Below are 42,565 nucleotides of genomic sequence, written 5' to 3' on the forward strand. Positions count from 1 at the left end.
GCCAGCATCGAAGGTTTCTTCACGCCTGACTTGGCTTCACGCCGCTTCCGCCAAACACTTGGCACACGTCCCGCGAAACTCGATCACCGCCTTCTTGGCGGCGAAGCCTGTCGAGCGCACCCATTCGTCCAAGCTGTGGCCGACATCGTGGTCGGACATTTCGGTCACCTGCCCACATGTGTCGCATATCGCGAAGGCGGTCATCGAATGGCTGTGGTCGTGCGGCTCGGCGCAGGCGACGAAAGAATTGATGCTTTCGAGCCGGTGCACGAAACCTGACTTCACCAGCGTGTCGAGCGCTCGATAGACCTGCAGAGGCGCGCGAAAACCGCGCTCGCGCAGTTGGTCGAGCAAGGTATAGGCACTGAGCGGTCCGCTGGCGGTCTCGAGTTTCTCGAGCACGCACAGCTGGTTCTTCGTCAGCACATCCCTTGCCGCCATGATCCTGTTTCCAACTCGCCTTCCGTCGCTTGCGCCGCGCACAAACTATCCATGTACCCATCCAGATAGCGACGAACAGGCATTTTTGCTACTGTTTCCAGCATTCTGCCCGCAAGGCGGTCGAGAACATCGATCGGAGCGGGGCAACAGGCAGGTTGCTCTGCGATGTAACGTTCAAAATACTGACAATATCTTCAGCGAGGATTGCCGCGCTTGGAATTTCGGTCGGGCTTGGGGAAGCAATCATGATCAAATTGACGCGGCGGACGCTGCTGGTCGGCACGTCCGCTTTGACCATGGCCGGCATGGTGTCGTTCCGGACCATGGCCGCATCGCGCACCTATCATGCGCTGCTGGTCGCCTGCACCGAATATCCCAACCTTCCGCAGAGGAATTGGCTGGTCGGGCCGAAGAACGATGCAGCCCTCGTCCGCGACTATCTCCTGAAGAATGTGCCCGACCCGGTGCGGTTCGCGCCGGAGAACGTCACGCTGCTCGCCAAGGATGTCCCCGGCGCCAGTGGCCTGCCGACCCATGCGGCCATCAAGGCCGCATTGGCCGACCTTGCCGCCAAGGTTCAGCGCGACGATTTCGTCTATCTGCATCTGTCCGGTCACGGCGCCCAGCAGCCGCAGATGGTCAAGGGCGACGAAACCGACGGGCTCGACGAGATCTTCCTGCCCGTGGATATCGGAAAATGGATCAACCGCGATGCCGGCGTGCCCAATGCGCTGATCGACAACGAGATCGGCGCGGCACTCGACGCCATCCGCGACAAGGGTGCTTTCGTCTGGGTTGTCTTCGACTGCTGCCATTCCGGCACCGCGACACGCGCCGTTGAGGTCGATGACGAGTTGGAGCGCAAGGTCGAGTTCGCCGACCTGGTCGGCGGCAACGAGGCCGAGCGGGCTGCCGCGATCAAGGCCTATGACGAGGTGATTTCGGTCGCCGGCTCGCGCGGCGTCGACGACAATGGCACGCGCAAGCCCGCCTTCACCCTGACGCCGACCGGTGGCGAACCGATCACCAAGGGCAAACTGGTCGCCTTCTATGCCGCGCAGACGGTGGAGACGACACCGGAAATGCCGCTGCCCAAGGGCATCGCGGATGCGCTGCGGTTCGGCCTGTTCACCTTCACCATCCTGTCGAAACTGGCCGAGAATCCCAACGTCACCTATCGCCAGCTCGGCCAGGCCGTGCTGCAGCAATATTCGGCCGACAGCCGCACCCGGCCGACACCGCTGTTCGAGGGCGAACTGGATGCGCGGGTGTTCGGCACCGACAAGACAGACGCGGTCATGCAGTGGCCTGTCGTCATCAAGGACGGCGAAGCGACAATCGGCGCCGGCCTGCTGCACCGCCTCACCCCCGGCAGCAAGCTCGCCATCCTGCCGTCGGCGCTGTCGCCGCTGTCCGACGCTGTCGGATTTTTGGAAGTGCAGTCGGCAAAAAACCTGGAAAGCCGCGTCAAGCCGGTCGAGTTCGACAAGAAACCGGCGCTCAAAGTCGTCGACATTCCCGCCAACGCCTATGCGCGGGCGGCGGAGATCGCCGTCGACTACAAGCTCGTCTTGGCGCGGCCGGCCGCGGCCAAGGGACTTGAGAAGGAAACCGCTCTGGTCAATGCGGTTCTCGACGAACTGGCCATAGCCAGGGAGACCGGCTTCAACATCGAGCTGGTCGAGCCCGGCAAGAGCGCCGACCTCCGCCTCGCGGTGATGCGCGAGAATGCCGTTCCCGGCGCCGCCAAGGATGCGACCGATAAGCCGGCGCTGTGGTTCCTGCCGGCGTCGGGCGACGTGAGCCTGAAGGACGGCGGCAAACCGCCGCTGATCATCATTCACGACCGCCAGAAGCTGATCGATGCAACGGCCAGGAACCTGCGCACCATCTTCCGCGCCACCGGGCTTTCGCGGCTGGCGGCGGCCTCGGACTACAGGCCCGAGGACGTCGACGTCCAGTTCCAGGTCAAACGTCGCGACAAGGATGGCCTCGAACCGCTGCAGGCTTCGGTTGTGCCGCGCGTCTCGCCGGGCGACGAAGTGCATGTGCTGGCCAAGAACGGCTCGGATCTGCTGGTCGACATCAACGTGCTCTATGTCGGCAGCGACTATTCGATCACCCATATCGTTGCCGAACGCCTCGCCCCGCAAGCCATACTCGAAGAGGGGCTGCTGGCTTTCACCGACACCAGCTTCGGCATGGAACGGATGATCGCGGTTTTGACCGAGGCGCCGCCGGAGAGCGAGAAGCAGGATCTGAGCTTCCTGGCACAGGACGGCGTCGCCTCGGCGACACGCGGAATGGGCTCTGCCAGCTTCTCCGACATGCTGACCGATCTCGGCATGGCGCCGGCAACCCGCTCGGTGATGCGGCTTGCCGACAAGAGCGGCCCGAAAGGCGCGGTGATGATCTTCCCGATGGAGACGGTACCGCGCGCCTGAGCGGATGCCGGCGCGCAGGGCTCTGCGGCGGCTCTTGCGCGATCGGCGCGATATGAGAACATTCCCGGCCGCTGACGCATGACGGCGGATGAAACGGATAGGATCGATTGTGAAGAATTCTGTGTTTTCCTGGCGTGGAACGCTAGCCGGCCTTGCCGGCGGCCTGTTGCTGATCGCCAACGCTTCGGCGGACGAGGCCTGCGGCCTGTGCGTCAAGCAGATCGTCACCAATTCGGAACTGGCGACGTGTTTTCTCGATCAATACGACCAGTTCGCCAAAAGCGGCAGCGACGCGGTTGTCGTCGATCTCAGCAACTGCGCCTCGCGTGGCGTCGTCGAAGCCTTGCCGTCCCCGAACAAGGGGGCGGCGGAGCCTGACGTACAGTTCATGATTTCGCGCCTGCAGTTGCAATGCCTGAAAAAGAAGCTGGAGACGCCGGGCATTGTGCTTGATCCCTCCGCCACCATTGAACTGGACAGCTGCGGATGAAGAAGCCGACGGGCAACACCAGGCAGACAGCAATGACCGCACCCGCGAAAGCGCAGGCCGGCAAACCGGCCCTGCAGGAAACCACCGAGGGTTTCCCGTGGCCAAGCAGCCACGAGATCAAGAAGGAGAGCAACCCCTTCACAGACCGCGATTGGCGGATGCTGGTCTATGCCTGGTCGGGCATGGCCGTGCGTCTCGCCATCATCTTCACCTTGATGTTCTCGGTCTACCAGTTCCTGGCCAACCAAGAGCAGAAGCGTGTCGAGCAGACCATGTCGCTTGTCGAACTTTGGGAGAACAAGGACTACCAGCAGGCGCAGCGCGCGCTGAAAGATCGTCTGACGGCGCTCAACGCCAAATATGACAATCTGCTCAGCGCCAACCCCTCGCCGACCGAGGAGCAGGTGTTCCGGCAACGCATCGGCATCGAGGCGATGACCGCCTCCGGCGGCGACATGCCGCTCGCCGATTTCAGCGAGAATTTCGATCGCATCGTCTATTTCCTCAACCGGCTGTCCTTCTGCATCGACGGCGATTTGTGTTCGCGCAAAGTGACCGATGCCTATTTCCGTGACTATGCCGTCTCTTTCTGGAGCTATTTTGCCGGCTACATAGATAAGCAGCGCAAGGCGGGTTCTCCCACTTTCGCTTCGGCAATCGAGAACTATGTGCGTAGCGGGCCGCCCGCGCCCGAAGCCAAATAGCGGCACGAAAAAAGGCGGCGGGATTGCGCCGCCGCCCTTGTCTCCACCGCCAATGCGCAGCGATTACTTATACAGGCTGTTGATCCACTGGACGTTGGCGGCGTTCAGACGCACGGCGGTGTTCGCGTCAGGGCTCTCCGCCACGTTGACACCGGTGATGATGCGCTGCTTGGCCTTGTTGTCGTAGGCATAGACCGAGCTGCCGCTCGACCCCGGGAACGTATCGCAGTCATACTGGAAATATTCCGGGGCGATATTCTCGGCATGCACTTCGCAGTTTGCCTTCCACATCGTACCCATCGGCTTGTCGCCGGGATAGCCGACGAGGTTGGCGGTGAAGTCGCCGAGATCGTCATAATTGGCATAGCCCAGCCAGCCGAGGTTGGTGCCGACATCCTGCTTCAGCGTGACGATGCCGAGATCCCACAGCAGCACCGAACCATAATAGCCCTGGTAGTTGTCGATGAAGCCTTGCAGCACATAGGCGCTTTCAAAGGAGAAGGCGCCGAACGGTGCGTCGTCGGCTGTGCTGCCGTTGAGACCCGGCACGAACAGATAGTCCGAGAGCCAGTCCTTGTCCTCATGGCTGTAGAGGCAGTGCGCCGCGGTGAGCACCGTGCGCGGGCCGATCAGCGTTGCCGAACAACTGCCGAAGCTGCCCGTCTTCGGCGACTTGGCTTCGAGATAGCCTATTGCCGAGAACGGATAGGTCTTGGTGTTCTTGACCTGCTCGCGATCATCAGTGCCGAAAACCTGGCGGCCGGCTTCGCCTTCGCCAAAATCCGGATCCTCGGTCTTGCGCTCAGCCCCGTCTTTTCCATTGGCCGGCGCATTCAGTTCCTTGATGATCAGGTCCCGCAGCGCTTCGCTCGGCTCGATCTTGATCTCCTTGCCATCGGCGGACCGTCCGACGATGCCATAGGATTTGACAGCCGTCGCCTCGTCAGCAAGCGGCGCGGCGCGGCTGTCTTCGTCAGTCAGCTTCGGTGGTGCGATTGGCTTTGCCCGCCCGGGCTTGTAGTCGCCTGAAGTCACGTCCCGCATGCTTTCGCCATTGCCGGCACTGGCGGAGCCAGGATCGGCGGCGAAAACCGGGGCCGCCCACATTGCGGTGGAAAGCAATGCGGACGCAATAAGTGCGTTTGTCAGTTTTGTCATGGTGAGACTCTCCCAAAAGTCAGCAAGGACTGGATCAAAATACAGAAATATTGTCGAGATCGTGGTGAAGCCGAAAAATGAGTTTGGTTACCGACGTCTGAACCTGATCATTACCCCATGCGGTCTGTCGAAGGCCCCCGCCAAAGACACCCGCGCGGATATATTGCCTAAATTAATACAACATTGGAATGACAAATCGCTTCCACGTAGCCCATGGGGGGCTATAGGGTTTTGAGTGGGTTCCGCACGGGAACGCGATCCGCGAAGCAACGCCTGCTTGCCGGCGACTGGTTCGTTGATCATGCGCCGGGGCTGGCTCGTTCGGGAACGTGTCTCAGGAGGATTTCAGGTGCACATCATCCATCGGTTCAGGCCGATCGCCGCCGCGTCTTTGCTCGGCATCGCCGCAGCCCTTGCGGCCGCCAACACTGCCGAAGCGGACGAAGGCGCCGCCCGACCGGAGGCAGCGGTCTCGCCAATGAAGCGCGTGACGGAAGCCAGGGCGAAGGCCGCGGCGGAGAACCCCGACGGCGCCGACCGCGTCTATGGCGGCAACCAGGCCGAAAAGGGGGCCTATCCGTTCCAGGTCGCGCTGCTCACCACCGACAGGCTGGACGAGAACCCGGCCTCGCAGGCCAATGCACAGTTCTGCGGCGGCAGCCTGATCGCGCCTGAATGGGTGCTGACGGCGGCACACTGCCTCAACGACAAGGGCCAGCCTATTTCGCCGGAGAGCGTCACCGTGCTGACCGGCGCCACCGATCTCAGCGAGGGCAAGCGCCACAAGGTCGTGGAGGTCATCGTCAACGAAGGCTACAGCGAGCAGACGCTGGACAACGACATCGGCCTGCTCCGGCTTGCCGAACCGGCCGACGCTCCGACCATCAAGGTCGCCCATGAGGCAACGCCCGACACCGGCAAGACGACCGTCACCGGCTGGGGCAAGATGCAGGACGGCACCTTTCCGACCACGCTGATGGTCGCCGATCTCGACCTGCAGCCCAACCAGGCCTGCAACAGCGGCATCAAGGCCATCTATGCGCGTGATCTGAAGGCAGCGCTCGGTGATCTGTCCCGCCGTATGCGCTATTCGGAAAAAGGCATCGACGCGGCGGCCAATGCGATCGCCGCCGACATGACCGACCCGCTGACCGGCAACATGATCTGCGCCGGCACCACCAGCGGCGTGCGCGATGCCTGCAACGGCGACAGTGGCGGCCCGCTGTTCATGACCGGTGCCGAAGGCCCGGTCCAAATCGGCGTCGTCAGCTGGGGCGAAGGCCCGGCGGACGGCAGTGCGGCCTGCGGCCACAAGGACGCCTACGGCATCTACACGCGGCTGGCCAACTACACCGGCTGGATCGAGGCGAAGATGAAGACCTCGGCTCCGGCACCGGCAAAGCCCAAGGCGGGACTGGGCACCGCCCAGAAACCAGCCACGCCCTGAAGCAGGGCTATTCGCTTTCAAGCAAAACGGCGGGAGATGTTCCCGCCGCTTTTTGTTTGCCGGCTTATCGAGAGGACTTATTTTCGCGGCGGACCTTTGCGCTCGGCCGAAGCTGCCCACAGATTGATATCGGACTCCCGGGCATAGGTATCGATCTCGGCGAGTTCGGCATCGCTGAAGTCGAGCACCTTGAGCGCGCCGACGCAGTCCTCGACCTGCTCCGGCCGGCTGGCACCGATCAGCGCCGAGGTCACCCTCCCCTTGCGCAGCACCCAGGCCAGCGCCATCTGCGCCAGCGTCTGTCCGCGCTTGCTGGCGATGGCGTCGAGCGCTTTTATGTTGGCGATGGTCTTGTCGTTGATGAAGGCTGTCTTCAGCGACTTGCCCTGGGAGGCGCGGCTGCCGTCCGGAATGCCGCCGAGATACTTGTTGGTCAGCATGCCTTGCGCCAGCGGCGAGAACACGATGGAGCCGACACCGAGCCCTTCGAGCGTGTCGAGCAGGCCGTCTTCCTCCACCCAGCGGTTCAGCATCGAATAGCTCGGCTGGTGGATGACGCAAGGCGTGCCAAGCTGCTTCAAGATATCGGCGGCCTCGCGCGTGCGCTGCGAATTGTAGGACGAGATGCCGGCATAGAGCGCCTTGCCCGAGCGCACGGCATGGTCGAGCGCACCCATCGTTTCTTCCAGCGGCGTGTCGGGATCGAAACGATGCGAATAGAAGATATCGACATAGTCGAGCCCCATGCGCTTCAGGCTCTGGTCGAGGCTGGCCAGAATGTATTTGCGCCCGCCCCATTCGCCGTAGGGACCGGCCCACATTTCGTAGCCGGCCTTCGTCGAGATGATCAGTTCGTCGCGGTAGGCGGCGAAGTCGGTGCGCAGGATTTCGCCGAAAGCGGCCTCGGCAGAACCGGGCGGCGGACCGTAATTGTTGGCGAGGTCGAAATGCGTGATGCCGAGGTCGAAGGCCTTGCGCGCGATCGCCTGCTTGGTCCTGTGCGGCGTGTCGTTGCCGAAATTATGCCACAACCCCAGCGAGATTGCCGGCAGCTTCAGGCCGGAGCGGCCACAGCGGTTGTAGATCATCTTTCCATAGCGGTTTTCGGCAGGCGTGTAGGGCATCGGAAAATCCTCAAATGGAAACGGCCGGTCGGCTGCATCGCGACAGCGCGGCGAGTCGGCTCTGTCCCTCACCCTTACCCCCTCCCCGTCGGAACGGGGAGAGGTTTGAGGTGCACGGACTACTTCTTCTTCGCCAAAAGCTCCTTGGCTTCCTTGACGCCAAGTGCCGCCGGCCGTTCGCAGGTGGTCTGCATGGCGACGAACTTGCCGGTTTCGCCGGAGCGCAACAGGCCGGTCATCACGTCGACGGCGTGCAGCGCCAGCTCCATCGAACAGCGGTGCGGCCGGCCTTCCGCGATCGCCACCGCCATGTCGGCGAGGCCCGATGTGCGGTAGTTGGCCATCATGCCTTGCGAATGCATCTCGTTGGGCACGCCGAACGGATGCGGCCAGTTCGGCAGCTTCTTGACCGGCTTGGCCGCGTCGGTGAAGCGAACGTCACCACCGAAGAAGTTCGGGTCCGGCACGAACACCGTACCCGCCTCGCCATAGAGTTCCATCGGCGCGTGGCCGTGGGCCCAGACGTCCCAGCTGGTGATGAGCGTTATAACGGCACCGTTCTCGAACTCCAGCAGCCCATGGATGGTCGTCGGCGTGTTGACCGGTATCTTTTCACCCGCGCGCGGCTTTGAACTGATCGTCCGCTCCTTGGCCGGCGTCGTCGCGAAGGCCGCGACCTGTTTCACCGGTCCGATCAGCTGGATCAGATTGGTGATGTAGTAAGGCCCGATATCGAGCACGGGACCGGCGCCCGGCTGGAAGAAGAAATCCGGATTGGGGTGCCAATGCTCCATGCCGTGGCCCATGACATGACAGGTACCACTCGTGACCTTGCCAAGCTTGCCGGTGTCGATCAGGTTGCGCACCAGCTGGTGCGCGCCGCCGAGGAAAGTGTCTGGCGCCGAGCCGATCCGAAGACCCTTTTTCTGCGCCCGCTTCTTAAGGTCGAGCCCTTCCTTGACCGACAGCACGAACGGTTTTTCCGAATAAACGTGCTTGCCGGCGTCGAGTATCTGCTTCGACACCTCATAATGCACCGCCGGGATGGTCAGGTTGACGATGATGTCGATGTCGTCGGCCCTGAGCAGGTCTTCGACGGTCTCGGCGCGCAGCTTGAACTCCTTCGCCCGAGCCCTGGCCGCCTCCATGTTGATGTCGGCGCAGGCACGCATCTCGATGCCGCGAAACAGCGGCGCCAGCGAAAAATACGCTTTCGAGATGTTGCCGCAGCCGATGACGCCGATGCCAAGTTTCTTTGCCATGCTGATTGCTCCTAATAGGTTTTGGCGGCTGCGATGGAGCGGCGGGCGAAACGCTCGATGTCGTTGGGGTTGTCCTGTTCCATGACGTAGTATTGGGCAGCACTCTTGGCACGCAGCACCCTGATCAGACCGGCCCAGTCGATGGTGCCATGGCCGACATCCGACCAGCCATCCTCATCCAGCCCCTCGCCGGGCTTGGCCATGTCCTTGACGTGGACGGCACTGATGCGCTTGCCGTGTTTCTCGATCCACGGCAACGGATCATCGCCGCCGCGCACCACCCAGGCAACGTCCATCTCCCAGCTGACATCGGGCGCGGATGACAGGATGTGGTCCTGCGGCACCGATCCGTCGGCAAGTTTCTTGAACTCGAAATCATGGTTGTGCCAGGCAAAGCCGTAGCCAGCCTTTTTCGCGGCGTCGCCGACCTTTGCCAGACGCTCACCAAAGCCGCTCCAGCCGGCGGCGTCGGATGGCCGCTGGTCGGGCATCAGGAAAGGGCAGATGAGCAGCGTGATACCGAGTGCGTCGGCGGTTCTGCGCACGCCGTCGAAATCGTTCTCGAGAGCGTCGATCGAGAAATGCCCAGTCGGCATGGCAAGCCCGTTCTTGTCGAGCTCGGCACGGAATGCCTCGGGATCATCATAGACGCCGCCAAAACCTTCGACCTGAGCGTAGCCGAGCTTGCCGAGCGTGGCGAGCACACCGTCCCAGGGTTGGAAATTGCGGGCGCTGTAAAGTTGGAATGACCAATTCATCGTCTCTGTCCGTTTCACTTGGGGATTGTCGTTGGAAGGTTGGTTCTCGGAAGCTAGATGCGTGTGCCGGTTGCGGTGTCGAAAAGCGAGGCGCGCATCGGATCGAAGCCAAGCGTCACCGCCTCGTCGTTCTTGGGCGTGCGTTCCGAGGTCACCCGGACGCTGAAATTCTGCTGGGCAAGCTTCAGCCAGACCAGCGTGTCGGAGCCCATGGGCTCGACCACCTCGACATTGGCGGCTATCGAGAACGGCCAGCCGGTGCCACTGTTCAGACTGACATGCTCGGGCCTGATACCGAATGTGACGGGGCCGGGAGCCGGAGGCTTGGCAAAGTCGTAAGTGCCGAGCGGGATCTTGATATCCTCGGCCGCGAACCGCCAGCCGCCGTCCGCGTCTTCCAGACGGCCATCGACGAAGTTCATTGCGGGCGAGCCGAGGAAGCCGGCGACGAAGCGGTTGACCGGACGGTTGTAGATGGTCTGCGGCGCATCGAGCTGCTGGATGACGCCGCCCTTCATCACCGCGATACGGTCGGCCAGCGTCATCGCCTCGATCTGGTCGTGGGTGACGTAGATCATGGTGTTCTGCAGCTTGCGATGCAGCAGCTTGATCTCGACGCGCAGTTCGGCGCGCAGCTTGGCATCGAGATTGGACAGCGGCTCGTCGAACAGGAACACGTCGACATCGCGCACCAGCGCCCGTCCGATGGCGACGCGCTGGCGCTGGCCGCCGGAAAGTGCGGCCGGCTTACGCTGCAGCAGCGGCTCGATCTGCAGGATTTCAGCCGCCCGCGCGATCCGCTTGGCGATCTCTTCTCTTGGCGTGCCGGCGACACGCAGCCCGAAGGACAGGTTCTTCTCCACCGTCATTTGCGGATAGAGCGCATAGGACTGGAACACCATGCCGATGCCGCGGTCCTTGGGCTCTTCCCAGGTGACGTTCTTGCCCTTGATGAAGATGCGGCCTTCGGAGACATCGAGCAGGCCGGCAATGCAGTTGAGCAAGGTCGACTTGCCGCAGCCGGACGGCCCGAGCAGCACGATGAACTCGCCATCGGCGACATCGAGATTGAGCGTCTCCAGGACGGTCACCGCGCCGAAATTCAGCGACAGGTCCTGGATCGAAACGCTGGTATCGTTGGCTGCCGTCATCGCCATCACCCCTTCACCGCGCCGGCGGCGATGCCGCGTACGAAAAGCTTGCCGGAAATGAAGTAGACGATCAGCGGCACAAGCCCGGTCAGGATGGTTGCGGCCATGTTGACGTTGTACTCCTTCACGCCTTGCACCGAATTGACGATGTTGTTGAGCTGCACCGTCATCGGATAGGTGTCGGGGCGGGTGTAGACGACGCCGAACAGGAAGTCGTTCCAGATGCCGGTCACCTGCAGGATGATGGCGACGACGAAGATCGGCAGCGACATCGGCAGCATGATGCGCAGGAAGATGCCCCAGAAGCCGGCGCCGTCGACGCGTGCCGCCCGGAACAGCTCTTCCGGCATCGATGCGAAATAATTGCGGAACAGCAGCGTCAGGATCGGCATGCCGAAAATGGAATGGACGATCACCAGCCCGCTGAGGCTGCCGTAGAGGCCGATTTCGCGCAGGATGATGACGATCGGATAGATCATCACCTGGTAGGGAATGAAGGCGCCGACGATCAGGATGATGAAGAACGTGTCGGCGCCCTTGAAGCGCCAATTGGCCAGTGCATAACCATTCACCGAGGCGATGGCGATCGACAGCAGCACCGACGGCACGGTGATCCGCACCGAATTCCAGAAACCGCGCGAGAGCCCGTCGCAGTTAAGGCCGGTGCAGGCCGTTGACCACGCCTTGACCCACGGCTCGAAGGTGATCTCGAGCGGCGGTGAGAAGATGTTGCCGAGCCGGATCTCCGGCATGCCCTTGAGTGAGGTGACGACCATGACATAGAGCGGCAAGAGGTAGTAGACCGCCATGACGAACAATGTGCCGTAGAGGAAGACGTTGCGGCGCGAAATCACGCGGCGCGGCTTTGGACCGTAGGGCCCGGCGATGTCCTGGCGCGCGCCGGCGGCAGTGCTTGCTTGAGCGGTGATGTCTGCAATGCTCATTTGCGTCGCCCGAACTCGAGATAGGCCCAAGGCACGATGACGGTCACCACCGAGAGCAGCATCATGGTCGAGGCGGCAAAACCCTGGCCGAGGTTCTGGGCGAAGAACATATAGTCGTAGACGTATTTGGCCGGCACTTCGGATGCGATGCCCGGGCCGCCGCTGGTCTGGGCCACGACCAGGTCATAGACCTTGACGATGCCGGAAGCGATGATGACGAGCGTGGTGATGAAGACCGGCCGCATCATCGGGATGACGATGAACAGATAGGTCTTCCACATCGGGATCCCATCCACGCGCGCCGCCTTCCAGATGTCTTCGTCGATACCGCGCAGGCCGGCCAGCATCAGGCACATGATGAGCCCGGTGCCTTGCCACAGCGCAGCGATCGATATGCCGTAGATGACGATGCTGGAATTGTAGAGCGGGTCGAAGCTGAAGCTCGTCCAGCCCAAGTCCCGCACGACATGCTGGATGCCGAAATCCGGATTGAGCAACCACTGCCAGACCAGGCCGGTGACGATGAAGGAGAGCGCGAAAGGATAGAGGAAGATCGTGCGGAACGTGTCCTCGAAGCGGATCTTCTGATCGAGCAGCGCGGCAAGCAGAAAACCGATGACCAGCGAGAACACCAGGGAGATCGCGCCGTAGATCAACAGGTTCTCGATCGAGATCAGCCAGCGCGGCGCCGCCCACAGGCGGTAATACTGGTCGAGCCCGACGAAATTCAGGCGCGGCAGGAGCTTCGAATTGGTGAAGGAATAGAGCACCGTCCAAACGGTGCCGCCGACGAAAACCACCATGGCGGTGAGGATCATCGGGATCGAGGCGACCTTCGCATTGAGGTTGCGGAACAGAAGGTTGGGGCGTTCGCTCTTGCTCATCTCGTCAGCCGGCTGGGTAAGGGCGGTGCATTCCCGGCCCTGCATTCGCAAGGCCGGGAATGAGGCGGGTTGCCTCCAGCGTCAGTCCGCCGAAGCGATGAGGTCGGCGAAGCGCTTCTGCGCGTCTTCGATGGTCAGTTCCGGCTTGGCGAAGAATTCGGCGAAAAGGTCTTCCTTCTGTTTCTGGGTGTCCTGTGAAAGCAGTTGGTCCGTCCACGGCATGACGGCGCCCTTGGCAAGAATGGCGAGGCCCTTCTTCATGCAGTCGTTGGCCGCATTGAGATCGACGTCGCCGCGCACCGGCAGGGATCCCTTCTTTAGATTGAAGGCAACCTGCGTCTTGGGATCGAGCAGCGTCTCGGCCAGCACCTCCTGCGCCTTGCTCTTGTCGGCATCCTTGAGCAGCGGGAAATAGAAGGCGTCACCGCCCGTGGCTATGACCTCGTTCAGCCCAAGGCCCGGCAGGCAGGTATAATCCTTGCCGGCGGTCTTGCCGGCAACCTGGAACTCGCCCTGCGCCCAGTCGCCCATGATCTGGCCAGCGGCCTTGCCGGTGATGACCAGGTTGGTCGCCTGGTTCCAGTCCTGCACATTGGTGTTCTTCGCCATCTTGCGGGCATCGTCCGCGGCCTTGAAGACCTTGGCGACTTCGGGCCCGGCGGCGAACTTGGCATCCTTGTCCTTGTAGACCTTGAGGAATGTGTCCGTACCGCCCACAGCCGCAAGCAGGACGTCGAAGGCACCGGAGGATTGCCAGGCCTGACCGCCGACGGCGAGCGGGATGATGCCGGCCTTTTCCAGCGCCGGCGCTGCCGCCACGAATTCATTCCAGTCCTTCGGCAACGGCACGCCGGCCTTCGCGAAGGCTTCGTTGGACAGCCACAGCCACTGCCAGGAATGGATGTTGACGGGCACGCAGTAGATCTTGCCGTCGATGGTGCAGCCGTCGAGCAGGCTCTTCGGCCGGACGACATCAGTCCACTTGCCCTTGGTGGCGACGTCGGTGAGGTCGCGCATCAGGCCGGCCTGCACCAGTTCCTCCGCCTGCCGGCCATGGTTGAACTGCGTGGCGCCCATCGGATCGCCACCGGTGATGCGGCTGATCATGATTGGCCGCGCCGTGCCGCCGGAGCCGGCAATGGCGCCATCCACCCAGTGGTTGCCGGTTGCATCGAATGCCTTGGCAAGTTCCGCAACCGCCGCCGCCTCGCCGCCCGACGTCCACCAATGGGTGACTTCCAGGTCCGTCGCGGCCGCCTGGCCGGCAAACTGCAACGCGGCCGTCGCTGCCAGCGCAGCGGTCAAAAGTTTGTATCGCATTTCGGCTCCTCCCAGAATCTGAAACGTTACAGATTTTCGATACGGCAATTGCGCGGGCTGTGCAACCCATCAACGAAGCGCCCTCGATATTTTTTCGGACCGCGAACAAATTCGCATGAATGATCGCGCTTCCCATGCACTGCAGCATGGTTTGCTGCGGCGCAAACACCGAAATGCCGCCTGATACGGACAAAAGGCGGCGGCAGAGGCGATTTCTCCTGGAATCCCAATGCGTTTCGCAAAAGAACCATCCACCTCGTGGCGATGGACATGTAACTCGATATGGCAATCTGTAACGTTTCAGTATATTGAGCTTTGCCGGGGCTGGAACGCATATCGTACCGCTATGGCGGCGATTGCCGACATGGCTCGCGGCTGCTATGCGCCTGACGGGCGGGACGAATGGACAGACAGCGTACGGACAAGAACGGGGAGACCTCGGCACAGGGACGGCCGACGTTGAAGACGCTTGCCTTCATGACCGGGCTCGGCGTCACCACTGTGTCACGCGCCTTGAAGGATGCCCCGGAAATCGGCGCCGAAACCAGGCGTCGCGTCCAGCTCGTCGCCAAGCAGATCGGCTACCGGCCGAACCGCGCCGGCGTGCGTCTGCGCACCGGCAGGACCAATGTCATCAGCCTCGTGCTCAACACCGACCGCGAGATCATGAGCTTCGTCTCGGACATCATCTACGGCGTTTCGGAAGTGCTCGCCGAAACGCCCTATCACCTGATCGTCACGCCCTATTCCCGCTCGCAGGATCCGATGGAGCCGATCCGCTATCTCGTCGAGACCGGCTCGGCCGACGGAGTCATCATTTCGCGCACCCAACCGAACGATCCGCGCGCCCGCTACATGCTCGAGCACGGCATGCCCTTTGCCACGCATGGGCGCACCGACATGGGCCTCGTCCATCCCTACCATGACTTCGACAACCATGTTTTCGCGATGGAAGCCGTGCGCCGCCTGGCGAGCATGGGCAGGCACAAGCTGGCGCTTCTGTCGCCGCCGCCCGGGCTGACCTATTATGGCCACACGCTGAACGGCTTTGCCGATGCGCTAAGCGAGGTCGGAGCCAGCGAAATTCCGTTCAACACCGTTTCCATCGATCACACGATCGAGCAGATCAGGACCAGAACCGCGCAGGTGATGCGCCGCGAGAACAGGCCGGACGGCTTCGTCAGCAGCGCTGCCGCCGCGACACTGGCGATCGTCGCCGGCATCGAGGATGCCGGCCTCAAGCTTGGCCGCGACGTCGATGTCGTGTCCAAGCAGTCGTCGGACCTGTTGCACCTGTTCCGGCCGGAATTGCTCGTCGTCAACGAGAACTTCCGCCTGGCCGGCTCCGATCTCGCCCGCTCCGTGCTCGGCTGGATCGGCGGCGCCGCACCCGGCTCGTTGCAGCGCCTGGTCGCCACCAGCGAGGTTCGGGCGTTCAGCCCGCCGGTTTCCGTTTAGGCCCTTGGGCTAACCAGCCGCACCGCTTCCCCACGGCCCATGGAACGCGCCTTTGTCGTCGATACGCTCGAAGCCGTGCGCGCCGAAAAAGTCGCGCTGCGCCTGGATCAGGTTCGACGTGCCGCGGCCCTGGCGGTAGCTGTCGAAATAGGCAAGTGCGGAAGACAGCGCCGGAACCGGCGAGCCGGCCTCCGAAGCCCTCGCCACGATGCGCCGCAGCGACGGATGCGCTTCCTGCATCAGCGCAATGAAGGCCGGGGCCATCAGCAGGTTGGTCGAGGCGCCGCCCTTGCTGAAGGCCTCCGCCATGGTGTCGAGCATCTGCGAGCGGATGATGCAGCCGGCGCGCCAGATCCTGGCGATGGTCGGCATTGGCAGGTTCCAGTTGAATTCCTTGGAGGCGCCGCTCATCACCGCAAAACCTTGGGCGTAGGCGGCGATCTTGCCGGCGAACAGCGCCAGTTCCAGATCTTTCAGCAAGGCGTCCTTGTCACCGGAAATCTTCGTCACGCCGATGTTGCCATAGGCCTTTTCCGCCGCCAGCCGCTCGTCCTTGATCGACGATAGAACGCGCGCCGCCACCGCCGCCTCGATCGCGGTGGCCGGGATGCCGAGCTGCTGCGCCTCGATGACAGACCATTTGCCGGTGCCCTTCTGGCCGGCGCGATCAAGGATGATGTCGACCACCGGCTTGCCGGTCTTCGGATCGTCTGATGCCAGCACCTTGGCGGTGATCTCGATCAGGTAGGAATTGAGCCGGCCCTTGTTCCAGTTGGCGAACACCGTGCCGATCTCCTTCGGGTCCATGCCCAGGCCGTCGCGCAGGATGCCGTAGATCTCCGCGATCATCTGCATGTCGGCATATTCGATGCCGTTATGGATGGTCTTGACGAAATGTCCGGCGCCGTCGGTGCCGAGCCATGCCGCGCAGGGTTCGTCCTTGAACTTGGCGGAGATCGCCGTCAGCACCTTCTCGACGCGTTTCCATGAGTCCTCCGTGCCGCCGACCATGATCGACGGTCCGTGGCGCGCACCCTCCTCGCCGCCGGACACGCCCATGCCGATGAAGGTGAGACCCGAGCCGGAAAGCTCGGAGAAGCGCCGCATCGTGTCGCGGAAATTGGCGTTGCCGGCGTCGATGACGATGTCGTTGGCCGACAGCACGCCGCGCAGAGCCGCGATCTGTTCGTCGACCGGCTTGCCGGCCAGCACCATGATGATGATCGGGCGCGGCGGCCGGATCGCGGCGGCAAGCTCTTCCAGGCTGTAGCAGGGCACGACCATGTCCCTGAGCGCGCCGGCATTCTCGATGAAAGCGTCCGTGCGCGCCCTGGTGCGGTTGAAGACGGCGATGCGATGCCCGTGCTCGGCGATGTTGAGCGCCAGGTTGGAGCCCATCGTGCCAAGGCCGATCAGGCCGATTTCGGCTTTTTCCATCGTTTTTTTCCTGCCTTCGGATTTTGTTGAGATCGCGTTTTGCCGCGATGATTGACGGGCCTTTCGGGCTGCGTCAACCGCCCCGCCGAATTGTGTTGATGCCGCGGCGTGTGAGATTCAGGTCAGGCCGAGTCGAGAATGGTGGTTTCCGAGAACCGGAGCGGAGCGTACTTAAAGTACGTGAGCACCGGAAGCGCAGGAAGCCGCCGTTCGCAGGCCGGCATCACCTGAATATCACTCGGCGCGGATGTCGACGGGCGCCTCGATCTTCACCATCTCGAAGTCCGAGACCAGTATGTCGATGCGCACCGTCCACCGGCCGGCCACCGGGATGACGAGGTTGTCGACACGCCAACTGCCGTCGCCGGGCTTGGCCGCCGCGCGCTTCAAGGGCTCGATGCCCGAATCGGGTTTCGACAGCACAAGCGTCACCTCCTTGGCGTCGAGCGGGCCGAAATCGCCGCTCATGATGATCATCGAGGCGACGACCGGTCCGGCATGGCCCGGCGTGATGCTGAGATCGGCCATCGCTTTCAGCGCGTGGATATGGACCGACACCGGTTGCGCTGCCGCAATCGCGAGGGCTCGTGGCGGCGGCGTGAAGCGCCAGCCCGCGGCAACGCCGAAAATCGCCAACACGATCAACATCTCGACGCCGATCGAGCGGACCAGCCTGCGTTGAACTTCCGTCGATCCCGCCTCGGCCGATGCCGTGAGTTTCCAGCGGTTGACGGCGGCGAGCGTGAACAGAAAGACCAACAGCCCGAGTTTGATCAGCAGCAGCCTTCCATAGGCGGTGTCGACCAATGCCGCGGGTGTTTGCACCTGGATGACGGCAAGCACGATGCCGGCAGAGGCAAGCACGGCCACCACCGGCAGGATCGCCCAAGAAAACCGCCGCAGGAATGGCGTGGCCCCCGCCGATTGCCCCTTCAGCGCCAGCCCGAGTGGGACCAATGCGCCGGCCCACAACGCGATGCCTACGCCGTGCAGGAACACCATCGGCCGCGTCAGCCATTGCGGTTCGGCGGCACTGGCATGGCCGCTGGCGGCAAGGGCAACCCCCACCCCGGCCAGACCTGCCAGCGCAAGTGGTTTGGCGGTGGCGCGGGGGCCGGCCAGCGACAGCAGGCCAAGCCCCAGCGCAATCAGCGCGACCAGCACCGTCCAGCCGAAACTGGTGCCGAGTCCGGTCCGCCAGATAACCGCCTGTGCCAGATGGGAGAGCGGTGCCCCGAGCGCATCAAGCCCCTGCAAGCCGAGCGACAAGGGCGCCGCGACAAGTCCGCCCAGGATTGCGGCTGCAACGAAGCGCTGTCCGGCGCGGCCACCTTGGGACAGCCAGGCGAGGGCGAAAGCGCCGCCGACGCCGAGAAAAAGGCCGAGGTAGAGAAAAACCTTGCCGAGCCAGATCGCCGACCGCAACGGCCAGTCGACGGCTTCGGACACGGCGGGCGGCTCGCTGGGCGCGCCGATGGAAAACAGCAGCGATCCGCCGACGGGATGACCGTCTGCGGAGATGACGCGCCAGCTCAAGACATGCGTACCGGATTTGAGCGGTTGCGGATTGTCGATCTCGAGCGTCTGGTCGCTGAGCCGGAATGACGTCAGAGCAACCGGCGTGCCGTCGGGCTTCACCAAGGTCAGCACCAGCGGCGAGACCGGCTCACTGAAGGTCAGCGAGAACTGTGCCGGCCCCTGTTCCAGCACCGCGCCGTCGGCCGGATCGGTCTTGATCAGCGCGGCATGGGCAAAGGCCTGATCTGACACGGCAAGGCTGGCAAGAAACACGATCACGGCCAACAGGCCGGCGGCAAGCCGGCCGGCAGGTTTGCAGGCCATGGAAGCCGTTTGCAGGAGGGGGGTCGTGCTCATGTCACCGCCACGAAAAAGAGCGGCGCGCTCGAATGAGCGCGCCGCCTTGGAGATCATTTCTTCGGCAACAGCTTGATGCCGGGTGCCGGGTTTTCCAGCGCGTCCTCATCCTGGCCGGCTGCCGGGATTTCGATCCAGCGGTCGGCGGCCCCATCGCATTCCTGCACAACCGGGAAGTAAAGCTTCTGGCCGACAGGGAGATCCGCCGTCAGCGTCGCGCGGAAGACGAACTCGTCGTAGAATTCATCTGGCAGGCTGCCGCCGCTCCAGTCGACCTCCTTGACCCCGTCGGCAACCGCCTGACCATAGAGCTGGTAGGATTTGTCGTACTTGCCCTTCTTGGTCTGCAGCGTCCAGCCAGGCTTCGGCATCGGCTTCACCGCGATCACCCCTTCCGGAATCTGCACGCGCACGGCGATCGTCGCCTTGCCCTCGCAACCATGCGGCACGCGCAAAACGGCCTTGTAGGTCGACCCAACGGCCGCTTCCTGCGTTTCGAACGTGATATGCGCGAAGGCGGCACTGGTTCCGAGCACGAGAAGTACTGCGGCCGACAAAAGATACTTGTTCATGATGGTCCCTCAAATTTCAAACTGGCCGGGTCAATTGGCGTGATCGTCCATGGCGCCACCGCCCATGCCTTCGACAGCGAAATCGACGCTGACGGCGCCGGCCTTTTCGAAGGTCAGGACGGCTGAGAACTTTTCACCCTGTTTGGGTTGTCGCTTCAGGCCGATGAACATCAAATGATAGCCGCCAGGCGCAAGGGCTACCTTGCCGCCGGCCGGAATTTCCAGGCCACCGGCAACCGGACGCATGGTCATGACGCCGTCCTTGACGCCCATCTCATGCAGCTCGGCCTTTTCAGAGACATCGGAGGAAATCGACACCAGCCGGTCCGGCGCACTGCCGTTGTTGGTGATGGTGAAATAGCCGCCGGCGACCTTGGCGCCGGCCGGCGTGGCGCGCGACCAGGGGTGGCCGATCTCGAGATCGCCAACCTTGAACTCATGCGCGAGGACGGACTGGGCGCCTGTGAACAGCAGCGCAAGAGCCAGCACGGCAATGCCGACACGCTCTTCGATGCCGCGTAGAATGCCGCCGGGCATAAGACGCGCGGCGTCAGGGAAAAAATGGGACATGGTTGCTCCATGAAGTGAAGGTCGCGCCGTTGCCGGTCGCGAGCAGTTTGATCTTTGGATGGGTACGCCCACGAAAGGTTCCGCCGGGCAAACAGGCTCAGGCCGTCAGCGGCGGCGCACGCGGGTTCGACGGCGAGCGCTCACGCGCAAAGTCGAGATGGATGACCGCCGGAAAAACAAAGGCGACCGTTTTGAAGGAAAGGCTGCCCAGCGCCAGGCCAGCACCGGGCGGCGGCGCAAAGGCCGCCGAAACCATGCTGCAGCCGAGCACGCAGCATGCCGGATGATGGGACGGCGGCTGGTTGTCTCCGGGAAGCTGGGTTGCGCCCTCATGGGTGCAGATGACGTTGCCGAAGGCGTCGAGCTGCGATGCATTGGGACTGGTGCCGAAGGCGAATGCTCCGAGCGTCGACTGGAGCAACAGCAGATAGGCCGCGACCAGCGCGACCGGCATGCTCCACCGTCTCCTCGATACGCCCAAAGCCCTGCCTCTTAGCAGCAATGAAGCATATCTAGCACGGCGCCGGCGGGTGGAAAATCGCCAAATCGCCGCGGCGCCAACGCGGCAGGCTCAATGCATGTCGCCCAAAAGTATAGCGGTTTTGGGACAACGACATGCATGAACAAGACACTGAACCGCGATGCGGTTCAGGATTTTTGCAGCGACCGGCTCTCCGGGATCGAGGTCAGCAATGTCTGGCGCGCCGACTTCAGGTGCTTGCGGCAAGCGGCGTCGACCTTGCCGAGATCGCGTGATTTCAGCGCCTCTATGTAGACCAGATGCTCACCGATCGCGACTTCGTTGCGCTCGCGTTCCTGCGCCTTGTTCCACTGGTAATGGTAGTGGAAGATCATGGCGATGACATCGTAGAAGTCGACGATGAAGCGGTTGCGCGACGCCCGGTGGATGAGCCGGTGGAAGCGCTCGTCGAGCTCGGAGAATTCGGTGAAGCGGGCGGCTATGTCGTTTGCCAACTGGCGATGCTCGTCTTCCAGGCGGTCGAGATCGGTCCAGACCGCGCTGTCCTGCGGTAAAACGGCAAAGGCAGCCGCCGAGCGCAGTTCGAACATTTCGCGGATTTCGGTCAGCTCCAGCGCGAAGGCACGCGTAAACCCCTTCAGCACCCAGTGACTGTTGCGGCGCTTCTCGATCAGGCCGAAGCGGGAGAAGCGGATCAGGAACTCGCGCACGCTGGTGGTGCCGACGCCGATCTCACGCGCCAGTTCGAGTTCGTTGATCTGCATGCCGGCTTCGGCGCCGCCGGCGAGCAGCCGACGCATGAACGACCGTTCGATGATCTCGGCCAGCGTGTCGGTCTCTTCCTCGGGGAAGAAATCATCGGGACGCGTCTCGCGCAGCACCGTCTTGGCGCGCTTGTTCCAGGCGATCAGCCCAGTCTCTTCCATGCGCGCGAGAATGGTGCGCACCGTGGTCCGGCTGACGCCAAGCAAGGTGCCCAGTTCCGGCTCCGAAGGCAGGCTGCGCGTTTCGTCGAGTAGCCGCAGGCAGCGGTTGTAGGCATCCTTGTAGACGTTGTTGCTCTTCGACATCCCTGATCCGTTGCACCCGTCGCTTGCCGCGGCCGGTTTGAAGCGCGATATGACGTTCGCATGGCCCTGAAAAGCGAATTCGCTTTCCGGAACACCCAAGGCATGCGGAACTCCCCAGTGAAAAAACAATTGACGCAAAACTGTTTTTTCACGATAAAAGACAATATCTCTAAACAGACGCGTGTCAATCCGTCCGCGCAACCCAGGATCACCCAGGAAACCGCCCGTGAACGCCTCCAACTGCATTCTTCTATCCCCCGCCGACAATGTCGCCGTCGCCAACGGCCGCATCGAGATCGGCACCGCGCTGCCGGGCGGTGCCGTCGCCAGTGTGTTGATCGAGCCCGGCCACAAGGTGGCGATCAAGCCGATCGCCGCCGGCGAGGCCGTGGTGAAATACGCCCAGGCGATCGGTCGCGCGACACAGGACATCGCGCCGGGCGAGCACGTGCATTCGCACAATCTGGTGTTCGAATCCGGCCGCTTGCCGGTCGTGCCGCCGAGCGAGGCCGAGCACGCGACGGAGGCCGACCGCACCCGCACCTTCATGGGCTATCGCCGCGCCGATGGCCGCGCCGGCACGCGCAACTTCATCGGCATCGTCGCCAGCGTCAATTGCTCGGCCACCGTCTGCCATTCCATCGCCGACACCGCCAACCGCACGCTTTTGCCGAAATATCCCGGCATCGACGGCTTCGTGCCGATCGTGCACGGCCAGGGCTGCGGCATGAGCGGCACCGGCGACGGCATGATGGTGCTGCACCGTACACTCGCCGGCTACGCCCGCCACCCGAATTTCGGCGGCGTGCTGATGGTCGGTCTCGGCTGCGAGGTCAACCAGCTCACCCTCTACGGCCAAAAGGGCGTCGCTGCCGGCAAGCGCCATTTCAACATCCAGGACGCCGGCGGATCGCGCAAATCGGTGGAAAAGGCGATGGGCGTGCTGGCCGAGATCGCCGAGGAAGTCGGCCAGCTGAAGCGTGAGCCGATCCCGGTCAGCGAGATCGTCGTCGGCCTGCAATGCGGCGGCTCCGACGGCATGTCGGGCATTACAGCCAATCCGGCACTGGGCGCGGCTGTCGATATCCTGGCTGGTGTCGGCGGCATCGGCATCCTCTCCGAGACGACGGAGATCTATGGCGCCGAACATCTGCTTGCTTACCGCGCGGCAACGCCGGAGATCGCGCAGAAGCTCGACGGCTTCGTGAAATGGTGGGAGGACCATGTCGCCAAGCACGGCGCCTCGATCGACAACAATCCCTCGCCCGGCAACAAGCGCGGCGGCCTCACCACCATCCTGGAGAAGTCGCTCGGCGCGGTCGCCAAGGGCGGCCAGACGCCGCTCAACGGCGTCTTCGGCTACGCCGAAAAAGTCACTGGCAGCGGCTTGGTGTTCATGGACACGCCCGGCTACGACCCGGTTTCGGCGACCGGCCAGGTGGCGGGCGGCGCCAACGTCATCGTCTTCACCACCGGCCGTGGCTCCTGCTTCGGCTGCCGTCCGACGCCGTCGATCAAGGTCGCCACCAACTCGACCATGTACCACCAGATGGAGGAGGACATGGACGTCAATTGCGGCGTCATCGCCTCGGGTGAAAAGACCATCGCCGGCATGGGCCGCGAGATCTTCGAACTGATCGTCGAAACGGCTTCCGGCCGCAAGACCAAGAGCGAGGACTTCGGCTACGGCGACAACGAGTTCGTGCCCTGGCATCTGGGCGCCACACTTTAGATTTTACTGATATAAAGTAGACTGCGCGCCGGCCAGTTGGCTGGCCACGGGGAGGTTGTGCATGGAAAGACGCCGCATCGGCCAGACAGCGCTGGAAGTCACCGAGGTCAGCTTTGGCGGCGCTGCACTTGGCGGCCTTTACCGCGCCTGTTCGCGCGAAGCGGCGATGGAGACGCTGCAGGGCGCCTGGGATGCCGGCCTGCGCTATTTCGACACCGCACCCTTTTACGGTTTCGGACTGTCGGAGCGCCGCTTCGGCGACTTCCTGCGCTACAAGCCGCGCGATTCCTATGTGCTGTCGACCAAGGTCGGCCGGCTGTTCCGCCCGGTGTCGGAGGATCAGGTTCCCGATCACTCCTATGTCGATCCGCTGCCCTTCGCGCTCGACTACGACTATTCCTACGACGGCATCATGCGGTCGGTCGAGTTCAGCTATGCGCGGCTTGGCCTAAACAGGATAGACATCCTGTTTGTCCACGACATCGGCGCCTACACCCATGGTGTCGAGAAGACCAAGCTGCACTTTCGCGACCTGATGGACGGCGGCCTCAAGGCACTCGAAGAGCTGAAACGGTCCGGCGTCATTTCCGCCTATGGGCTTGGCGTCAACGAGGTGCAGATCTGTCTGGACGTGATGCGCGAGGCGCCGCTCGACTGCATCCTGCTCGCCAGCCGCTATTCCCTGCTCGACCGCAGTGCCGAAGCGGAGTTGCTGCCCCTATGCCGGGCGCGGCAGACCTCCTTGGTCATTGGCGGCGTGTTCAACTCCGGCATCCTGGCGACCGGGCCGGTGCAAGGCGCGCATTTCGACTACCGCCCTGCCAGCCATGACGTGCTCGACCGCGTCGGCGCAATGGAAAGGATCGCCGCCGAGGGTGGCTATCCGCTCGCCGCCGCCGCGTTCCAATTCCCCTTGCATGAACCTGCCGTTGCCACCGTGCTGACCGGCACCGCCAAGCTGGCGAACCTGACGCGCAACCTCCAACTGCTCGACATCGACGTGCCGGAGACGGAATACGCCAGATATCGTCCCCACACACTGGTGCAGGAGCCGGCGTGAAACTTCATATTCTTGCGGTCACACGAAGGAATGGATATTCCATATTGACGAAATGGTGGAATTAATATTCCATACATTCCCGGAACGGAACGGAAGCGTGACGGCGTCAATGGGGAGCAGCGCGGTGGATTTGCTTCTGCCAGACCTCGCAAGGACTGATCAAACACCGCTTGCATCGATCTGTTCGATGCATTATCAAAACACGGCAATTGTTTTTTATTGATAAAGTTCTGTTTGGGCCGCGCCTATCCGGACGGAGCTTCCGTATCGTTCACCGGGCGACTTAGGGAGGAAACCTCATGAAATTCGCGACCAGCATTCTCAACCGCCGCGCCGTCATGGCGCTGGCAGCAGCTTCGATGCTCGCCGGCGTCATGCATTCGGCGCCGGTTTCGGCGGCGGACGTCACCATTCCGATCATCGTCAAGGACACCACGTCCTTCTACTGGCAGATCGTTCTGGCCGGCGCCCGCAAGGCCGGCAAGGATCTCGGCGTCAATGTGCCGGAACTCGGTGCCCAGGCTGAAACCGACGTCAACGGCCAGGTCTCGATCCTCGAGAACGCCGTTGCCAGCAACCCGGCGGCCATCGTCATTGCGCCGACCGAGTTCAAGGCGCTTGGCAAGCCGATCGATGAAGCCGCTGCCAAGGTCAAGGTCATCGGCATCGACTCCGGCGCCGACTCCAAGGCTTTCACCTCGTTCCTGACCACCGACAACGTCCAGGGCGGCCGCGTCGCCGCCGACGGCCTCGCAGCCGCCATCGGCGCTGCCAACGGCGGCAAGATCGAGGGCGACGTCGCCCTGATCACCAACGCACCGGGCGCCGGCTCGCTCGAACAGCGCAAGCAGGGCTTCACCGAACAGCTGGCCGCCAAATATCCGGGCCTCAAGCTGGTCGCCGATAAATATGCCGACGGCCAGGCCACCACCGGCCTCAACATCGCCACCGACCTGATCACCGCCAACCCGAACCTCAAGGGCATCTTCGCTTCCAACCTGATCATGGCGCAGGGCGTCGGCCAGGCTGTCGCGGAAAACAGCCTTGGCGGCAAACTGGCGCTGGTCGGTTTCGACAGCGACGAGAAGCTGATCAAGTTCCTCAACGACGGCGTCATTTCCGCCCTCGTCGTCCAGGATCCGTACCGGATGGGCTATGACGGCATCAAGACCGCACTCGCCGCCTCCAAAGGCGAGAAGGTCGAAGCCAATGTCGACACCGGCGCCAATCTGGTGACCAAGGACAACATGAAAGACCCCAAGATCGACGCGCTGCTCAATCCGAAGCTCTGAGCCGTCGCATCCGCAATCGTCTCCGGGGCACCTCGCCCCGGAGACACAAGCTGCCGCACAAACGGCCTGGCAATCCGCACGCCTGAGCTAGGCTGTTTTCGAGGCATATCCTTGCCTCGCCGCGTGCCAATCGTGAGGCCAGCCTGGGAAGCCAATCCGGGAGGCCAATCTGGGAGGATTGTCATGATTTCGACGGCGCAGGAACTGCATCCCACACCCGTTCTGGAACCGGGGCGGACCATCCTCGAATTGCGCGGGCTGGAGAAGCGCTATCCCGGCACCCACGCGCTGAAGCCGGTCGACCTCGCCTTCAAGTCCGGTGAGATACACGCCATCGTCGGTGAGAACGGCGCCGGAAAATCCACGCTCATCAAGCTTCTGACCGGCGTCATGCCGCGCACCTCCGGAGAGATCGCCTGGGAGGGCCAACCGGCCGCCCTGGCCACGCCGCACGAGGCGATGGCGCTCGGCATCAATGCCGTGCACCAGGAAGTCGTGCTGTGCCGTCACCTGACGGTCGCCGCCAACATGTTCCTAGGCGAGGAGAATTCACGCTTCGGCATCCTGCAGCAGCGCGCCATGGTCAGGCAGGCGCAGACGATCATCGACGACCTCGGTTTCGACCTGCCGGCGCATGTCACGCTCGGCGACCTGACCATCGGCCAGCAGCAGTTGATAGCCGCCGCCCGCGCCACCGTGCGCGGCACCAAATTCCTGATCTTCGACGAGCCGACCGCCTACCTCACCCGCAAGGAGGCCGACCAGCTTTTCACCCTGATCCGTCGGCTGAAGGGCGAAGGCGTGACCATCATCTACATCAGCCACCGTATGGAGGAAGTGTTCGAGCTCGCCGACCGTGTTTCCGTGCTGCGCGACGGCACGCTGGTCGGCACCCGCAACATCGCCGAGACCAACGATGCCGAGCTGGTCAAGATGATGATCAACCGCTCGATCGAGCAGGTCTATCATAAGGAGCATTTCACGCCGGGCGCCGCCATCATCGAGGCGAGGAGCCTGTCCGGCAAGGGCTTCGAAAATGTCTCGATGACGGTCCGCGCCGGCGAAATCGTCGGACTCTATGGCCTGATCGGTGCCGGACGCAGCGAGTTCGTCACCACGCTTTACGGCCGCCACCGCAAATCCGCCGGCCAGATCCTCTGGGAAGGCAAGGAGGTGCAGGTCAATTCCGAGCATGACGCGATCAAGCTCGGCATGGCGCTGGCGCCGGAAAGCCGCCGCGACCAGGGCCTCTGCCTCAACCTGCCGGTCGGCTTCAACCTCAACCTGCCGATCTACAAGCGAATCTCGAACAATCTGCTGATTTCGAGCGCGCAGGAGAAGACGCAGGCCGATCGCCAGATCGCCGATCTGCGCATCAAGACACCGACGCGCGGCGCGCTGGCATCCAGCCTGTCGGGCGGCAACCAGCAGAAGATCGTCATCGGCAAATGGCTGGCGCACGGCGCCAAGCTGTTCATCTTCGACGAGCCGACGGTCGGCGTCGATGTCGGCACCAAGGCCGAGATCTACCGCCTGTTCGGCGCACTTTTGTCAAAGGGCGCCGGCATCATCCTGATCTCGTCCTATCTGCCGGAAGTCTATGAACTCGCCGACACGCTGCATGTGTTCCGGCGCGGCAAACTGGTGGCGACGCACGGTTTTCATGCCGCCAGCCACGAGGATATTCTCACTCAGGCGCTCGCCGAGAAACAAGAAAAGCTGGGAGGACAGATATGAGCACCGAGGCGATTGCCATCGAAAAACCGAAGCGCAACTATAATGTCCTGTTTGGGCTGACGCTTCTGGCGCTGCTGGTTCTGCTCTGGATCCTTCTCTCCGTGGCGACGACGAGCTTCGCCTCCGCCAACAACATGGCCAATCTCTTGCGCCAGGGCTCGATGATCGCCATCATGGCGGTCGGCCAGACCTTCGTCATCATCACCGGCGGCATCGACCTGTCGGTCGGCGCCGTGGTCGGTTTCGCCACCGTGGTCGTGGCCATGATGATCAATGCCGGCTTCCCCATCTGGCTCGCCATTCTGGTGACGCTGCTGGTCGGCGTCGCCATCGGCATGTTCCACGGCTTCGGCATCGTCAAGATGGGCCTGCCGCCCTTCATCATCACGCTGGCAACGCTGACCTCGCTGCGCGGCATCGGCCTTTTGATGACCAACGGCAATTCGATCAACATCAACAGCGACACCTTCACCGCCTTCTCGCGCAATTCCTTCATCGGCATCCCCAACCTGTTCTGGATGGTGATCCTGGTCGGCATTCCGGCCTATATTTTCCTGCACCACAGCCGCTGGGGCCGATACCTGTTTTCGGTCGGCTCCAACGCCGAGGCCTCGCGCCTGTCCGGCGTCAATGTCCAGCGCACCATCTACATGGCCTACACGCTCTCGGGCCTGTGCGCCGCCTTTGTCGGCGTGCTGCTGGCGGCCCGCATCGGCATCGGCAACCCGACGCAGGCCGAGGGCTGGGAGCTGCAGGCGATCGCGTCTTCGGTCATCGGCGGCACCTCGCTGTTCGGCGCCGTCGGCTCGGTGCATGGGCCGCTGCTCGGCGCCTTCATCCTGGCCACCATCAACAACGGCGCCAACCTGCTCAACGTCAACTCGTTCTGGCAGCGCATCATCACTGGCGCGCTGATCATCATCATCGTCTACTTCGACGGCCTGCGCCGCCGCGGCAAGTAGCGATCCCGCAATCAACCGCCGGCCCGCCACACCAACGGGCCGGCGATTTCATGACTGGATTAGCGCATGAAAGCCGTCCTCTGCCGTTCGCCCGGCGATCTTGTCCTTGAAGACCGGCCCGCACCAGAGGCACCGCCTCCCGGCTGGGCGCTGGTGGCGGTCAGCCATGTCGGCATCTGCGGCACCGACTACCACATTTTCGAGGGCAAGCACCCGTTCCTCGCCTATCCCCGCATCATGGGCCATGAGGTGTCGGGAACGATCGTCGAGGCCGGCGACGGCGTCGATCTTGCCGTTGGTGAGCCCGTGGTGATCAACCCCTATCTTTCCTGCGGCAAGTGCATCGCCTGCCGGCACGGCAAGCCCAATTGCTGCGTCAGGATCGAGGTCTTGGGCGTGCATCGAGACGGCGCCATGTGCGAACGGATTCTGGTGCCGGCACAAAATCTCTATCCCGCCAACGGCCTTTCGCTGGCCGACGCCGCCGCAGTCGAGTTCCTGGCCATCGGCGCGCATGCAGTGCGGCGCGCCCGCGCCGACCCCGGCGCCCGCACGCTGGTCATCGGCGCTGGCCCGATCGGGCTCGGCACCGCCATCTTCGCCCGCATCGCCGGGCTCGACGTGACGCTGCTCGACATGAGCAGTGAAAGGCTCGCCTTCGCCGCAAATGAGCTTGGTTTCCAGACCCTCGACGGGTCGCGCGGCGCGGTGCCCGATCTGGTCAAGGGAGCGACATCAGGCGAAGGCTTCGATGTCGTCTTCGACGCCACCGGCAACACCCAATCGGTGCAGTCGGCTTTCGCCCATGTCGCGCATGGCGGAACGCTGGTGCTGGTCTCCGTCGTCAAGGACGACATCAGCTTTTCCGATCCGGAATTCCACAAGCGCGAGATGACGCTGATCGGCAGCCGCAACGCGCTGCGCGCCGACTTCGATCACGTCGCCGCCTCGATCCGCAACGGCGCCGTGCCCCTGGCCAAGCTCGTCACACACCGCACCACACTCGCCGGCACGCCGCATGATCTGGCTCGTTGGGCACACGAGAAATCCGGCCTGATCAAGGCTGTGATCGAGGTCGGATAGAGGCGCCTGTTCGACACGAATTCGGAGATCGTTGAGCGCCCAACTTGGTAGAGCTGATGCTTTGGCGACTAGCCGCAACATCCATCGCTTCGTCATCCTATGGCGGAGCAAGGAGCGAAGCGACGCGGCGCAGACCATAGGATCCATGCCGTGACCTGAGAGCGTTGCTTCGGTGCAGAATTCTGCGCCGCTGCGCTCTTCGCCCGAGATCGCGGCATGGATCCTTGGGTCTCCGCGACGGAGCTGCGCTCCTGCTTCGCCCAAGGATGACGACGTTAGCTACAGCGCCGACAGCTTCAGCTCCACCCGTTCTGCCGGAAACCTGGACTCGGAAAACTGGATCGGCTGGCCGTCCGGCGTGACGTTGACAGCGACTGTAACCAGCACGATGGCGCCCGGTTGCAGGTCGAGGTCCGCAAGGTCCGCCGCATCGGCGTGGCGCGCCGATAGCACGGTCGATTGCCTGAGATAGTCGTCGATGCCGAAACGCGCCAGCGATGCGGTGATCGAGCCGGTTTGCGCCATCGCGGCATCGATGCCGGCAAAGCGCCGGGCCTCGAACCAGCCGGCAGCACGCGACACCGGCCGTCCGTCTGCTTCGCCGCGCGTTTCCAACCGGATCACATCGGCTCCCCTGGCAAGGCCAAGGCCCTCGGCAACGCGCTGGCTGGCCGGCTCGATCGACGAGGCGAGCAGGACGATGTGCCGTTCCGTCGTTTGCCCTTGCAGCCCTGTCGAAAAGCGTGTGCGCGCGCCGATCGGATAGGACAGCCGCTTGCGCGACAGTACGAAGGTGCCGCGCCCCTGCTCGGCCCGCAGCACGCCTTCCCTTACAAGGGCCGATATGGCGCTGCGCACCGTGTGACGGTTGACGCCATAGCGTTCTGCCAGCGCCACCTCCGGCGGCAACGCTGCATTCTCCGTGAAATCGCCGATGGCGATCGCATGCAGGATCTTGTCGGCGATCTGCCGCCACAGCGAAACGCCACTGCGCCGCTCGATGCTGTCCGCTGCCAGCCGCCCGACTATCATTGCCCCAACCTTCCAGCGCCCAGTCTTATATCGCTGTCATCCACCCGTCATGGACACGCGTTAGATAATAGGTATAATTTGTATAGTTGTCTATATCAATAGACAAATTGACAAAGAGGAATGCTGCTGATGCGAGGACAGGAAGCCCGCGACCAGGCCGAGCGCAAGGCCGCCATGGCGACACTGGCGCAATCCAGCGGCGATGACATCGTCCGGCTCTGGAATGAAGCCGGATTGCCTTCGGAAGCAGAACTGCTGCGCGGCCCCGAGACCGGGCTGGTCACCGTGCGCGGCCGCATCGGCGGCGGCGGCGCGCCCTTCAACGTCGGCGAGGCGACCGTCACCCGCGCCACCGTCCGGCTGCCCTCCGGGCAGGTCGGACATTGCTATGCGCTTGGCCGCGACAAGCAGAAGGCGAAGCTGGCGGCCATCGCCGACGCGCTGTGGCAGGACCCTGCCCGCCGCAATGAAGTCGAGACCGGACTGATAGCGCCCCTGCGGTCGGCTCTGACCGCAGCGCATGAAAAACGCCGCGCCGAGACGGCGGCAACGAAGGTGGATTTCTTCACCATGGTTCGCGGAGAAGACTGATGGACATTGCAGCGCAATCGATAGAGGGCGGTTTCGCCGATCCGGTCTTCAATGCCCAGACGGTGTTCCGCGCCGTCATGGACGCAATGGCGCGGCCAGGCAGCGTGCAGCCGCTGCCGGCCTTCGCCCGCCCGCCGGCGCCGCTCTCGGCGGCCGCCGGCGCCATCGCACTGGCGCTGTGCGATAACGACACCCCGCTCTGGCTCGACCAGACCCTGCAAGCTTCCACCGCGATCAGACCCTGGCTTGGGTTCCACACCGGCGCGCCATTGGCCAACACACCGGCCGATGCGCATTTCGCCTTCATCGCGGCCCCGGCCGAGATGATGTCGCTCGATGGTTTTTCGCAGGGCACCCAGGACTATCCCGACCGTTCGACCACGCTGATCCTGCAAGTCGGCGATCTCGTGTCCGGCACGCCGCTGTTGCTCGAAGGTCCCGGCATCGAAACCAGCGCCACGATCGCGCCGGCACAGATACCGCGCCATTTCGTCGAGCAGTGGAAGCAGAATAACCAGCGCTTTCCGCGCGGCGTCGACATCATACTCGCCACATCAGATGGCATTGCCTGCCTGCCGCGCACGACGCGCATCAAGACAATGGAGGCGTAAAAAATGTATGTCGCGGTAAAAGGTGGCGAAGCCGCAATCGCCAACGCCCACAGCCTGCTTGCCGACCGCCGACGCGGCGACCGTTCGGTGCCGGCCCTTCGCCTCGACCAGATCGTCGAGCAGCTGGCGCTCGGCGTGGATCGGGTGATGAGCGAAGGCTCGCTCTACGACCGTGAGTTGGCGGCACTCGCAATCGTCCAGGCGCGCGGCGACCTGATCGAGGCGATCTTCCTGGTGCGCGCCTATCGCACCACGCTGCCGCGCTTCGGCTACACCAGGCCCATCGACACCGCCGGAATGCTGGTCGAGCGGCGCGTGTCGGCGACCTATAAGGACCTGCCCGGCGGCCAATTGCTCGGCCCCACATTCGACTACACCCACCGGCTGCTCGATCCCGAGCTTGCCGCCGGCGCCGACGTCGCCCAGCCCTTGCTGCGCGAGACGGAAGCGCAAGCCATGCCGCGCGTATCGGCGATCCTCGCCCGCGAAGGCTTGATCGAACCGGACGGCGACATGCCGCAGGACCATGTCCCCGGCGACATCACCCGCGAGCCGCTGGAATTCCCGATGGCGCGCGACATCCGCCTGCAGGCGCTGTCACGCGGCGACGAGGGCTTTTTGCTGGCGCTCGGCTATTCCACCCAGCGCGGCTATGCCCGCAACCATCCCTTCGTCGGCGAGATCCGCATCGGCGAGGTCGAGCTTGAGCTCGACGTGCCCGAACTGCCCTTCGCTGTCCCGCTCGGCACTGTCCGCGTCACCGAATGCCAGATGGTCAACCAGTTCAAAGGCTCAGCCAAGGCGCCGCCGCAGTTTACCCGCGGCTACGGCCTGGTCTTCGGCCAGAGCGAGCGCAAGGCGATGGCGATGGCGCTTTGCGACCGGGCGCTGCGCGCCTCCGAACTCGGCGAGGATGTCGTCGCCGCCGCGCAGGACGAGGAGTTCGTCATTTCGCATTCCGACAACGTCCAGGCGACCGGCTTCGTCGAACATCTGAAGCTGCCGCACTATGTCGACTTCCAGGCCGAACTCGACCTCGTGCGCCGCATGCGCGCCGAATACGACGCCCGCGAAAACCCCGCCAAGGCCGAAGAGAAGCGGGAGGCCGCGGAATGATCGAAGGCCTGTCCCACATGACCTTCATCGTCCGCGACCTCGACCGGATGACCGACATCCTCGAGGGCGTATTCGACGCGCGCGAGGTCTATGCCAGCGACGCCGAACAGTTCTCGCTGTCGCGCGAAAAATTCTTCCTGATCGGCGACATCTGGGTCGCCCTCATGGAGGGCGAGCCGTTGCCGGAGCGCAGCTACAACCACATCGCCTTCAAGATCGATGACGCCGATTTCGACCGCTACGCCGAGCGCGTCAAAACGCTTGGCCTCGACATGCGCCCGCCGCGTCTGCGCGTCGAGGGCGAAGGCCGCTCGATCTATTTCTACGACGACGACAACCACATGTTCGAACTGCACACCGGCACGCTCGCTGAGCGGCTGGCGCGCTACGCCAAGGGACTGGAAGTCGCACCATGACCGACATCGCCACCTACAACTTCGCCTATCTCGACGAGCAGACCAAAAGGATGATCCGCCGCGCGATCCTCAAGGGCATCGCCATTCCCGGCTACCAGGTGCCGTTCGCCTCGCGCGAAATGCCGATGCCCTATGGCTGGGGCACCGGCGGCGTCCAGGTCACCGCTTCAATCATCGGCCCCGATGATGTCTTGAAGGTGATCGACCAGGGTGCCGATGACACCACCAACGCGGTCTCGATCCGTGCCTTCTTCAAGAAGGTCGCCAATGTCGCCGTCACCACCGACACGGCGACAGCCACCATCATCCAGACCCGCCACCGCATCCCCGAGCATCCGCTGACGGCGGGCCAGGTGCTGGTCTACCAGGTGCCGATCCCGGAACCCCTGCGCTTCCTCGAACCGCGCGAGACCGAAACGCGGAAAATGCATGCGCTGGAGGAATACGGCCTCATGCATGTCAAGCTCTACGAGGACATCGCCAAGCACGGCCGCATCGCCACCACCTATGCTTATCCTGTCAAGGTCGAGGGCCGCTATGTGATGGACCCGTCGCCGACGCCGAAATTCGACAATCCCAAGATGCACCGTTCGCCGGCGCTGCAGCTGTTCGGTGCCGGTCGCGAAAAGCGCATCTATGCTGTGCCGCCGTTCACCGAAGTGGTCAGCCTCGACTTCGAGGATCATCCGTTCGAGGTGCAGACCTTCGACCAGCCCTGCGCGCTGTGCGCGGCCGAGAATGTCTATCTCGACGAGGTCATCCTCGACGACCATGGCGGCCACATGTTCGTCTGCTCCGACACCGACCACTGCGAGAAGCGGCGCAACGCCCCTACCTCCCCCTTGTGGGGAGGTCGCGCCGAAGGCGCGGGTGGGGGGCTTGACCAATCCACGCTCCACTCAACCCCCACCCCGGCGCTGCGCGCCGACCCTCCCCACAAGGGGGAGGGTAAGGAGAAGCAATGACCGACGAACCGCTGCTGCGCGTTTCCGCGCTGTCCAAATTCTACGGCTCGCGCGTCGGCTGCGACAACGTCTCTTTCGACCTGTGGCCGGGCGAAGTCCTGGCTGTCGTCGGCGAGTCCGGCTCCGGCAAGACGACATTGCTCAACTGCCTGTCGACGCGGCTGCTGCCAAGTTCCGGCACCGCCAGCTACCGCATGCGCGACGGCCAGTTCCGCGAACTCTACCGCATGAGCGAGGCAGAGCGCCGCTTCCTGATGCGTACCGACTGGGGTTTTGTCCACCAGAACCCGGCCGACGGCCTGCGCATGACGGTGTCGGCCGGCGCCAATGTCGGCGAGCGGCTGATGGCGGTCGGCGACCGTCACTACGGCAAGATCCGCGCCACCGCCGTCGACTGGCTGTCACGCGTCGAGATCGACGAGGACCGCATCGACGACGACCCGCGCGCCTTTTCAGGCGGCATGCGCCAGCGCCTGCAGATTGCCCGCAACCTCGTCACCGGCCCGCGCCTGGTGTTCATGGACGAACCGACAGGCGGCCTCGACGTCTCGGTCCAGGCGCGCCTGCTCGACCTGCTGCGCGGGCTGGTCACCGACCTTGGTCTCGCGGCCATCGTCGTCACCCACGACCTTGCCGTGGCGCGGCTTTTGTCGCAGCGCATGATGGTGATGAAGGACGGCCGCGTCGTCGAAAGCGGTCTCACCGACCGCGTGCTCGATGACCCGCGCGCGCCCTACACCCAGTTGCTCGTTTCCTCGATTCTGCAGGTTTGACGATGAAGTCTCAAAGCGCGTGTTCGCGAAACCTTGGCGCGAGGCACCCCCCTCTGGCCTGCCGGCCATCTCCCCCGCAAGGAGGGAGATCGGCTGTCCCTGCTGCTTTCACCAATTACCAAGGCTGCAAGAAAAGCGCTGCGGGTGAAACTGCCAATCTCCACCCTTGCGGGGGAGATGTCCGGCAGGACAGAGGGGGGTGCCTCGCGCCGACACCTCGCAACCACCCGCTTCGAGATTTCACCGTTATTCCGCACGTGCAATTGCATTGGCCAGAGGGGGGTGCTGGAGCGCAAGCGAACGATGATCGGAGGACCTTCTGATGGCCACCCCCCTCGTTGTCTCGGACGTCGCCAAGAGCTTCACCATGCATCTGCGCGACGGCATTAAACTGCCTGTCGTCGCCGGAGTCTCGTTCTCGATCAGGGCCGGCGAATGCACTGTGCTTGGCGGCCCGTCCGGTGCCGGCAAGAGCTCGATCCTGAAGATGCTCTACGGCAACTATGCCGTCGATGAAGGCCAGATCATCGTCACGCACGACGACGGGCTGATCGACCTTGCCACCGCCAGCCCGCGCACCGTGCTTGCTGTGCGCCGGCAAACGATCGGCTATGTCAGCCAGTTCCTGCGCACCGTGCCGCGCGTCTCGGCGCTCGACGTCGTCGCCGAGCCGCTGGTCGAGCGCGGCGAGGATCGCGAGATTGCCCGCGGCAAGGCACGCGCCTTGCTGGCGCAGCTCAACCTGCCGGAGAAACTCTGGGCTTTGCCGCCGGCGACCTTCTCCGGCGGCGAGCAGCAGCGCGTCAACATCGCGCGCGGCTTCATCACCGAGCACCCGATCCTGCTGCTCGACGAGCCGACCGCCTCGCTCGATGCCAGGAACCGCGATGTCGTGATCGAACTCATCGCCGCCAAGAAGGCGGCTGATGTCGCCTTGCTTGGCATCTTCCATGACCACGATGTGCGCGAGGCAGTTGCCGACCGCATCATCGACGTCACCGCTTTCGCTCCCGGAAAAATCGCCGCATGACCAGGAAGTTGTCCGAGACGCCGCTGGTCCACCCGACGGCGGATGTTCAGAATTCGACGCTGGGCCGCTGGACCGAGATCGCCGACCGCAGCCGGGTTTCTGAAAGCGAACTTGGCGACTATTCCTACATGATGCAGGACTGCGCCGTCTGGTGCGCGACGATCGGCAAGTTCGCCAACATCGCGGCCAGCGTTCGCATCAACGCCACCAACCACCCGACCTGGCGGCCGACGCTGCATCACTTCACCTACCGCGCCTCGGACTATTGGGACGATGCCGAGCACGAGACAGAATTCTTCGCCCAGCGCCGCGCCAAACGCGTCACCATCGGCCACGACACCTGGCTCGGTCACGGCTCGACCATCCTGCCCGGCGTCACCGTCGGCGATGGTGCCGCGGTCGGCGCCGGCGCCGTCGTGTCGAGAGATGTGGCTCCGTACACCATCGTCGCCGGCGTGCCGGCCAAGCCGATCCGCGAGCGCTTCGACCGCCGCACCGCCGAACGCTATCAAGCGCTTGCCTGGTGGGACTGGGACCATGCCAGGCTGCGCACCGCCCTTGATGATTTTCGCGAACTATCAGCCAATCAGTTTTTGGAGAAGCACGGAGGTTGACGCTCCGGACAAGTCAGCCGCTCAGGCAAACGTCCAAAATAATAGAAAGGCACGTTAACGTCATAAAAATAGCAATGACAGTCTGGTGCAGCCAGATAGATTCTATGAATTTCACGTCATAACCAATATCTATGAGAGATTTTATTTTCGCATCAACGCTACTCGCGAAACGGATCGTAAGCAACGCGATCAAGAAAATAAAACCCATTAAGACAATGGCTGTATCGCGTCCATTTTTGTAACTATACAAGTAGCCCGATATCGGATGGTTTAAGCTGCCAACTCGATATACGGACATCAGAAGTAGGCCCACTGCAAAGCTTGTTACAGCGACCACTCCTGTAACATACAATCGCAACCACTGGCGCCAATGTGCCAATTGGGAAGCCTCCCGCCCATATGAGTCTGAATCCTTATTTCATTGTTGATCATGTGAAAACCCCGCAGCTTCCCTTTGCGAAGCCTTGCCTGTCATATCCTGCTTTTTGGTCCGGTTTCATATCCCTGACACATCGCCCAGGCAGGACGCGGCCTTTCCTTGGAGATTGCAATGCCTGTTTCTGTCAGACCGTCACTCACCGGATTCTTCGCCGGCTCAAATCCAAAGCCGCCGCCGCATCTCGGCACCCGCTACGACACATCAGGCAATTTTCTGATCGAGCCCGGCAACACGATCGTCAGTCATCTCGTCAGCGGCTCGCCGTCCGAGGGCCGTCGTGCTTGCCGTGCGCGACCGGATGCTGGCGATGCAAGACGCCGACCGGCTCGCCTTCACGCCTGTCTCCAGCCTGCACATGACGCTGTTCCAGGGCATCATCGAATATCGCCGCCGGTTGCCCTATTGGCCGCAGGACGTACCGCTCGACACCAGCATCGACGCCATGACCCGCCTCTATCTGGAACGGCTGAAAGGTTTCGAGGGTTTCGGTCCGTTCAACATCAAGGTGGTCGAAGTTCTGCCGACCGGCCTCACCGTTGCCGGCGCGACGGACGACGATTTGCGCATCATGCGTGCCTGGCGCGATGCGCTGGCCGTGCCGTTCGGCTACCGGCACCCCGATCACGACGCTTACGTCTTCCACATCACCTTCGCCTACCAGATCCAGCGTCTTGCGGATGATCGGGCCGCCGCATGGCAGGGACTGTTCGACGATTGCCTGGCACTTTTCGAGCAGCAGGCCCCGGTGCCCCGGTGATCGAAATCAAGGCACCCGCCTTCTGCAGCTTCAGGGACATGGAGCACTTCGAGGAACTGCTGGCCCTGGGCCGGCCATAACTCCACACCTGTGGAGCGTAACAAAACTGACATCACCGCGACACGGCAGGTTCATGTGGCTGCGTTAGGCGAGTGCCTGACGATCAATATGGTCCAGACTGGAACCTGCCCCATGTCAGCAAATTCCGCCACGCTCGAAATCCGCGGTGTCAGCCGCCGATTTGGTAAGAACACCGCCGTCAGCGACATCAACATCGCCATCCCGCAGGGCCAGATGGTCGGCATTATCGGCCGTTCCGGTGCCGGCAAATCAACCCTTCTTCGCATGATCAACCGCCTCATCGATCCCAGCCAGGGGTCGATTTTTTTTGACGGCGCCGAGGTCTCCCGGTTGAGCGGCTCGCCGCTGCGGCGCTGGCAGCGCGACTGCGCCATGATCTTCCAGCAGTTCAACCTGGTGCCGCGCCTCGACGTGCTGACCAATGTGCTGCTCGGCAAGCTGAACCACCGTTCGACCATGTCAAACCTGTTCGGCATGTTCTCCCGCGCCGAATGCGCCGAGGCGGTCGCGGCACTCGAGCGGCTCGACATCGCCCGCACCGCGCTGCAGCCCGCAGGCACCTTGTCGGGCGGCCAGCAGCAGCGCGTCGCCATTGCCCGCGCCATGATGCAGCAGCCCAGAGTAATCCTTGCCGACGAGCCGATCGCTTCGCTCGACCCGCTCAACGCCAAGGTGGTGATGGATTCGCTGCAGGACATCAATCTGCGCGACGGCATCACCGTCGTCACCAATCTTCACACGCTGGACACCGCCCGCACCTACTGCAACCGCATCATCGGCATGGCCGCCGGCAAGGTCGTCTTCGACGGCCCGCCCGAAGAGCTCAACCGCGAGGCCGTGCGCCTCGTCTATGGCGCCGACAGCAATGGCCAGGAAATCTCCGAGGCCATTACCTCGACCAGCGTTGCCTTCAGCCGAAAGATCGCCGCATCCGCCGGACCGCTCGAGCCCGCATTCCCGGGATACTGAGAGCGGCCTGGATCGCCAGCCCACGTCAAGGGCACCTGTCAAAATCGATAACGCTGCCGGCGCGGGGCCGGAACCTACAGGAGAGATAACAGATGTTCAGGAAGATGGTTTTTGGCGCCGTTTCGGTGCTCGCCATGGCGACCAGCATGGCCCATGCCGCCGACATGAAGGAATTTCGCGTCGGCATCCTCGGCGGCGAAAACGAAACCGACCGGCTGCGCAACTACCAGTGCCTCGCCGACCATCTGAAGGCCGAATTCGGCTTCGAAAAGGTCTCGCTGTTCCCCGCCGCCGACTATGACGGCGTGATCCAGGGCCTGCTTGGCGGCACGCTCGACTTCGCCGAACTCGGCGCTTCCGGCTACGCCAGCATCGCTCTCAAGGACCCGAAGGCGGTCACCCCGATCCTCACCACCCAGCAGACCGACGGCGCCACCGGCTACTATTCGATCGGCCTGGCGCTGAAATCCTCCGGCATCACCGATATCAAGTCGGCCAAGGGCAAGAAACTCGGCTACGCCGATCCGGATTCGACCTCCGGCTATCTGATCCCGCTGACCCAGATCCCGAAGGACACCGGCGCTTCGAACGAAACCTTCTTCGCTTCGACCCAGTTCAACGGCGGCCACGAGAACAACGTTCTGGCCGTGCGCGACGGCAAGGTCGATGTGGCGGTGGACGATTCCTCCGGTATCGGCGACTTCAAGGACGGCTACACCTCGGGCACCTTCCACAAGGAAGTCGCCAAGGGCGCCGTCGACCCCAACGACTTCGTCGAAGTCTGGCGCTCGGGCCTGATCCCCAACGGCCCGCTGGTCGTGCGCACCGCGCTCGGCGACGAAATGACCGCCAAGCTCGCCGACTTCTTCACGCAGTTGCCGAAGAAGGACAAGGCTTGCTTCGAAGGCGTCGAAGGCGGCGACTTTACCGGCTACGTCCCGGTCAAGGCGGACTTCTACAACGTCATCGTCGAAGCCCGTAAGGCAGCCATTGGCGGCTAACGGCGAAATCAGGAAGGGCGGCGTCGAGAAAACGCCGCCCTTCTTGCATGTCCGATCATGACCCTTTCCGTGACAGCCCCTTCCGGCGCCACTCACCAGATGGCCGACGCCTGGCGTCGCCAGACGTCCTTGCGCCGGCTCTACACCGCCATCGGTGTCGGCCTTCTCATCATCGCGCTTGGCAGCACCATGTGGTTCGCCGACGAGGCCAATGCCGGGCATTTCTTCGACCGGTTGCCGCATTTGCTGGACTTCCTGAGCTGGCTCGTCCCCAAGGACTGGAACGATGTCTGGCGGGCGATGTTCGACATCGCATCCCCGCATGACACCGGCACCCAGGAATTCAACTTCCCGCTTGGCCGCGCCTATGTCTGGGGCAGTTTCTATATCCCTGAATATTTCGAACTGATGCTGACCACGTTGAACGTGGCGCTGGTCTCGACCTTCATCGGCTTCGTCTTTGCCGTGCCGTTTTCCTTCATCGCGGCACGCAATCTGACGCCGCATCCGGTGCTGCGGCTGATCGTCAAGCGCCTCATGGAGCTGCTGCGCGCCTTTCCCGAGATCGTCATCGCCGGCCTGTTCGCCGCCATCGTCTCGATCGGCCCGATCGCCGCCATCATCGCCATCGGCCTGCATTCGATCGGCGCGCTGGGCAAGCTGTTCTACGAGATCAACGAGAACATCGACATGCGCGCCGAGGAAGGACTGAGGGCTGTCGGCGCCAACTGGTTCGAGCGGGTGCGCTTTGCCGGCCTGCCACAGGTGCTGCCCAACTTCATGTCCTACACGCTGCTGCGTGTTGAGATAAATGTCCGCATTTCCACCATCATGGGCGCGGTCGGCGGCGGCGGCATCGGCGAGGAGTTGAAGCTGTCGATCTCGCGCGGCTTCGGCGCCAAGACGATAGCCCTCGTGCTGCTCCTGTTCACGACGATCTTCATCGTCGACCAGTTCTCCGCCTGGCTGCGCCGCAAGCTGGTCGGCGAGCAGGCTTTCGTGGTGGGGGCTTGACCATGGCTGCCTTGACCGCCGATCAAATCCAGTCGATCGAAGAGCGCTTCCCGCAGGTGTTCCAGCGGCCGTTCCACAAGCGCTTCGGGCCGCTGATGCTGCTTGGCGGCATCTTCCTCTACCTGCTCTATGCCTTGTGGTTCTTCAACCTGCCGCAGGTCATGCGGGAATCGCACTGGGAGCGGCTGCCGCTGTTTCTGACCCAGTGGATCAGCTACGACGTGCAGCCGATCTTCCGCCTCGACGAAACGCGGATCACCGCCAAATATCCACGCTTCTCGGTGCTCGGCCCGAACCCAGATCCGGACTGGGTCAAGACCAATGCCGATGGTTCGGTGACGGTCCTTATCGACGGCGCCGCCAAGTCGGTCACCTTCAGCAAGACGCAAGCGACGATAACTGCCAATGGTGAGACCGTTGCGGTCGTGCTTGGCACCGGCAAGCCGCTGATCTCGGGGCCGGTTCCCGGCTGGATCACCGCGCATGAAGATGAGGTCGTCGCCGACATGGGCTTTGCCGGCGAGGCCCGTGTCGCCGTTGACCGCGTCAGGATCCGAAAGCGATTTCTCGGCTGGGCAAACTTCGTCTTCGACACCCGCTCGCCGTTCTTCGGCAAGTCGGCAAGCGAAGTCGCTTCGCTGATCGTCTCCGGACCGGAACTGAAACCAGGCACGTCCAATCTGGCGCTGGCCGGCGACAACATCTGGAACAACGCCCAGTGGCAGCATGGCGATGTCTGGACGAAGCTCCTGCAGACCATCGTCATGGCCTTTCTCGGCACCATGCTGGGCGGCATCGTCGCCTTTCCGCTGGCCTTCTTCGCCGCTCGCAACATCACGCCCAGCCGGCTGGTCAACCAGGTGCTCAAGCGCTTCTTCGACTTCATGCGTTCCATCGACATGCTGATCTGGGCGCTGTTCTTCACCCGTGCCTTCGGGCCGGGACCGCTGGCGGGCAGTGCAGCCATCTTCTTCACCGAGATCGGCACGCTCGGCAAAACCTATTCCGAGGCGCTGGAGAACATCGACGACAAACCGCGCGAGGGTATTACCTCGACCGGAGCCAACGGCCTTCTGGTGCAGCGCTACGGCGTGCTGCCGGAAGTGGTGCCGGTGTTCATCAGCCAAACGCTCTACCAGTGGGAATCCAACACCCGCGGCGCGACCATCATCGGCGCTGTCGGCGCCGGCGGCATCGGCCTGAAGCTGTGGGAAGCGATGCGCACCAACTCCAACTGGGCCAACGTCTTCTACATGGTGCTGCTGATCCTGGCCGTTGTCTTCATCTTCGACAACATCTCCAACTTCCTGCGCCGCCGGCTGAGCCAGACGATCCACGACTACAACAGGATCCAGGCCGAGCAGGGGTAGGCGCCGGCTGCCGTCTCATGAGAAGCCGGCGGGACAGCACCCCATAGGCGCTAACTTTACGCTATGACGGCGATCCTTGCTGCTGCGGATTGGCTTTTGCGCCGTCTGGGCGGATCGCAGACGTGGCGAATGATTTCGGTGAAGCGCGTGACGATTTCTCCCTGCCGTATTACCCTCAGCATGGCGTTGAGGATCGCAGGACGCAGGAGGCTATGCAGCCTCCAAAGGGACAGCGATTGCGCCCTGCGTGGTTTCGCCTTCACAGGGGGGAGAGTCGAGAACGTCTGTGACGGCCTCGTCGATTATCAGCGCCAGGATCAGGTGGGCCGT

The 42,565-nt window shown here is 63.1% G+C and carries 39 protein-coding genes and 2 pseudogenes; 25 read left to right on the forward strand and 16 right to left on the reverse strand.

Annotated features, from left to right (window positions below; translation table 11 throughout):
* Window positions 1-36: 36 nt before the first annotated feature.
* A complete protein-coding gene (locus NKK51_RS29880) occupies window positions 37-441 on the reverse strand; it encodes a Fur family transcriptional regulator (protein ID WP_013529546.1) in 405 nt (134 codons plus the stop codon).
* A gap of 245 nt (window positions 442-686) precedes the next feature.
* On the opposite strand from NKK51_RS29880, the gene NKK51_RS29885 reads away from it, so the two are divergent.
* The 3 genes from NKK51_RS29885 (at window position 687) to NKK51_RS29895 (ending at window position 4,079) form a co-directional block, all read left to right on the forward strand.
* A complete protein-coding gene (locus tag NKK51_RS29885) occupies window positions 687-2,885 on the forward strand; it encodes a caspase family protein (RefSeq protein WP_352555780.1) in 2,199 nt (732 codons plus the stop codon).
* 109 nt (window positions 2,886-2,994) lie between these two features.
* Complete coding sequence (locus NKK51_RS29890; RefSeq protein ID WP_128303232.1) at window positions 2,995-3,375, forward strand: hypothetical protein; 381 nt, start codon at window positions 2,995-2,997, stop codon at window positions 3,373-3,375.
* Window positions 3,372-4,079 (forward strand): DUF4760 domain-containing protein, encoded by a 708-nt coding sequence (locus tag NKK51_RS29895; protein ID WP_352555782.1) that lies wholly within the window; start codon window positions 3,372-3,374, stop codon window positions 4,077-4,079. Before NKK51_RS29890 ends, NKK51_RS29895 begins: the two co-directional genes overlap by 4 nt.
* A gap of 63 nt (window positions 4,080-4,142) precedes the next feature.
* On the opposite strand, the gene NKK51_RS29900 is transcribed toward NKK51_RS29895, so the two are convergent.
* Window positions 4,143-5,237 carry a trypsin-like serine peptidase gene (locus tag NKK51_RS29900; RefSeq protein ID WP_352555784.1) on the reverse strand — a complete coding sequence of 365 codons (1,095 nt, stop codon included), beginning with the start codon at window positions 5,235-5,237 and terminating at the stop codon, window positions 4,143-4,145.
* Window positions 5,238-5,586: 349 nt separating this feature from the next.
* On the opposite strand from NKK51_RS29900, the gene NKK51_RS29905 reads away from it, so the two are divergent.
* Window positions 5,587-6,684, forward strand: coding sequence for a S1 family serine peptidase (locus tag NKK51_RS29905; protein ID WP_352555786.1), 1,098 nt, complete (start codon window positions 5,587-5,589; stop codon window positions 6,682-6,684).
* Between the two features lie 77 nt (window positions 6,685-6,761).
* Here the strand turns inward: NKK51_RS29905 and mgrA are convergent, their stop codons facing one another.
* The 7 genes from mgrA to NKK51_RS29940 form a co-directional block, all read right to left on the reverse strand.
* A complete protein-coding gene (mgrA, locus tag NKK51_RS29910; RefSeq protein WP_352555787.1) occupies window positions 6,762-7,808 on the reverse strand; it encodes an L-glyceraldehyde 3-phosphate reductase in 1,047 nt (348 codons plus the stop codon).
* A 119-nt stretch (window positions 7,809-7,927) separates the two neighbouring features.
* The gene (locus NKK51_RS29915; RefSeq protein WP_352555789.1) at window positions 7,928-9,070 is read right to left on the reverse strand and encodes a Gfo/Idh/MocA family protein; all 1,143 of its coding nucleotides are present in this window, start codon (window positions 9,068-9,070) and stop codon (window positions 7,928-7,930) included.
* A gap of 11 nt (window positions 9,071-9,081) precedes the next feature.
* Window positions 9,082-9,828 (reverse strand): sugar phosphate isomerase/epimerase family protein, encoded by a 747-nt coding sequence (locus tag NKK51_RS29920; protein WP_352555791.1) that lies wholly within the window; start codon window positions 9,826-9,828, stop codon window positions 9,082-9,084.
* A gap of 53 nt (window positions 9,829-9,881) precedes the next feature.
* Window positions 9,882-10,979: an ABC transporter ATP-binding protein gene (locus NKK51_RS29925; RefSeq protein WP_023812494.1), complete on the reverse strand. Its 1,098-nt coding sequence runs from the start codon at window positions 10,977-10,979 to the stop codon at window positions 9,882-9,884.
* Between the two features lie 5 nt (window positions 10,980-10,984).
* Window positions 10,985-11,923 carry a carbohydrate ABC transporter permease gene (locus NKK51_RS29930; RefSeq protein ID WP_023812493.1) on the reverse strand — a complete coding sequence of 313 codons (939 nt, stop codon included), beginning with the start codon at window positions 11,921-11,923 and terminating at the stop codon, window positions 10,985-10,987.
* Window positions 11,920-12,807: a carbohydrate ABC transporter permease gene (locus NKK51_RS29935; RefSeq protein ID WP_031213532.1), complete on the reverse strand. Its 888-nt coding sequence runs from the start codon at window positions 12,805-12,807 to the stop codon at window positions 11,920-11,922. Before NKK51_RS29935 ends, NKK51_RS29930 begins: the two co-directional genes overlap by 4 nt.
* An 81-nt stretch (window positions 12,808-12,888) precedes the next feature.
* A complete protein-coding gene (locus tag NKK51_RS29940) occupies window positions 12,889-14,127 on the reverse strand; it encodes an ABC transporter substrate-binding protein (RefSeq protein ID WP_023812491.1) in 1,239 nt (412 codons plus the stop codon).
* Window positions 14,128-14,529: 402 nt separating this feature from the next.
* On the opposite strand from NKK51_RS29940, the gene NKK51_RS29945 reads away from it, so the two are divergent.
* Entirely contained in the window at window positions 14,530-15,585 is a 1,056-nt protein-coding gene (locus NKK51_RS29945; RefSeq protein ID WP_023812490.1) for a LacI family DNA-binding transcriptional regulator, read from the forward strand.
* Window positions 15,586-15,594: 9 nt separating this feature from the next.
* On the opposite strand, the gene gnd is transcribed toward NKK51_RS29945, so the two are convergent.
* The 6 genes from gnd to NKK51_RS29975 form a co-directional block, all read right to left on the reverse strand.
* The gene (gnd, locus tag NKK51_RS29950; protein WP_023812489.1) at window positions 15,595-17,022 is read right to left on the reverse strand and encodes an NADP-dependent phosphogluconate dehydrogenase; all 1,428 of its coding nucleotides are present in this window, start codon (window positions 17,020-17,022) and stop codon (window positions 15,595-15,597) included.
* Between the two features lie 234 nt (window positions 17,023-17,256).
* The gene (locus NKK51_RS29955) at window positions 17,257-18,897 is read right to left on the reverse strand and encodes a copper resistance CopC/CopD family protein (protein ID WP_023812488.1); all 1,641 of its coding nucleotides are present in this window, start codon (window positions 18,895-18,897) and stop codon (window positions 17,257-17,259) included.
* Between the two features lie 53 nt (window positions 18,898-18,950).
* Window positions 18,951-19,469 carry a YcnI family copper-binding membrane protein gene (locus tag NKK51_RS29960; protein ID WP_023812487.1) on the reverse strand — a complete coding sequence of 173 codons (519 nt, stop codon included), beginning with the start codon at window positions 19,467-19,469 and terminating at the stop codon, window positions 18,951-18,953.
* A 30-nt stretch (window positions 19,470-19,499) separates the two neighbouring features.
* Window positions 19,500-20,039, reverse strand: a complete 540-nt coding sequence (locus NKK51_RS29965; RefSeq protein WP_352555794.1) for a copper chaperone PCu(A)C — start codon at window positions 20,037-20,039, stop codon at window positions 19,500-19,502.
* 97 nt (window positions 20,040-20,136) lie between these two features.
* On the reverse strand, window positions 20,137-20,493 hold the full coding sequence (locus NKK51_RS29970) for a DUF2946 family protein (RefSeq protein ID WP_352555796.1): 357 nt from the start codon (window positions 20,491-20,493) through the stop codon (window positions 20,137-20,139).
* A 194-nt stretch (window positions 20,494-20,687) separates the two neighbouring features.
* Entirely contained in the window at window positions 20,688-21,590 is a 903-nt protein-coding gene (locus NKK51_RS29975; RefSeq protein WP_352555798.1) for a GntR family transcriptional regulator, read from the reverse strand.
* Window positions 21,591-21,816: 226 nt separating this feature from the next.
* On the opposite strand from NKK51_RS29975, the gene NKK51_RS29980 reads away from it, so the two are divergent.
* The 6 genes from NKK51_RS29980 to NKK51_RS30005 all read left to right on the forward strand — a co-directional run bounded on the left by NKK51_RS29980 (window position 21,817) and on the right by NKK51_RS30005 (window position 29,456).
* The gene (locus NKK51_RS29980; RefSeq protein WP_352555800.1) at window positions 21,817-23,322 is read left to right on the forward strand and encodes a UxaA family hydrolase; all 1,506 of its coding nucleotides are present in this window, start codon (window positions 21,817-21,819) and stop codon (window positions 23,320-23,322) included.
* 61 nt (window positions 23,323-23,383) lie between these two features.
* Window positions 23,384-24,382, forward strand: coding sequence for an aldo/keto reductase (locus NKK51_RS29985; protein ID WP_352555802.1), 999 nt, complete (start codon window positions 23,384-23,386; stop codon window positions 24,380-24,382).
* Window positions 24,383-24,681: 299 nt separating this feature from the next.
* Window positions 24,682-25,674 (forward strand): ABC transporter substrate-binding protein, encoded by a 993-nt coding sequence (locus NKK51_RS29990; protein WP_023812481.1) that lies wholly within the window; start codon window positions 24,682-24,684, stop codon window positions 25,672-25,674.
* Between the two features lie 183 nt (window positions 25,675-25,857).
* Window positions 25,858-27,411 carry a sugar ABC transporter ATP-binding protein gene (locus tag NKK51_RS29995; protein WP_352555804.1) on the forward strand — a complete coding sequence of 518 codons (1,554 nt, stop codon included), beginning with the start codon at window positions 25,858-25,860 and terminating at the stop codon, window positions 27,409-27,411.
* Window positions 27,408-28,373, forward strand: coding sequence for an ABC transporter permease (locus NKK51_RS30000; RefSeq protein WP_352555806.1), 966 nt, complete (start codon window positions 27,408-27,410; stop codon window positions 28,371-28,373). The genes NKK51_RS29995 and NKK51_RS30000 overlap by 4 nt, the downstream gene beginning before the upstream one ends.
* A 66-nt stretch (window positions 28,374-28,439) precedes the next feature.
* The gene (locus NKK51_RS30005; RefSeq protein ID WP_352555808.1) at window positions 28,440-29,456 is read left to right on the forward strand and encodes a zinc-binding alcohol dehydrogenase family protein; all 1,017 of its coding nucleotides are present in this window, start codon (window positions 28,440-28,442) and stop codon (window positions 29,454-29,456) included.
* A gap of 279 nt (window positions 29,457-29,735) precedes the next feature.
* Here the strand turns inward: NKK51_RS30005 and phnF are convergent, their stop codons facing one another.
* Entirely contained in the window at window positions 29,736-30,485 is a 750-nt protein-coding gene (phnF, locus tag NKK51_RS30010) for a phosphonate metabolism transcriptional regulator PhnF (RefSeq protein WP_352555831.1), read from the reverse strand.
* 132 nt (window positions 30,486-30,617) lie between these two features.
* Here phnF and phnG point away from each other — a divergent pair, with 132 nt between their 5' ends.
* The 14 genes and pseudogenes from phnG to NKK51_RS30080 all read left to right on the forward strand — a co-directional run.
* The gene (gene phnG / locus NKK51_RS30015) at window positions 30,618-31,079 is read left to right on the forward strand and encodes a phosphonate C-P lyase system protein PhnG (protein ID WP_023812476.1); all 462 of its coding nucleotides are present in this window, start codon (window positions 30,618-30,620) and stop codon (window positions 31,077-31,079) included.
* On the forward strand, window positions 31,079-31,690 hold the full coding sequence (phnH, locus tag NKK51_RS30020; RefSeq protein ID WP_352555810.1) for a phosphonate C-P lyase system protein PhnH: 612 nt from the start codon (window positions 31,079-31,081) through the stop codon (window positions 31,688-31,690). Before phnG ends, phnH begins: the two co-directional genes overlap by 1 nt.
* Before the next feature lie 3 nt (window positions 31,691-31,693).
* Window positions 31,694-32,806, forward strand: a complete 1,113-nt coding sequence (locus NKK51_RS30025; RefSeq protein WP_352555812.1) for a carbon-phosphorus lyase complex subunit — start codon at window positions 31,694-31,696, stop codon at window positions 32,804-32,806.
* A complete protein-coding gene (gene fosX, locus NKK51_RS30030) occupies window positions 32,803-33,222 on the forward strand; it encodes a FosX/FosE/FosI family fosfomycin resistance hydrolase (RefSeq protein ID WP_352555814.1) in 420 nt (139 codons plus the stop codon). The genes NKK51_RS30025 and fosX overlap by 4 nt, the downstream gene beginning before the upstream one ends.
* Window positions 33,219-34,046 (forward strand): annotated as a pseudogene (locus tag NKK51_RS30035) (alpha-D-ribose 1-methylphosphonate 5-phosphate C-P-lyase PhnJ); the annotation flags it as partial. The gene fosX and the pseudogene NKK51_RS30035, both read left to right, overlap by 4 nt.
* A 137-nt stretch (window positions 34,047-34,183) precedes the next feature.
* Complete coding sequence (phnK, locus tag NKK51_RS30040) at window positions 34,184-34,960, forward strand: phosphonate C-P lyase system protein PhnK (RefSeq protein WP_352555815.1); 777 nt, start codon at window positions 34,184-34,186, stop codon at window positions 34,958-34,960.
* Window positions 34,961-35,282: 322 nt separating this feature from the next.
* Complete coding sequence (gene phnL, locus NKK51_RS30045) at window positions 35,283-35,990, forward strand: phosphonate C-P lyase system protein PhnL (RefSeq protein WP_352555817.1); 708 nt, start codon at window positions 35,283-35,285, stop codon at window positions 35,988-35,990.
* Complete coding sequence (locus NKK51_RS30050) at window positions 35,987-36,604, forward strand: DapH/DapD/GlmU-related protein (RefSeq protein WP_352555819.1); 618 nt, start codon at window positions 35,987-35,989, stop codon at window positions 36,602-36,604. The genes phnL and NKK51_RS30050 overlap by 4 nt, the downstream gene beginning before the upstream one ends.
* Before the next feature lie 550 nt (window positions 36,605-37,154).
* Window positions 37,155-37,880: pseudogene (locus NKK51_RS30055) on the forward strand (DUF1868 domain-containing protein).
* Between the two features lie 112 nt (window positions 37,881-37,992).
* Window positions 37,993-38,850 (forward strand): phosphonate ABC transporter ATP-binding protein, encoded by an 858-nt coding sequence (gene phnC / locus NKK51_RS30060; protein ID WP_352555821.1) that lies wholly within the window; start codon window positions 37,993-37,995, stop codon window positions 38,848-38,850.
* A gap of 92 nt (window positions 38,851-38,942) precedes the next feature.
* Entirely contained in the window at window positions 38,943-39,851 is a 909-nt protein-coding gene (phnD, locus tag NKK51_RS30065) for a phosphonate ABC transporter substrate-binding protein (RefSeq protein ID WP_352555823.1), read from the forward strand.
* 57 nt (window positions 39,852-39,908) lie between these two features.
* Complete coding sequence (gene phnE / locus NKK51_RS30070; protein WP_352555825.1) at window positions 39,909-40,865, forward strand: phosphonate ABC transporter, permease protein PhnE; 957 nt, start codon at window positions 39,909-39,911, stop codon at window positions 40,863-40,865.
* Window positions 40,866-40,867: 2 nt separating this feature from the next.
* Window positions 40,868-42,235 (forward strand): phosphonate ABC transporter, permease protein PhnE, encoded by a 1,368-nt coding sequence (gene phnE, locus NKK51_RS30075; RefSeq protein ID WP_352555827.1) that lies wholly within the window; start codon window positions 40,868-40,870, stop codon window positions 42,233-42,235.
* A 63-nt stretch (window positions 42,236-42,298) separates the two neighbouring features.
* Window positions 42,299-42,565 (forward strand): hypothetical protein (locus tag NKK51_RS30080; protein ID WP_352555829.1); only part of this gene is annotated, 267 nt, incomplete at its 3' end.

It is taken from the genome of Mesorhizobium sp. M0011, assembly GCF_040324155.1.
Classification (GTDB): Bacteria; Pseudomonadota; Alphaproteobacteria; order Rhizobiales; family Rhizobiaceae; genus Mesorhizobium.

Coding starts and splice junctions, on each gene's coding strand:
- NKK51_RS29880 (WP_013529546.1), bottom strand. CDS start 441: ATGGCGGCAAGGGATGTGCTGACGAAGAACCAGCTGTGCGTGCTCGAG.
- NKK51_RS29885 (WP_352555780.1), top strand. CDS start 687: ATGATCAAATTGACGCGGCGGACGCTGCTGGTCGGCACGTCCGCTTTG.
- NKK51_RS29895 (WP_352555782.1), top strand. CDS start 3,372: ATGAAGAAGCCGACGGGCAACACCAGGCAGACAGCAATGACCGCACCC.
- NKK51_RS29900 (WP_352555784.1), bottom strand. CDS start 5,237: ATGACAAAACTGACAAACGCACTTATTGCGTCCGCATTGCTTTCCACC.
- mgrA (WP_352555787.1), bottom strand. CDS start 7,808: ATGCCCTACACGCCTGCCGAAAACCGCTATGGAAAGATGATCTACAAC.
- NKK51_RS29915 (WP_352555789.1), bottom strand. CDS start 9,070: ATGGCAAAGAAACTTGGCATCGGCGTCATCGGCTGCGGCAACATCTCG.
- NKK51_RS29920 (WP_352555791.1), bottom strand. CDS start 9,828: ATGAATTGGTCATTCCAACTTTACAGCGCCCGCAATTTCCAACCCTGG.
- NKK51_RS29925 (WP_023812494.1), bottom strand. CDS start 10,979: ATGACGGCAGCCAACGATACCAGCGTTTCGATCCAGGACCTGTCGCTG.
- NKK51_RS29930 (WP_023812493.1), bottom strand. CDS start 11,923: ATGAGCATTGCAGACATCACCGCTCAAGCAAGCACTGCCGCCGGCGCG.
- NKK51_RS29935 (WP_031213532.1), bottom strand. CDS start 12,807: ATGAGCAAGAGCGAACGCCCCAACCTTCTGTTCCGCAACCTCAATGCG.
- NKK51_RS29940 (WP_023812491.1), bottom strand. CDS start 14,127: ATGCGATACAAACTTTTGACCGCTGCGCTGGCAGCGACGGCCGCGTTG.
- NKK51_RS29945 (WP_023812490.1), top strand. CDS start 14,530: ATGGACAGACAGCGTACGGACAAGAACGGGGAGACCTCGGCACAGGGA.
- gnd (WP_023812489.1), bottom strand. CDS start 17,022: ATGGAAAAAGCCGAAATCGGCCTGATCGGCCTTGGCACGATGGGCTCC.
- NKK51_RS29955 (WP_023812488.1), bottom strand. CDS start 18,897: ATGAGCACGACCCCCCTCCTGCAAACGGCTTCCATGGCCTGCAAACCT.
- NKK51_RS29960 (WP_023812487.1), bottom strand. CDS start 19,469: ATGAACAAGTATCTTTTGTCGGCCGCAGTACTTCTCGTGCTCGGAACC.
- NKK51_RS29965 (WP_352555794.1), bottom strand. CDS start 20,039: ATGTCCCATTTTTTCCCTGACGCCGCGCGTCTTATGCCCGGCGGCATT.
- NKK51_RS29970 (WP_352555796.1), bottom strand. CDS start 20,493: ATGCCGGTCGCGCTGGTCGCGGCCTATCTGCTGTTGCTCCAGTCGACG.
- NKK51_RS29975 (WP_352555798.1), bottom strand. CDS start 21,590: ATGTCGAAGAGCAACAACGTCTACAAGGATGCCTACAACCGCTGCCTG.
- NKK51_RS29985 (WP_352555802.1), top strand. CDS start 23,384: ATGGAAAGACGCCGCATCGGCCAGACAGCGCTGGAAGTCACCGAGGTC.
- NKK51_RS29990 (WP_023812481.1), top strand. CDS start 24,682: ATGAAATTCGCGACCAGCATTCTCAACCGCCGCGCCGTCATGGCGCTG.
- NKK51_RS29995 (WP_352555804.1), top strand. CDS start 25,858: ATGATTTCGACGGCGCAGGAACTGCATCCCACACCCGTTCTGGAACCG.
- NKK51_RS30000 (WP_352555806.1), top strand. CDS start 27,408: ATGAGCACCGAGGCGATTGCCATCGAAAAACCGAAGCGCAACTATAAT.
- NKK51_RS30005 (WP_352555808.1), top strand. CDS start 28,440: ATGAAAGCCGTCCTCTGCCGTTCGCCCGGCGATCTTGTCCTTGAAGAC.
- phnG (WP_023812476.1), top strand. CDS start 30,618: ATGCGAGGACAGGAAGCCCGCGACCAGGCCGAGCGCAAGGCCGCCATG.
- phnH (WP_352555810.1), top strand. CDS start 31,079: ATGGACATTGCAGCGCAATCGATAGAGGGCGGTTTCGCCGATCCGGTC.
- NKK51_RS30025 (WP_352555812.1), top strand. CDS start 31,694: ATGTATGTCGCGGTAAAAGGTGGCGAAGCCGCAATCGCCAACGCCCAC.
- fosX (WP_352555814.1), top strand. CDS start 32,803: ATGATCGAAGGCCTGTCCCACATGACCTTCATCGTCCGCGACCTCGAC.
- phnK (WP_352555815.1), top strand. CDS start 34,184: ATGACCGACGAACCGCTGCTGCGCGTTTCCGCGCTGTCCAAATTCTAC.
- phnL (WP_352555817.1), top strand. CDS start 35,283: ATGGCCACCCCCCTCGTTGTCTCGGACGTCGCCAAGAGCTTCACCATG.
- NKK51_RS30050 (WP_352555819.1), top strand. CDS start 35,987: ATGACCAGGAAGTTGTCCGAGACGCCGCTGGTCCACCCGACGGCGGAT.
- phnC (WP_352555821.1), top strand. CDS start 37,993: ATGTCAGCAAATTCCGCCACGCTCGAAATCCGCGGTGTCAGCCGCCGA.
- phnD (WP_352555823.1), top strand. CDS start 38,943: ATGTTCAGGAAGATGGTTTTTGGCGCCGTTTCGGTGCTCGCCATGGCG.
- phnE (WP_352555825.1), top strand. CDS start 39,909: ATGACCCTTTCCGTGACAGCCCCTTCCGGCGCCACTCACCAGATGGCC.
- phnE (WP_352555827.1), top strand. CDS start 40,868: ATGGCTGCCTTGACCGCCGATCAAATCCAGTCGATCGAAGAGCGCTTC.